Consider the following 52,351-nt stretch of genomic DNA (forward strand, 5'->3'; position numbering starts at 1 on the left):
GCACCAAGGGGGCCTTGGAGTTGCGGTCCGCCGAGTCCGCAGGGTAGGAGTCCTCCTGTCTCGGCCCTCTCTCTTTGGCCGGTTTTGACGGGACCCTCTTTGGCCGGTTTTCACCTGACCATTGAGGGCTGCGGATGCCGCAGTGTCACTGAGGCCGCAGGGCTGCGGCTGGCCCGCTATCCTGGTAATCTCTCTCTCGAGGGCAAGGTGGCCACCTTCAAGAGCAGCTTGCAAAGGAGGTGTCGGGGTGCGTGAGGTAGTCTACGATGGGGACGTCAAGAGGGCGTTTGAGGTGGCTGCTTCTGGCGGCAAGGTGCTTTGTCACAGATGTCGCGCGGCGTTGGTTGTTGCTTGGAATATGAAATCGGCAAGGCTGCTCGGGGTGCGTCCTGGAATTTTCCGTCCGACCAGTGTGAATCATGTCATGGTTTCATTTGCCTTCAGGTTTGAACATTTGGGGCCGTCCGAGCCGCCTGATGAGTGACTCCTGATGACGCCGAATGAGGTCAGTGTCGGGTTGGTTGATCGCAAAGGTCATGGTTCGGTCGGGGAGGACCTGGGGGGAACTTCCGACGTCTCCTGTCGGCGGGTGGATCTCTGTCAGGGCCCCTCCGAACCTGCGCGCCGACTCCCTCAGGCGTCGCCATGCAGTCATGGCTGATGGGGCGAATTGTTGGCGGGGCAGTATTTCCCATGAGATTCCGCTTCGGAGCGCGAAGACGATGGCCTCCGGTGTGTCCCTGTCGGCCGCTTGAGGTCGACCCGACTTCTTTCTGGGGTGAGATTGAAACAAGGGAGTCATTTGATTCCAAATGGCGTCAGGGACGAGTTGGAGGGCGTGGTGGTGGTCGAGCTTGGATTTGTGAGTTGTGTGCTGCGATTTCTGACTGACAGTGGCAGGGCGCCGCACGAACCTTCCGAGCTACAACTGTAGGAGTAGCCAGCGGTCCGGCGGGGTCAGACAGGTAATGCTGGGGACTGTTTGAGCAGAGTGTTCGAAGATGAGGTGGCAATGGAGAGGGACGTTTGATGCCGATGGTTCATTGTCCGACTCGCGCGTTGGAGGACGTTCGTATTTCATGTGCATACATTGTCGATGCCGTCGAATTGAGCCGTCTTGAGCCCGTTCGTGTCCTCGTTGATGGCTGGAGAACGCCTGTTGCGCTCTGTCGGATGTGTTGGGGGCAGGCCCTGGACAGGCTTCGTGTCGGCCCTGATGGGGGATATGATCTGGAATGGGATGCGCATCCCGGTGGCTACTGTGTTCGATGCATGAGTGAGTGGTTTACGGCGCAGGGATGGGGGATTTCGAGAGAATGATTGCCGAGGCTCGTCGCGAGGCAGGCCTTCAAGAAGCCCTGAGCGAGGAAGTTGTGGCTAAAATCTCCATGGCATGCCCCAGAGCGTGGGGTAGGCAGACCTGAGAGCGAGTGTGGAGCCTCGCTGGCATTCGGGTGGTATCTTCCGCGCCCCATGAAGCACACCGTCCTCCTAGGCAGCCTCCTGCTGGCCCCGGCCTGTGCCACCACGCCGCGTGAGCCCGTCTCCGTCGCGGAGGCCTACGCCCGCGCCCTCGACGAGGGCCGCCTCCAGGAGGCCTACGCCCTGACCACCGACGGCCCGGACGGCGAAGCCGCCTTCCTGGAGCGCTACTCCGACCCCACCGCCCGCATGGACCGCGCCGCCGCCGTGCGCGCGGGCGCCTCCGTCCTCGAGGCCCGTGCCCCCTCGTTGACGCTCGCTCGCTCCGGCGCCGACTGGCGCGTCGTCGAGGCCCGCCCCGCCGACGTCCCCCGAACCACCCTCCGGCGCTTCCTCGACGCCTCCGACGCCCGCGACTGGAAGGAGGCCTACAGCCTCCTCGCCGCCCCCTTGCGCGCCCGCTACACCCCCGAGCGCCTCCAGTCGGACTTCGAGCACGAGCCCCTCGCGAAGGAGCGCCTGCGCCGCGCCCGGCTCGCCCTCAACACCCACGTGCGGGTGGGGGCGGGGGAGGCCGTCTTCCCGCTCGGCGACGAGCGCGCCGTGCGCCTGGTCCTCGAGGACGGCGAGTACCGCGTCGCCACCCTCGAGTAACCCCCAGCCCCGCTGATGGGCGGCTTCAGCCCGCCGACATCCGCCTGCCCCCAAGGGTGCCTGGAGGGTGCGCCTGCCCCCACGGGGCGTTAAACGACGTTGACAGCCCCCCGCGTGCTGGCAGATTCCGCGCCCGCCAGGGGGCGCCCCCAAGCGCCCGTTTTCCAAAAGGTTTCAGGTGTTCCGATGAGCGTTTCCGAGGCCGACGTCCTCGCGGCGATGTCGAAGGTGATGGACCCCGAGCTCCACGTGGATCTGGTGAAAGCCGGGATGGTGAAGGACGTCCGCGTCAGCGGAGACACCGCGAAGCTCAAGATCGAGCTCACCACGCCCGCCTGCCCCATGAAGGGGAAGATCCAGGCGGACGCCGAGGCCGCCCTCAAGGCCGTCCCCGGCCTGAAGTCCTTCGACATCGAATGGGGCGCCCAGGTGCGCGCCGCCGGAGGTTCCATGCCCACGGGTGGACTGCTGCCCAAGGTGAAGAACGTCATCCTCGTCGGCGCCGGAAAGGGCGGGGTGGGCAAGAGCACCGTCGCCCTCAACCTCGCCACCGCCCTGGCCCAGCACGGCGCCAAGGTGGGCCTGCTCGACGCCGACTTCTACGGCCCCTCCGTCCCCCTCATGACCGGCCTGGGCGACAAGAAGCCCGTCAGCCCCGACGGCAAGTCGCTCGACCCGCTCGTCGCCCACGGCATCAAGGTCATGTCCATCGGCTTCCTCGTCGAGGCCGACCAGGCCCTCATCTGGCGCGGCCCCATGCTCCACGGCGCCCTCATGCAGCTCGTGCGCGACGTGAACTGGGGCGAACTCGACTACCTCGTCCTCGACCTGCCCCCCGGCACCGGCGACGTGGCCCTCTCCCTGTCCCAGTCCATCCGCGCCGCGGGTGCGGTGCTCGTCACCACGCCGCAGGACGTGGCCCTGGCCGACGTGGTCCGCGCCAAGCAGATGTTCGACAAGGTCCACATCCCCGTGCTGGGCATCGTGGAGAACATGTCCCAGTTCGTCTGCCCGAACTGCTCGCACGTCACGCCCATCTTCAACCACGGCGGCGGCCGCAAGGCGGCGGAGATGTTCGGCATCCCGTTCCTCGGCGAGGTTCCGCTGGACTTGAAGGTGCGTGTGTCGGGAGACTCCGGCGTGCCGGTGGTCGTGGGCCACAAGGACAGCCCGGAGGCCAAGGCCTTCCAGGACGTCGCTCGCAACGTCGCCGGTCGCGTCTCCGCCCAGGGCGCGAAGGGAATCCCCCTGCCCGTGGTACAGGCTCGCTGACACCCAAGGAGAGACTTCATGGCCCCGGCCGGCAACGACGACTTCCCGCCCGACCCGCTGATCGACGACGATCGGCAGGGACGTGAAGGCCGTTCCGGTCCCGCCGGCTTCGTGCCGGAGTTCGTCCGCCGCATGGCCGTGGCCGGCCTGGGCGCCCTCTTCATGACCGAAGAGGGCATCCGCAACCTCGCCGGGCAGCTCAAGCTGCCCAAGGAAGCCCTCGGCTTCATCCTCTCCCAGGCGGAGAAGACCAAGGACGAGGTCACCGGCGCGATCACCGAGGAGCTCCGCCGCTTCCTCCAGTCCGAGAAGCTCCGCGACGAGTTCCTCAAGCTCATCTCCGGCATGACGCTGGAGATCAAGGCCCAGGTCCGCCTGGTGCCCCCGGACAAGGCCGAGAAGCTCGGCTCCGACGACGAGGCCGAGCCCCCCGAGCCCCGCGCCGCCAAGGAGAAGCGCCACGCCGCCCCCACGGCCCGCGTGGTCATCTCCGAGCTCAACGCCCGGCGCCCCGGCTCCCGCCGCAAGAAGGACTAGGCGTGTCCACTTCCGAACGGAAGGGCTGGCGCTCCTCGCCACTGGCGAAGCGACTGCCCCTGCTCGTGCTCGCCGCGCTGGGCCTGTGGCTCTGGCAAATCACCGGCACCCCGGAGCGCGAGCTGGTCCTCCAGCCCACCGGCCCCGGCTGGGAGGCCGCCCGCGCGCTGGACCTCCAGGTGGTGGACTCCGAGGGCATCCCCCTCAAGCGCGAGGAGCGCTTCTTCACCACCGGCGCCCCTCCGGAGCTGAGCTTCAAGGTGGACCTGCCGGCGGGCGCCTTCCGCGCGGTGCTCTTCGTGAAGCTCGCGGACCGTGAACAGCGGGTGCGCATCGACGAGCCGCTGACGGTGGGGGAGGAGCGTTACATCGTCCGCCAGCTCCAGTTGCCGCCCGCGACTCGTTGACCGTCCCGGAAGCGTGGGCTAAGGCCGCCCCACGTATCCACATTCCGACCGAGAGGGTTGAGAGGACCATGGCAACGGAGCACATCGTCGTCGTCGGAGCCGGGCAGATGGGCGCGGGCATCGCGCAGGTGGCCCTGCAGGCGGGCCTGCGCGTCACCCTGGCGGACGTGTCGAAGGACGGCCTCGCCAAGGGCGCGGACCGCATCCGCGCCGGCCTGAAGAAGCTGGTCGAGAAGGGCAAGCTGGACGCGGCGAAGCAGCAGGCCGCGGAGGCCAACCTCGCCACGCTGACGAACGTCACCGAGGCGAAGGACGTCGACTTCGCCATCGAGGCCGTGACGGAGAACGAGGACCTCAAGCGCCGCATCTTCCAGGACCTGGACGCCGTCGTCCGCCCGGGCGGCATCCTCGCCACCAACACCTCCTCCATCCCCATCACCCGCATCGCCGCGTCGACGAAGCGCCCCGAGTCCGTCATCGGGATGCACTTCATGAACCCGGTGCCGGTGATGCAGTTGGTGGAGCTCATCCGCGGCGCGGCCACCTCCGACGAGACCTACGCCACCACGCGCGCCCTGTCCGAGCGCATGGGCAAGACGACGGTCGTCTCCAAGGACTACCCGGGCTTCATCGTCAACCGCATCCTCATCCCCATGCTGAACGAGGCCTGCTACGCCCTGATGGAGGGCCTGGGCAGCGCCGAGGACATCGACACCGCGATGAAGCTGGGCACCAACCAGCCCATGGGCCCGCTGCAGTTGGCGGACTTCATCGGCCTGGACACCGTGCTCTACATCGCCGAGGTGCTCCACAAGGGCCTGGGCGACCCGAAGTACCGCCCGTGCCCGCTGCTGCGTCAGTACGTGGACGCCGGCTGGTTCGGCAAGAAGAGCGGTCGCGGCTTCTACAAGTACTGAGCCCCCAGGAGCCTCGCACATGACCTACGAGAACATCCGGCTGGAGCACGAGGGCGCCATCGCGCTCCTCACCATCGACCGCCCCAAGGCGCTCAACGCGCTCAACAGCAAGACGCTGCAGGAGCTGGAGGCGGCCGTGCAGTCCCTGGGCGCCGACACCCGCGCGCTCATCATCACCGGCGGGGGCGAGAAGGCCTTCGTCGCCGGCGCCGACATCTCGGAGATGGCGTCGCTGCCCGCGTCCGCGGCGCGCGAGTTCGCCGCCCTGGGCCACCGCGTCTTCGCCCTGCTGGAGGCGCTGCCCATCCCCACCATCGCCGCGGTGAACGGCTTCGCGCTCGGCGGCGGCTGCGAGCTGGCCCTCGCGTGCGACCTCATCTACGCGTCGGAGAAGGCGCAGCTCGGCCTCCCCGAGGTCAGCCTGGGCGTCATCCCGGGCTTCGGCGGCACCCAGCGGCTCACCCGCCTGGTGGGCCGCTCGCGCGCCAAGGAGCTGGTCTTCACCGGCGGCCGCGTCGACGCGGCGACGGCGAAGGCGATCGGCCTCGTCCTCGACGTCGTCCCCGCCGCCGACCTGCTGACGCACTGCAGGCTCGTGGCCGGGAAGATCCTCAAGAACGGCCCGCTGGCCGTGTCCCAGGCCAAGCGCGTCATCGAGTTCGGCGCCGACCAGGACCTGCGCGCCGCCAACGAGCTGGAGCGCCAGGGCTTCGCGGCGCTGTTCGGCTCCGACGACCAGCGCGAGGGCATGAAGGCGTTCCTGGAGAAGCGTCCCGCCGCCTTCACCGGCAAGTGACGTGACGCGGGCGCTCGCGGTCGGGAGCCTCCTCTCGGTCCTCCTGGCCGCGTCGCCAGCCCGCGCCGATGTGCCCGCCACGCCGGAGCCTCCCGACACGGAGCGGGCTCCGGCGCTCGTCTCGTGGAAGCGGGTGCTGTGCCTCTACACCGGCTGCTTCCTGGAGCCGCTCGTCCCCGACGTGCGCTACGAGTGGGGCTCGCGGCCGCGGGAGCACTGGGTGCTCTCGTGGCCCGTGCACCCGTGGGCGCTCCCCGCGTGGGACATCCCCGGCCCCACGCTCGTCCTCTCGCCCTTCGTCGAGCCGCAGCTCCGGCTGTCTCCCGCCGTGTTCCGCCTGCTGGGGGGCGCTCGCCTGTACGTGTTCCCCGACACGGCCCGGCTGGGGGCGCTCGTCGAGGGAGCGGGCGTGTGGGGCGGAGACGGCTCGGGGGGCGTGGCGGGGCTGGGGTTGACGTACGATCTCATCGAGCGACACCGCGACACCGTGCCCTGGACGCTGTCCGTGGTGCTGCGGCGTACCTGGACCGGGGAGGGCGCTCGCATGGATGTCTCCTTCGATGTCACCGTTCCACTGAACATGTTCCGGGGGACGACCCGGAATTCCGGGGATGCGGTCGCCCAGCCGTCTTATCGGAACGGCAATCCGACCTTGGGGGTGGGGCCGGGCGTCTTCGCTATTCCCTGAGAACACCCCCCGTAATATGGAGCCCTCATGAACTTCGAGCTGAATGACGTCCAGCGCGAGATCCAGCGGATGTGCCGCGAGTTCGCCGCCAAGGAGCTCACCCCCAACGCCCGCAAGTGGGATGAACACCACACGTGGCCCACCGACGCGGTGAAGAAGCTCGCCGAGCTGTCGCTGCTGGGCGTGGCCGTGCCGGAGCAGTACGGCGGCGCGGGGCTCGACAACGTCTGCTATGCGATTGCCGTCGAGGAGCTCAGCCGCGGCTGTGCGTCCACGGGTGTCATCGCGAGCGTGAACAACTCGCTCTACTGCGACCCGGTGATGAAGTTCGGCACCGAGGCCCAGAAGGAGGAGTTCCTCACGCCGTTCGCGCGCGGCGACAAGCTCGGCTGCTTCGGCCTGACGGAGCCCGAGGCCGGCAGCGACGCGGCCGCCCAGTCCACCGTCGCGGTGCGCCGGGGTGACGAGTACATCATCAACGGCTCGAAGAACTGGATCACCAACGGCCCCAAGGCCGACGCCATCGTCCTGTTCACGATGACGAACAAGGAGGCGGGCCACCGCGGCATCACCGCGTTCCTGGTCCCCACCAACACGCCGGGCTTCACCCGCGCGGAGCCCGACAAGAAGATGGGCATCAGCGCCGCCTGGTCCTGCTCCATGTTCTTCGAGGACATGCGGGTGCCGGCCAAGAACCTGCTCGGCAAGGAGGGCGAGGGCTTCAAGGTCGCCATGTCCACGCTGGACGGTGGCCGTATCGGCATCGCGGCGCAGGCGCTGGGCATCGCGCGGTCGGCGTACGAGGAGGCGGTGCGCTACTCGGGTGAGCGCAAGTCCTTCGGCAAGCCGATCCGCGAGCACCAGGCCATCCAGTTCATGATCGCCGACATGGCCACGGAGATCGACGCGGCCCGCCTGCTGGTCTGGCGCGCGGCGCTCCTCAAGGACAAGGGCGTGCGCCACAGCGCGGAGAGCGCGATGGCCAAGCTGTACGCCAGCGAGATGGCCAACCGCGTGGCCCACAAGGCCCTGCAGGTCCACGGGGGCATGGGCTACAGCAAGGAGATGGACGTCGAGCGCCATGTCCGCGACGCCCGCATCACCGAGATCTACGAGGGGACGAGCGAGATCCAGCGCATCGTCATCGCGGCCAACGTGCTGAAGGAGTAGCCATGAAGAAGGCGTTGCTTCCCTTGTTGCTCCTGGCGTCGTCGGTGGCGTTCGCGCAGGGAACTCCGGCGAAGAAGCCCGCTGGCGGGAAGCCCACGCCCACGACTCCGGCGCCCGCGAAGAGCGACGCGCCGGACGTCGCCCGCATGCCCTTCACCCCGGACTCCATCCGCGAGGTGGTCCTCTACAACCAGGGGCGCATCCAGGAGTGCTACGAGGACCACATGGCGGAGAAGGACAAGAAGGTGGAGGGCCGGCTGAAGACGACCTTCACCATCGACGCCAACGGGCTGGTCAAGGGCGCCAAGGTCGTGAAGAAGGGCAGCACCCTGAAGGACTCCGGGCTGCACGACTGTGTGGTGGCCGTGCTGTCGTCCATGACGTTCCCCAAGCCTCCGGACGGCGCCGACCATCCCATCGAGTATCCGTTCAACCTCAAGGCCATCGAGTAGGACGACCGCCGTGAACCTCGAGCTGACCGAGACGCAGACGTTGATCCGTGAGACGGCCCGGAAGTTCGCCCGGGAGCGCGTGGCCCCGCTGGCCCGTGAGCTGGACAGGCAGGAGCGCTTCCCCACGGAGTTGTTCAAGGAGCTGGGCGAGCTGGGGCTCCTGGGCGTCAACATCCCGTCGAAGTACGGCGGCTCGGAGGCGGGGGCCGTCTCGTACTCGCTGGCGATGATGGAGATGGCCGCGGCGGACGCTTCCACGTCGGTGGCCATGGCCGTCACCAACATGTGCGCCGAGCTCATCAACGCCTTCGGCACGGAGGCCCAGCGCGAGAAGTACGTGACGCGGCTGGCCTCGGGCGAGGCCGTGGCGGGCTCGTTCGCGTTGTCGGAGCCGCACGCGGGCTCGGACCCGGGCGCGCTGCGCACCACGGCGGTCCGCCGTGGGGACACGTGGGTGATCAACGGCAGCAAGCAGTGGATCACCTCCGGCGCCCACGCGGGGGTCATGGTGGTCTGGGCGCGCACGTCGCCCGCGGGCAACAAGGGCCTGTCCTGCTTCATCGTCGAGGGTGGCACCCCGGGGCTCATCGTGGGGCGCCACGAGGACAAGATGGGGCTGCGCTCCTCGAACACGGTCGCGCTGACGTTCGAGGATTGCGTCATCCCTGCGGAGAATCTCCTGGGCGCGGAGGGGCAGGGTTTCCGCCTCGCCATGGTCGCGCTGGATGGTGGCCGCATCGGCATCGCGTCCCAGGCGTGCGGCGTGGCCCGCGCGGCGCTGGAGGCCACGGCGACGTACGTGAAGGACCGCAAGGCGTTCGGGCAGGCCATCGGCGACTTCCAGGGGCCGCGGTTCATGATCGCGGACATGCGCACGCAGATCGACGCGGCCGAGCTGCTGACCCTGCGCGCGGCGCACCTCAAGGACCTGAAGCAGCCCTTCACCCGCGAGGCCTCCATGGCGAAGCTGTTCGCCAGCGAGACCAGCAACCGCGTCTGCGACAAGGCCGTCCAGCTCCACGGCGGCTATGGCTACATCGACGAGTTCCCGGTGGAGCGGTACTTCCGCGACGCGCGCGTGCAGACCATCTACGAGGGCACCAGCGAGGTGCAGCGGATGGTCATCGCCCGCGAGAGCTTCCGCCTGCTGGGCTGACTCGGGGCGGGGCGTGGTTGGCTCCGTCCTCTTCGTCTGTCCGAAAGGTCTCACCGTCCATGGCGCTGACGAAGAAGGGCGAGCACTCCTACGGCGACTCGCGGGCCGACCTGCGGCCCTTGCTCGAGCAATACAGCCGGGAGAATGCCTATCCCGTCGAGACGATGGCGTCGCTCGCGTGTGAGTGCGGCGTCGACGTGCTGGAGTTGCTCGTCGACGATGACGCAGGGGTTGCCGTCCAGTCCTGTCCGGCGTGCGAGAAGCAGCAGCCGCTCGGCGACAGCGCGGAGTACCTCGACGAGGCCGACCCGGATGTGTGCGAGTGCCTGTGTGGCGAAGAGCGGTTCGAGATCTCCACGGGCGCCGCGTACTACAGCGACCGCACCACCGTGCGTTGGTTCTACGTCGCCTGTCGCTGCGTGGCCTGTGGCCTCGTGGGGTGTTACGGCGACTGGAAGACGCCCTGAGCACCGGGTCGGGAGATACCGCCTACCGACCCGGGAGTGAGTCGGCTTCCGTGTCGTGAGGTTTGCGGGCGCAGGGGAGTGGGGGACCGGGGGGAACTGCCCGTGAGGGGGCCCACCAGGGACTCCGCCCTGACGAAGTGACGGCGTCTGTCCGGGACGTCCTCCGCTGACGTGGCTCGAGTCGCGTGGCGCGCGCCTCGCGGGAAGCCGCGTTCCCGGAGGCCTTGCATCTTGCATCATGGACGCCTCCGGGAGGGAGTTGCTCAGCCTCGCGACCGTCGAGGCCACCGGTGCAACGTGAGCCCCAGGCACGCGCCCAGCCACCACAACGGGAGTCCGCTGGCGCCACCCGCCGCGCAGCCCCATCCGGTCACCGTCAGGTCTCTCGGGATGCCTGGGAGCTCCGGCCCCTCCAAGCCCGCGTCGTTGCCGCCATCACTGGCGTTGGGGTCGCCCGCGTCGGGGTCCTCGCCGCCGTCAGGGCCACCTGCGTCGTTGCCTCCGCCGTCCACGCCGGCATCCTCGTCTCCCGCGTCACCAACCGAGGTGCCGCCGTCCGTGTCGCCGGCGTCGGAGCCTGGGTTGCCGCCGTCCGTGACTCCGCCGTCGTTGCTGCCCGTGCCTCCATCCGAACTGCCCGCGTCGCCGCCTGGCGAGCCACCATCCGCGCCCGCGTCGGAGGTTCCACTGTCGGGGCCGCCCGCGTCCGCGGTGCCTGCATCCGTGGAGCCCGCATCCTGGCCGCCCGCGTCCGCGGTGCCTGCATCCGTGGTCCCCGCGTCCACGGGGCCGCCACCATCCGGCGAACCCGCGTCTCCCGTCCCTGCGTCCACGGGACCGCCGCCATCCGGGGAACCGGCATCGGTTCCCGCATCGACGGGGGTGCCGCTGTCCGACGTGCCCGCATCGACACCCGCGTCCGTGGTGCCCGAGTCAGGCCGCCCACCATCGGGACTGCCGCTGTCAGGCGCGCCCGCGTCCATGCCCGCATCGGCAGTGCCGGCATCCGGGCGCCCACCGTCTGGACTGCCACCGTCGGGCCCCTCGACGTCCAGGAAGTACTCGTCGGCGACGCTGGGCTCGTATGTTCCCTCGGAGCCGCTGTAATCGGCCGTGAGGATGTGGGTCCCCGCGTCCAGGGTCATCATGATGGACGCGGTCCCGTCGGCCGAGAGGGACAGGGTCGCCAGGAACTGGCCGTCGACGTAGAGGGAGACCTCGCCCTCGGTGATGGGGTCGCCCTCCAGCGACGTGGTGACCCGCATCGTCACCGTGACGAGCGAGTTCTCCTGGACGGGATTCGGGTCCGCCTCGATGGTGATGACCGTCGTCGCGGGCGCCAGCCCCTGGATGAGGAAGACCGCGTCGTTGAAGGACCGATCTCCCCCGGCGCTGCTGTCCTCCCACCCCAGCAGCATCACCTCCGGGCGCGAGCGCGGCGTGTGGAGGAGGGCGTGCGGGCTGCGCTCTCCCTGGCCCCGGACCTCCTTGACCGTCTTCCCGACCACGATGCCGCCGTACGCCGCCGAACCGAGCCGGCGATATCCCGAGTCGCTCAGCCACTCCGTTCCCAGGTCCTTCGTGGTGAGCCGCTCATCCGGCAGCTGGTGCAGGTCCAGGTTGAGCAGCGTCTTCGAGAAGTAGACCTGGGTATCCCCATGGGCCCAGAGCGAGCACTCCATCCAGCCCGAGGGGCCTCGGTAGGGGATGAGGCAGGCATCCGCCGACATGCCGGGGAGCTGGGTGCCCTGGGTGACGAGGAAGAAGACCACCTCTCGCCCACCGTCGATCCTCCCCAGGCGCAGGCGGCGCCCCGCCTCGCCCAGGTCCAGGCTCGGGTCGCTCCCCGGTATGAGCCGACCCACGCCGTCGAACGCGCGAGGCGCCACGAGGTGTCCGAGGCCGCGGTGGCCGTTGAGCGGATCCCGGGGCTCGAGCAGGTTCGGGACGTGCGGGAAGACACCTCGATCGCTGAAGGGCGCGTCCGCCAGCGTCTCCGGTCGCCCCAGGTGCCCGAGCAGCGCCGGCTCCTCCGCCAGGGTCCGGCCCACCACGGCCCCACCAGGCTGGGAGGGCAGGCTCCAATCCCCCACGGGCCAGCGCCGAGGCCCCACGCCCGGCACGTAGTCCGAGCCGTTCGCGCAAGCCCCCGTCAGCAGCTCCGGCGCCCGGAAGCGCGCCACCCGCGCGTCGGGGAGCAGGTGGAAGAAGATCTGCTCCGGCAGGCACCGCGAGCCCTCGCCCACGTAGGGACGGTCCGGGTTCAGGTTGAACAAATCTTCGTGGAAGTCCGCCACGCCGTTGCCGTCCGCATCCACCAGGACGTCGTCCGACGGATCCCCGGGGTCGCGGAGGTCCACGTAGCCCCGGGAGACGAGCTCGTCGTAGTAGAGCCACCCCAAGGTGTGGGCGCCGCTCCCGCCCGCGGCGCCCTCCACGACGAGCAGCTCCAACTCCCTCGCCTCGGGCATGCGCAGCGTCCCGCGCTCGAGCCCGCTCGCCCGTGCGCCTTCCGGACTGGCTCCGAGGATGGCCAGCAGCAGGGCCACGGGCGCAAGCGTCCAACGTTGCATGAGGGTGTCCTGGGTGGAGCCGGGACGCAGCGCCCGGGGAACGGTGGGGGACCGCGAGCACGTCACTCTACGCTTATCCGTCTTTCCCCGCACTCACAGCGAGTCCAGACACGGCGGAGGAAGAGGAAGGGCAGAGGCCCACGGCCGACGGCGTGCGGGAACAGTCCACCCCCCCGGGCGCACCTCCCCCATGACTCACGCCGACCCCAGGGATCGTGGGCCTCGACCCACGTCCGGAACGGCGCGGGCGAGCGGGCGTCGCATTTTCGTGGATTTTTGCGGTGACATCCCGCACACGCACCGGCGCGGTCGGTGGTGGAGCGCGGCGCTTCGATGTCCGAAGGGCGGCTTCCGGGAGGGCGGGCAGGCGCAGGTGGCGTCCGGCCCCAGGGTTTCACGGCGAGCGGATTGCGCTGGTGCGCCTTGACACGGGAGGGGTAGGGCATCCACCGATCAGCACATGGGGCACGCCCTTGCTTGACTATCGGAATAACCGGTGTCTAGGGTGCGCGGCTTCACTCAACAGTCCAATGTCCCCACAGGTGGGGACGACCGCGGCCTCCCGTTGCGCCCCGCAGGAGAACGCGTCCATCCAATCAGGGGGCAGCTGTACCGTTTCAAAGGACTTCCAACTCCATGCAGCAGAACGTGAACCAGCAGGTCGAGACTGACGCCGGTGAAGAGAACTTCGCGGCGATGTTCGAGGAGTCGCTCAAGGAGCGCGGTGGCGACGGCATCCTGAAGGAAGGGGAGATCGTCAAGGGCACCGTCGTTCAGGTGACGAAGGACTACGCGATCGTCGACATCGGCTACAAGTCCGAGGGTCAGGTCCCGATCTCCGAGTTCACCAATCCTCGCGGCGAGGTCTCCGTCAAGGCGGGTGACCCGGTCGAGGTCCTTCTCGAGAGCCGGGAGAACGACACCGGCATGGTCGTCCTCTCCAAGGAGAAGGCCGACAAGATGCGCATCTGGGACGAGATCAGCGCCGCTTGCGAGCGCGACGAGATCGTCAAGGGCACCATCGTGGGTCGCGTGAAGGGTGGCCTCTCCGTCGACATCGGCGTGAAGGCGTTCCTCCCCGGCTCGCAGGTCGACATCCGCCCTGTGCGCAACCTGGACCAGTACATCTCGAAGGAATTCGAGTTCAAGGTCATCAAGTTCAACAAGAAGCGCGGCAACATCGTCCTGAGCCGCCGCGTGCTCCTCGAGAAGCAGCGCGAGGAGATGAAGAAGGAGACCCTCAAGAACCTCAAGGAGGGTGCGGTCCTCAAGGGCGTGGTCAAGAACCTCACCGACTACGGTGCGTTCATCGACCTGGGCGGCATCGACGGCCTGCTCCACATCACGGACATGTCGTGGGGCCGCATCGGTCACCCGAGCGAGATGTTCAACGTGGGTGACGAGGTCCGCGTCGTCGTCCTCAAGTTCGACCCGACGCAGGAGCGCGTCAGCCTGGGCCTGAAGCAGATCCAGGAGGACCCGTGGCACCGCGCCGACGAGAAGTACCCGGTCGGCACGCGCGTGCGCGGCAAGGTCGTGTCCATCACGGACTACGGCGCGTTCATCGAGATCGAGCAGGGCGTCGAGGGTCTGGTGCACGTGTCCGAGATGTCCTGGACCAAGCGCCTCAAGCACCCGTCGAAGATCCTGGAGGTCGGCCAGGAGGTGGAGGCCGTCGTCCTGGACATCGATCCGAAGGCCAAGCGCATCGCGCTGGGCATGAAGCAGATCGAGCAGAACCCCTGGACGCTGCTCGAGGACAAGTACCCGATCGGCTCCGTCATCAAGGGCCAGATCCGCAACGTCACCGACTTCGGCGTGTTCGTCGGCGTCGAGGAGGGCGTGGACGGCCTGGTGCACGTGTCCGACATCTCCTGGACCCAGCGCATCAAGCACCCGGGCGAGATGTTCAAGAAGGGCGACGAGGTCGAGGCGGTGGTCCTCAACATCGACGTCGAGAACGAGCGCTTCAGCCTGGGCATCAAGCAGCTCCAGCCGGACCCCTGGGAGACGCTGTCCGAGCGCGTCCCGGTGGGCAGCCGCGTCAAGGGCAAGGTCACCAAGGTCACCGACTTCGGCGCGTTCGTGGAGATCGAGCCGGGCATCGAGGGCCTCGTCCACGTCTCCGAGCTGAAGGAGGAGCGTGTCGAGAACCCGCGTGACGTGGTGCAGGAGGGCCAGGAGGTCGAGGTCAAGATCATCGACATCAACACGCCTGACCGGAAGGTCGCGCTGTCGATGAAGGCGCTGATCGGCGAGGGCGACGACTACCGCGAGTACCTCCGCAAGCAGGCGGAAGGCTCCAAGGCGCGCCTCGGCGACGTGATGGGCAAGCTGACGAAGAAGTAATCCTTCGAGTCGGCTGCCTCACGGCGTGACGGCCGGGTTCCCGAGAGGGGGCCCGGCCGTTGCCGTTTCCGCTCCGTGGCTACTCCAGGTACGCGGGGAACGCGGGCAGCGACGCGAAGTCCTCCGGCACGTGCTGGATGACGAAGCGGCCGTGGGTGTCCTTCACCAGCGTCCGGACGCGGGCCATGGACGTCAGCGTGTCCTGGCGGCTGGTGTTGAAGCCGGGCACGCCGTCGTGCGCCCAGTTCTCGCGCAGGTGGCAGAGGTCCCCGGAGAGGACCAGCGTCCCGGCCTTCGCGAGCTTCACCTGCAGCGACTGGTGGCCGGGCGTGTGTCCGGGCGTGGAGACGATGCGCACGGTGCCGTCGCCGAAGACGTCCCGGTCACCGTCGAGCAGCTCCACCTTCGCCGTGCGCCACGCGGAGAACTTCGCGGGGTCCACGCCCAGGGGCGTGGGCGTGGCGGTGGCCCACTCCAGCTCCTTGCGCTGGACGAGCCAGGTGGACGCGAAGAACGCGTTGGCGTTGCCCGCGTGGTCCGCGTGCAGATGGGAGAAGCCCACGTAGCGCACGTCCGAGGTGGCCAGCTCCAGCCGCGCGAGCTGCGCCTGGAGCGTGGCGCGGACGAAGTAGCGCGGCCCCACCGGGTCCGGCACGCCGTCGGGCGACTTGGAGATGGCGTCATCCAGCCCCGTGTCCCAGAGCAACATGCCTTGGGGGTGCTGGATGAGGAAGCAGGGGACGGACATCGTCCCGCGCTGGCCGTTGGGGTGGCTGCCGTCCGCGAAGAAGCCCATGTCGTGGACGTCGATGCGACCGCAGTCGAGCGCGTAGAGGCGGATGTCGGCCGGCGGCGCCTCCCCAGCTTCGCTGGACGCGGCGGCGGTGTCCGCGTGGTGCGCGCAGGCACCGCCGAGGGAGAGCAGGAACAGGGACGGGAGGAGGGGACGGAGGGAGTGCATGTTCAGAGGAACCTCAGGACTGCGTCGACGATACGGGTGAGGCGGGTGGTGTCCTCCGCCGTCTTTCCGAGCACGCGGAGGCCAGTGAGGTGGTTGAGGAGGAGGCTCGCCAGTTCGCGCGCGTCGCGTGAGGCGTCGAGCTCCCCCGTGCGCTGGCCTTCCTCGACGAGCTCCAGGAAGTGCTGCTCCGTGCGCGCGAACATCGCGGACGCGAGCCGCGCCGCGGCGGCGTCACGCCCGGCCAGCTCGATGGCGGTGTTGATGGCGAGACAGCCCCGGCGCGCCGGGTCTGCGACGTCCGCCTGGATGACCGCGTGGAACAACGCGCGCAGCCGCTCCTTGACGGGGCCGGGCTGGCGCAGCAGCGCGAGCAGCCTGGGGGACTCGTGGTCGTGGTAGTGCCGCAGCGCGCGCTCGAAGAGGCTCTGCTTGCTCTCGAAGGCGTTGTAGAGGCTGCCGCGCCCCAGGCCCATCCGCTCGCCCAGCTCCTGCGGCGTCGCCGCCGCATAGCCCCGCTCCCAGAAGACCTCCATCGCCCGGTGCACCGCGTCCTCCGGGTCGAACTTCTTCGGTCGTGCCATGCACATGACTGATAGGTTGTTTTGTACCTCAAGGTCAAATATGAACCTGAATCACCATTCAGGTGCCCGACCGGTCGGACGGTGGTCGCCGGGAGGCGCGCGTGAAGGCGAGTGACTTCGGGGGATTGCGGACGCTGTCGCACCGCGTCGCGCGCAGTGGACGCTCTCGTCCGGGCGCCGAGCGAGGACGCTTGAACTCCGAGGAACGCCCGGTGATAAGGGCGACCGCCGCTGTTATCGAAGCTCATCCGCACATCCTCAAGAGGAGGCAGTTTTCATGGCTCGTGACGTCGTCATCGTGGGCGCGGCCCGTACCCCCATCGGCGCCTTCCAGGGGGCGCTCTCCAAGCTGACGGCCCCGCAGCTCGGCGCGGTGGCGATCAAGGCGGCGCTGGAGCGCGCGGGCGTGAAGCCGGAGGCGGTCCAGGAGGTCATCCTGGGCAACGTGCTCCAGGCGGGTGTCGGCCAGGCGCCCGCTCGTCAGGCCACCCTGTTCGCGGGCCTGCCGGAGACGGTCCCCGCCACCACGCTGAACAAGGTCTGTGGCTCCGGCCTCAAGGCGGTCATCGCGGGCGCGCAGGCCATCGCCCTGAGCGAGGCGGACGTGGTCGTCGTGGGCGGCATGGAGTCCATGAGCAACGCGCCCTACGTCAGCCACACGATGCGCGGCGGTGCGCGCATGGGCAACGTGGAGTTCAAGGACGCGATGATCCTCGACGGCCTCTGGGACGTGTACGGCAACGTCCACATGGGCATCTGCGCCGAGGAGTGCGCCACGACGCAGAACATCAGCCGCGCGCAGCAGGACGAGTTCGCGCTGGAGTCCACCAAGCGCGCCATCCAGGCCCAGAAGGACGGCCTGTTCGCGGCGGAGATCGTCCCCGTGCAGATCCCCGGCAAGAAGCCGGACGAGGTCGTCACGGTGTCCGACGACGAGGGCCCCAAGAACGCGAAGCCGGAGAAGATCCCCGGCCTGAAGCCGGTGTTCAAGAAGGACGGCACGGTGACGGCGGCCAACGCGTCCTCCATCAACGACGGCGCCGCGGCGCTGGTGCTGATGAGCGAGGAGAAGGCGAAGGCCGAGGGCCGCACCATCCTGGGCCGCATCACCGGGTACGCGCAGGCCGCGCGCAAGCCGGTGGAGTTCACCATCGCCCCGGCGGACGCCATCAACACGCTGCTGAAGAAGAAGGGCGTGGCGGCGGCGGACGTGGACCTGTGGGAGATCAACGAGGCGTTCGCGGTGGTGTCCGTCGCCAACAACCGCCTCCTCAACCTGGACCCGTCGAAGGTGAACGTGCGCGGCGGCGCGGTGGCGCTGGGTCACCCCATCGGCGCCTCGGGCGCGCGCGTGCTGGTGACGCTGCTGCAGACGATGAAGGACCTGGGCAAGAAGCGCGGCGTGGCGTCGCTGTGCATCGGCGGCGGCGAGGGCATCGCGCTGATGGTGGAGCGGTAGACACTCCCTCTCCCCATGGGGAGAGGGGCGGGGTGGGGGCCGGTGTCGGGCCTTCACCCCGCTTGCGTTATCGGGAGGGCGAATGAACAAGGTCTACGCGAGCGCGGACGAGGCGGTCGCCGACATCCCGGATGGCTGCACGCTGATGAGCGGCGGCTTCGGGCTGTGCGGCAATCCGGAGAACCTGATCGAGGCGCTTCACCGCAAGGGCGTGAAGAACCTCACCATCATCTCCAACAACTGCGGCACCACCGAGCTCGGGCTCGGCATCCTGCTCCAGAACAAGCAGGTGAAGCGGATGGTGTCCAGCTACGTGGGTGAGAACAAGGAGTTCGAGCGGCAGTTCCTCTCCGGGGAGCTGGACGTGGAGCTCAACCCCCAGGGCACCCTGGCCGAGCGCATCCGCGCGGGTGGCTGCGGCATCGGCGGGTTCTTCACGCCGACGGGCGCGGGCACGCAGGTGGCGGAGGGCAAGGAGACGCGCATCATCGACGGGAAGCTCCACGTCCTGGAGACGCCGCTGAAGGCGGACTTCGCCATCATCCACGCGCAGAAGGCGGACACCTGGGGCAACCTGGTGTTCAACAAGACCGCGCGCAACTTCTCCCCGATGATGTGCATGGCGGCCAAGGTCACCATCGTCGAGGCGGAGGAGATCGTGCAGCCCGGCGAGCTCGACCCGGACCAGGTGCACATCCCGAGCATCTTCGTGAAGCGCATCGTCCAGGCGAAGAACCTCCAGAAGTGGATCGAGCGGCGCACCGTCCGCAAGCAGGCCTGAGGCCCCCATGCCACTGACTCGTGAACAGATCGCCAAGCGCATCGCCCAGGAGCTGCGGGACGGCTTCTACGTGAACCTGGGCATCGGCATCCCCACGCTGGTCCCCAACTACCTCCCGGAGGGCGTGGAGGTGGTGCTCCAGTCGGAGAACGGCCTGCTGGGCATCGGGCCGTACCCGGTCGCCGGGCAGGAGGATCCGGACCTCATCAACGCGGGCAAGGAGACGGTGACGACGGTGAAGGGCGCGTCGTTCTTCGACTCGGCCCTGTCGTTCGGGATGATCCGCGGCGGCCACATCGACATGGCCGTGCTGGGCGCCATGGAGGTGAGCGAGGAGGGTGACCTGGCCAACTGGATGATCCCCGGGAAGATGGTGAAGGGGATGGGCGGCGCCATGGACCTGGCGGTGGGCGCCAAGCGCATCTACGTGGCCATGGAGCACGCCAACAAGGAAGGCCAGCCGAAGATCCTCAAGAAGTGCTCGCTGCCGCTGACCGGCATCAAGTGCGTGCACCACATCGTCTCCGACCACGCCTTCATCGACGTGACGCCGGAGGGGCTCGTGCTGCGCGAGCTGGCCCCGGGCATGACGGTGGAGCTGGTGCAGAAGCTCACCGAGCCGAAGCTGAAGATCGCTCCCGACGTGCGCGAGATGAAAGTCTGAGCGTGTGGGGATAAGGTGCGCCGCCGGGGGGAACGGTCTCCCCGGCGGAGCCCTGAACACATGAGCGACACGGCCGAGAAGACGAACTCCACCGATCCCCGGGCACCCCGCGTCGAGTACGAGCTGCCGGTGGCGTACCGCAGCGTGGCGGGCTTCGTGACGGACTGGGCCGTCAACCTGTCCCAGGGCGGCCTCTACATCAACACCGACAAGCCGCTGCCCGTGGACACCCACGTGAAGCTGCTGGTGACGCTGCCCGGGGCGCACTTCCCGGTGGAGCTGAAGGGCCGGGTGACGCGCACCAACGCCCATGGCGCTTCGTCCTCGCAGTCCCCGGGGATGGCGGTGGAGTTCGTGGACGTTGATGACGACAAGCGGTCGCGCATCGGGGAGTTCGTGGAGCGGCTTCGCCAGCAGCTCCCCCCGGAAGCGACCCGGAAGTAACGGCGGCCGCCTCGGGGCGCCGCCGGATGAGCGCCTGCATGCTGCCCCTACCTGAACTGCCCGTCTCCCTGACCATCGAACGCCTCGGCCAGCTCGGCGAGGGTGTGGCCTCGTGGGAGGGGCGCACCGTCTTCGTCCCCGGCGCCTTCCCGGGCGACACCGTACGCGTCCACCTGGAGGCCCAGGGCCGCGTCCTGCGCGGGCTCTTGCGGCAGGTGGTCTCCCCCGGGCCGGACCGTCGCGAGGCGCCGTGCGAGGTCGCCAGCGAGTGTGGCGGGTGTGACTGGCTGGGCCTGGCCGAGTCCGCCCAGCGCTCCGCGAAGCAGGAGATCGTCCTCTCCACCCTCGAGCACCTGGGCCACCTGCGGCGCGAGGACTTCACCGTCCGGCCGCTGCTCGTGGCGCCCCGGGACTGGGGCTACCGCCGCCGCGCCGTGCTGCACTCCGCGGGCAAGGGCCTGCTGGGCTACTTCGGCCGGCGGAGCCACGAGCGCATCCCCGTGTCCGCCTGCGGCGCGCTCACGCCCGTGTTGAAGGAGCTGCCGGGGAAGCTGGCGCCGCTGCTCAAGCCGCTCGCGAAGGACCTGGAGGAGGTGCTCCTGCTGGCCGAGGGCGAGCAGGCGGCGTTCGCGGTGACGCTGTCGGGCCCGGTGACGCCCAAGCACCTGGAGGCCGCCGAAGGCGCGGTGCGGGCGCTGCGGCTCGCGGGGGCGGTGCTGGTGCCCAAGGAGGGTTCGGTGCGCGTGCTGGGCAAGCCGGCGCTGCGGTCGTTCTCCCCGCTGCGCCCCGAGGTTCCCCTGTACCTGCGCCCGGACGCCTTCGCCCAGGCGCACGCGGAGGCCAACGTGGGCCTCGTCACCTCCGCCATCTACGAGCTGGGCGCGCGGGACGAGGACTCGGTGCTGGAGCTGTACTCGGGCAACGGCAACTTCACGTTCCCCCTGGCGGCCGGCGCGGCGTCCGTGCTGGGCGTGGAGTCGTCGCCGGTGGGCGTGGAGCTGGCCCAGCGCAGCGCTCGCGAGGCGAACGTCACCAACATTCGCTTCGTGCAGGGCGACGCGCGCAAGGTCTGCGACGGGCTGGTGAGCGAGGGGCGTCGCTTCGACGTGTGTCTGGCGGACCCGCCGCGCGCGGGGGCGCCGGGGCTGGCGAAGTGGATGGTGGCGCTGGGCATCCGCCGGGTGGTGTACGTGGCGTGTGATCCCGCATCGCTGGCGCGGGACGCCGCGGGGCTCGTGGAGGCCGGCTACCGGCCGCTGGCGCTCCAGGTGGTGGACATGTTCCCGCAGACGCACCACGTGGAGGCCGTCATGTCGTTCGAGCGCCCGGGTGCGGCCGGGACGACGGGGAGGGGTTGATGGACGCGCGCATCGTCGAGTTCGCGGAGGTCCTGCGGCAGAACGGCGTCCGGGTCAGCACGTCCGAGGTGCAGGACGCGCTGCGCGCGACGGCCGAGGTGGGGCTCGCGGACCGGGGCGTCTTCCGCGCGGTGCTGCGCACCACCCTGGTGAAGCGCGAGCTGGACGTGGACACGTTCAACCGCGCCTTCAACTTCTTCTTCTCCGGCGCCGCGGCGACGTTCGAGGCCATCGACAAGTCCCTGGCCGCGCAGATCCAGGAGGAGGGCTACCTGGAGGGGGACATGCTGAAGATGGTCCTCTACCAGATGAACCTGCTGCTGCCGGAGATGTCGCCCCTGGCGCAGGCGGTGCTGGAGGGAGACCGGGCCCGGCTGGCGCAGATCTTCCGGATGGCGTCGCTCCAACTGGACCTGTCGCGCATGGAGAGCCCGCTGCAGGCCGGCTTCTTCTCCCGGCGGATGCTCGCCGCGGCGGGCATGGACAAGGCCCGCTCCGACATGAAGTCGCTGGAGGACGAGCTGCGCGCGCGGGGCCTGTCGCCCGAGGGCGTGGAGATCGTCTCGCGCCACGTGGCCGGCGCCATGCGGAAGATCGAGGAGGCGTCGCGCCAGGAGGTGAAGCGGCAGGCCGAGGCCCGCATCCGCCGCCGCACCGACACCGTGGCGGACAAGCCACTGCACCTGTTGTCGCAGGCCGAGGTGGACCAGATGGAGTCCGCCGTGCGGACGCTCGCGGAGAAGCTGCGCAGCCGGCTCATCCGCCGCCAGCGCTCGCACCGCAAGGGCGCGCTCAACGTCCGCCGCACCCTGCGCCGCAACATGACGTGGGGTGGGGTGCCCATGGTGCCCCAGTTCCGCGCGCGCAGGCCCGAGCGCCCGGAGCTGGTGGTGCTGTGCGACGTGTCCGACTCCGTGCGCAACGCGTCCCGGATGATGCTGCTGTTCATGCACACGATGCAGTCGCTGTTCGTGCGCGTGCGCTCGTTCGTCTTCGTGTCCGACGTGGGCGAGGTGACCCAGTACTTCAAGGACCTGGACGTGGACGAGGCCATCGACATGGCCACCGCCGGCAAGACGGTGTCCCTGAGCGCCAACTCCAACTACGGCCGGGCGCTGGCGGACTTCACCCGGGACCACCTGGGCAGCATCACCCGCCGGACCACCGTCATGGTCATCGGCGATGGGCGCAACAACTACAACGCCAACAACGTCTGGGCGCTCAAGGACCTGCGCCGCAAGGCGAAGCGCGTGCTGTGGATCTGCCCCGAGGAGCGCGGCAACTGGGGCATCGGCGACAGCGAGATGCTCACCTACGAGAAGCACTGCCACCAGGCCGTGGTGGTGACGTCCGTCTCCGACCTGGCCCGCATCGCCGACCAGCTCGTGCCGGCGTGACGCGCGTCCTGCCTTCCCGAAAGGCTCCTCCGGGGAGCGTCCAGCCGGCCGGGCCAGGGCGCTACACCCCACGGGCCGCCCCTGTTACACATCCGGCCACGAAACGGAGACCCCATGGCCCCCTCGCTCTTCGATGACCTCGGCTACCAGGACGTCCGGAACCCGGAGGCGGGTACGGACTTCTCCGCGGCCGACGACCGCACCCTCCGGATGGCCGCGCCCGCCCTGGACGGGGCGATGCTCGACGCCCTGGTGCGCTACCAGGAAGCCTTCCTGACCCACGCCGGCACGGAGCACGAGCCCCTGGCCGTCGCCCACCAGAAGGCCCAGGCCGCCTCCGGGTTGGACCTCAAGACGGTGGAGCAGGGCGCCGCCATGCTCCGCGCCTTCGGCGGGCGACGGTGGACGGCCCGGAAGCTCCAGGACAAGCTCGAGCAGTTGAAGGCGGCCTCCGGGCCGGACGCGGAGGAGCTCCGCCGGCGCATCCAGGGGGAGTTGTTCAACCAGGAGCGGGAGACGGAGGCCCTGGCCCGGCGCTACGGGGACACCACCCTGGCGCTGCTCCGGGAGCGGGAGGCCACCCTGCTGGACCTGCACACCCGGATGACCCGGCTGCTCAGCCACGGCTGAGCGGGCGCCGGTCCGGTTGATTTCCGGCCCCGGGCGTCGCATAAGGGCACGTTCTTGCTCAGAGAATCCCCATGAAGCGCTACTTCATCCACACCTTCGGCTGCCAGATGAACGTCAACGACTCGCTCCGCATGAGCGAGGTGTTGTCGAAGATGTCCTACGAGCCGACCCCGGTGCCGGAGAACGCGGACCTCATCATCCTCAACACCTGCTCCATCCGCGAGAAGGCCGAGGACAAGATGCTGTCGGCGCTCGGGCGCTACAAGCCGGTGAAGGCCAGCCGGGGCGCCATCCTCGGGGTGGGCGGGTGCGTGGCGCAGCAGGAGAAGGACAAGCTCCTGAAGAAGGTGCCGTACCTGGACTTCGTGTTCGGCCCCGACAACATCGCCCGCCTGCCGGACATCATCGGCCGCGTGCACGCGGAGCGCGAGCGCGTCGTCGAGACGGCCTTCGTGGACTCCGAGGAGTACGTCTTCCCGCGCGCGGACCCGGAGACGTCCCGCGGCAAGGTCACCGAGTTCGTCACGGTGATGAAGGGCTGCGACAACGTCTGCTCGTTCTGCATCGTCCCGCACACCCGCGGCCGCGAGGTGAGCCGCGCCTTCCCGGACGTGCTGCAGGAGGTGGACGGCCTGGCGAAGGTGGGCGTGCGCGAGGTGACGCTCATCGGGCAGAACGTGAACTCGTACCTGGGCGGCGTCTCCTTCGCGCAGTTGCTCTTGCGCACCGCGGAGGTCCCCGGCATCGAGCGCGTGCGCTTCACCACCAGCCACCCGCACGACCTGTCCGACGAGCTCATCGAGGCCTTCCGCGTCCAGCCGAAGATCGCCCCGCACTTCCACCTGCCCGTGCAGTGTGGCAGCGACCGCATCCTGAAGATGATGCGCCGCGACTACACGGTGGAGCAGTACCTGGAGCGGCTGGCGAAGCTGCGCGCGGCGCGGCCGGGCATCGCTGTCACCACCGACATCATCGTGGGCTTCCCCGGGGAGACCGAGGAGGACTTCGAGCTGACGCTGAAGCTGACCGAGCAGGTCCGCTACGACAACCAGTTCTCCTTCATCTACAGCCCCCGGCCGAAGACGGGCGCGGCGCTGCGGGAGAAGGACTGGGGCCCGGTGGAGCACGACGTGAAGATCGCCCGGCTGGAGCGGCTGCAGAAGGTGCAGCGGCGCATCAGCGCGGAGACGACGGCGGCGCTGGTGGGCACGGAGGTCGAGGTGCTGGTGGAGGGCCACTCGCGCTACGACGCCACCAAGCGCTTCGGCCGCACGCCGGAGAACCGCACCGTCAACTTCGACGGGGACGCGCCCACCGGCTCCTTCGTGAAGGTGAAGGTGGAGCGCTCCACGCCCAACCAGCTCGCGGGCAAGCAGGTGGAGGTGCTCCAGTTGCCGACGGTGGAGCCGCTGCCCGTGGCGCCGCCCGTCTCGCCGTTCCACGTCATCGCGGAGGCCTGAGGCCTTCCGCCCGAGGTCTCGTCCATGGCGCTGAGAGCGTTCGGCGGGGTGTCCCCCCGCATCCATCCGAGCTGCTTCGTGGAGGACTCCGCCCAGGTGGTGGGTGACGTGGAGCTGGGGGAGGGGTCCTCCATCTGGTTCAACACGGTGCTGCGCGGCGACGTGAATCCCATCCAGGTGGGCCAGCGCACCAACCTGCAGGACCTGTCGCTCATCCACGTCACCAGCCTGCGCTACGGCACCGTCATCGGCGACGACGTGACGGTGGGCCACCACGTGGTGCTCCACGGCTGCACCGTGGGCAACCGCGTCCTGGTGGGCATGGGCTCCATCCTCCTGGACGGCGTGGAGGTGGGGGACGACTGCATCATCGGCGCGGGGACGTTGCTGACGCCCGGGACGAAGGTGCCTCCGGGCTCCATGGTCATGGGCTCCCCGGGCCGCGTGAAGCGCCCCCTGACCGAGGACGAGAAGGCCTTCCTCCTCGTGTCCGCCGAGCATTACGTCATGCTCGCCGACGAGTACCGCGCCAGCCGTTGACTCGCGGGCCCGCTCGCCCCGTGTTAGGAGCTTCGCACCATGGCTCTCGTGCCTGCGAACACCCTCAAGGCCTGCCCGCTGTTCAAGGGCTTCACCGACACCGGCATCCAGATCTTCGCGGGAGTCGCCGTGCCTCGGGCGTTCCCCAAGGGGACGGCGCTGTTCTCCGAGGGGAAGACGGGCGAGTCGCTCCTCATCGTGGGTGAGGGCACCGTGCGGCTGAGCGCCAGGAGCCCGTCCGGCGAGGACGTGTCGCTGGGCGAGGTGGGCACCGGCGAGCCCCTGGGGGAGCTGGCCCTGGTGCAGAAGGGGGAGCGGCTGTGCACCGCCACCGCGGTGACGGACGTGTCCGCCCTGGAGATTCGCGCCGCGGACTTCCAGAAGCTGCTCGCCACCAAGCCCCAGGCCTGCGTGAAGCTGCTGATGGGCATCGTCGGCTTCTTCGGCCAGAAGGCGCGCGACAACCGCGACATGATTCGCACCCTCATCGGAAAGGCACCGGCGGCCTGAGGGGCCCGTGGTAGCGTGGGGGCCGGTATGCGAGCCCCCCACCTGGCCTCCCTCCTGCTGACCGGGGTCCTGTCGTCGACCCGCGCGGACGCGGGGGCGGCGGGGGCTCGTGACGTCGGCGGCGCGGAGGACTGGTTCGCCAGCGTCTACACGGCCCGGGGCCAGGAGGTCCGCGCCGATGCCCGCGTCTTCACGCTGTTCGCGCTGCTGAACCGGGCGGGCTACGACACCGGCCCCGTGGAGCGGCAGCACCCCGTTCCCACCTACCGCCACGTCCCCGCGCGCACCCGCGTCCGGGAGACCCTGGAGACGGCGCCTCCCCCCGTGCTGGACGACGCCCGGGCCTTCTTCGCCGCGCACCCGGAGCCCATCGAGGTGTACCTGGCCCGGGTGCTCGGGGGTTCGTCCGCGGCGGGGGCCGCGCGGCGGCTCGACGGGTTGGAGCGCCTGCTGGAGCGCGCCGAGCGCGAGTGGCCCCTGGCCGACCTGCGCGCGCGGACCCTGACGGCCTACCGGACGGAGCAGCGCGCCTGGCTGCCCCTGCTGGATGCCCCCTTCCAACAGGCCACCCGACTTCTGGGCCTGCCGGAAGGTGAGCCAGCTCCCACCCTGGTGGTTAATCTGCTCGAAGCCGAGGGGAGCATCCGGCCGGTGGATACGGGGCGGGGGTGGGTGGTTGTGGTGGGGCCTGCGACGCGAGCACCCGACGTGGAGCCGCTGGTGCGTGAGCTGTCCCGAGGGGTGCTCGGCGCGCGGCTGGCGGGCCGCCTGGGGCCGCGCTGGTCGGGTGGCGCCTCCCTGCTGAAGGATGCGCGGGCGCGGGGAGCAAGCGAGGGGACGGTCGACGACTATGCCGTCGCGCTGCTGAGCCGAGCCCTGGCCCTGACGGCCACGAACGCTCCGGCGGGGGCCTACGAGGTCGCCGGGCGCGAGGGGTACTTCGGCCTGAAGCAGCTCGCGCGGAGTTTTGAGGGCTCACGCCCGGTTGATGCTTGGGCGCTGGATGGGCTGGCTCGGGTGATTTCCGACCCGGCCCAACGGAAGTGAACGGACGGGACGACGCGTGCAAGAACTTCTCACCCACCTGCTTGGCGACGCACACGGCTTCATCGCCTATGTCACGGTCTTCGGCATCCTCGTGGCCTGTGGCCTGGGCGTGCCACTCCCCGAGGACATCTCGCTGATCCTCGGAGGCTTCCTGGCGCACAAGGGCGCCGCGAACCTGCCGATCATGATGGCGGTGGGCTTCGCGGGCATCCTCGTGGGCGACAGCCTCATCTTCCTGGCGGGCCGCCGGCTGGGCGGCAAGCTGGGCCGCACGGAGGAGGGCAAGGGGGGCGGGTTCTTCGCGCGCATCGTCACGCCGGAGAAGCGCGCGCGGGTGGAGAAGCTCTTCACCGTCCACGGGCAGAAGATCGTCTGCATCGCCCGCTTCATGCCGGGTGTGCGCGCGGTGACGTACTTCACCGCGGGCTCGGTGGGCATGTCCTACTGGCGCTTCATCTTCTGGGACGGGCTGGCCGCGCTGCTCTCCGCGCCCATCTTCGTCTGGCTCGGCTTCCACTTCGGCAGCGAGCTGGACATGCTCATCGACAAGTTCAAGGAGGGCCAGTACGCCGTCATGGGCGTGCTCGCGGTGGCCGTGGTGGGCTACGTGCTGTGGCGCCGCCGCCGTGCGGCCGCCCGCCGCGCGGCCGACAGCGCCCCGGTGACGACGTCCTCCGCCGTGGGGACCCAGACGCCGCCGTCCGCGCCCTCCACGCGCAACGTGATGAAGGGCACGACGGAGCGCCTGTTCGAGGTCTCTCCCGCCGCCACCGAGGTGCTGCCTCGGGATCCGACGCGCGAGTTCTTCAAGTAGGCCGCTCCACCCCGACGTGACGTGGTGCCAGGAAGGCGACCCCGCAGCCGCGGCGTCGCCTTTTCCTTTGGGGCTCATAGCAGTCAGGTGTCGTGGGCTTCGCTCGGCAGGCAAGCGGGATGTGACTGGCGACGCAGTGCGGCGCCTGTTAGTCCGAGCGCGCAGGCCCCGCGGCGAACCATGTCATCCGATCTGTCGATGCAGGACCCCACGAAGCTGAAGCTGTTCCGGCTGACGTGGCCCATCTTCCTCGAGCTCCTCCTGTTCATGATGATGGGCACGGCGGACACGCTGATGCTCAGTGGCGTGTCGGACGACGCCGTGGCGGGGGTGGGCTTCGTCAATCAGTTCCTGTTCATCTGCATCCTCGTCATGGAGGTCGTCAGCAACGGCGCCTCCGTGGTGGTGTCGCAGTACCTGGGGGCCCGGCGCTCGGAGGAGGCCTCGCGCATCGCGGCGCTGGCCATCACCCTGAACCTGCTGTTGGGGCTGGCGGTGAGCGGGGGGCTGCTGCTGTTCGGGGACGCGCTCCTGCAGCGGATGAACCTGCACGGCGTCGTGCTGGACCACGCCCGGACGTACATGGGCATCGCGGGCGGCTTCATCTTCATCCAGGCGCTCATCAACGTCTTCTCGGGGTTGATCCGCACGTACGGCTTCACGCGCGAGTCGATGTTCATCGCGTTGGGGATGAACGTGCTGCACGTCGCGGGCAACGCGCTGCTCATCTTCGGCAACGGGGGCTTCCCCCGGATGGAGGTGGCGGGCGCGGCGGTCTCCACCGTCATCAGCCGCGGCGTGGCGCTCGTGGTGTTCGCGTGGATGCTGTACCGGGTGATGGACGTGCGGATGCGTCCGCGCGACTACGTGACGTTCTCCGAGGACATCATCCGGAAGATCCTCCGGGTGGGCATCCCCTCCGCGCTGGAGCAGGGCACGTACCAGTCCTGCCAGGCGGTCTTCCTGTACTACGTGACGTTCCTGGGCTCGACGGCGCTGGCCTCGCGGCAGTACGCGAACGCCATCTCCCAGTACGTCTTCCTGTTCAGCCTCGCGGTGGGCATGGGCACGGCCATCATCGTGGGCCGGCTGGTGGGCGCGCGCCGCTCGGACGACGCCTTCCACCAGGTGTTCCAGAGCTTGAAGTGGGCGGTGGCCATTACCGTCCTGGTGGACGTGGTGGTCATCCTCGTGCGTGTGCCGCTGGTGGGGCTGTTCACGCATGACGGCGACATCGTCCAGCTCACGGCGAAGGTCATCGTCCTGGGGTTGCTCCTGGAGACGGGGCGCTCGTTCAACCTGGTGCTGGTGAACGCGCTGCGCTCCGCGGGCGATGCCACGTTCACCGTCTACATGGGCTTCGCGTCCATGGTCTGCATGAGCCTGCCGCTGGGCTACTTCCTGGTCTTCAAACTCGAGCTGGGACTGCCGGGCGTGTGGCTCGCCGTCGCCGCCGACGAGTGGGTGCGCGGCATCTCCATGTGGCTGCGCTGGAAGAGCCGCGTCTGGGAGCAGAAGTCCCTGGTCACGCCCGCGACGGCGCAGGAGCCGGCGGCCGTGGCGGTGGCGAGCGGGTAGGGTCCTCGCCCTGGGCCGTGGACGCGACCGCCACCCCGGAACACCTGGGTGGCGGCCCTCGGGTGCGCTTCAGGGGACGTGCTCCAGGGCCTCCTTCAAGCGCTCCGCCAGGAGCTGCACGCCTCGGCCTCGCAGCAGCGCGTAGTGGTCGCCAGGGATGACGTGCCGCTCCAGCGCCGCGCCCACGAGTGCCGCCCAACCTCGGTCCGCCGTCGCGCCTTCCTCGACCTCCGAGGCCTCGAACAACAGGGTCCGACCCGAGAGGGGGCGAGGCCCGTAGCGCAGCAGGGCCGCGTGGTGGGCCTCGAAGACCTCGAACAGGGCGCGCAGCCTCGAGAGGTCCATTCCCCGGGGCAGTGCTCCCGAGGCGAGCCCCGCCTCGAGCAGTCGCCCCAGCACCTCGTCGGGCTCCCGTCCGGCGAGCGAGGCCACATCCAGCTCCAGTGTCGCCAGGGACGCGCCCATCAGGTCCTTGGCGAACAGCAGCGCGGAGTGGAGTCGGGGCGCGGCGTCCTCCATCCCGCCCGCACGTGGCGCGTACGCGTCGAACACCGCGAGGAGCCCGACCGTCTCCCCCCGCGCGCGGAGCTGCCGCGCCATCTCGTAGGCCACGACACCGCCCAGTGACCACCCGCCGAGGAGATAGGGCCCGCGGGGTTGGACCTCTTGGACGGCCTCGACATAGGCGGCGGCCATCGCTTCGATGGAGGTCCTGGGGGCGGTGTCGCCGTCCACGCCCTGGGCCTGGAGGCCGTAGAAGGGGCGCTGCGTTCCCACCAGCCGGGCCAGCTCCGCGTAGCAGAGCACGTTGCCGCCCACCGGATGCACGCAGAAGAACGGCGTCCTGTCGGCCACCCCGGTGTGCCCGAACGGCACGAGGCTGGACGGGCGACTCGGGCGCTCCCTGCGAAGCCACTCCGCCAGTTGTTCGATGGTGGGGGCCTGGAAGAGGGTGGCGAGCGGCAACTTGCGACCCACGAGTTCGCCGACCTCCGCCATGAGCCGCACCGCCAGCAGGGAATGCCCTCCGAGGTCGAAGAAGCTGGAGCGCACGCCCACCGACGGGAGGCCGAGGACTTCCTCCCAGAGTCGCGCCAGCCGCAGCTCGAGCATGTCCCTCGGCGCCACCCACGCCCCGGCCTGGACCGACTCCGTCGTCGGCTCGGGCAGCGCCCGGGTGTCCACCTTGCCATGCGTCGTCAGCGGCAAGCGGTCCAGCACCATCAAGTGGGACGGGACCAGGTACTCAGGCAGGAGTTGCTGGAGCGCGCTCCTCAGCGCCGCCACGTCGAGGGGCTGGCTCGAACGCGACGTGACGTAGGCCACCAGGCGCTTGTCCCCGGGCGTCACCTCCCGCACCAGGACCACGGCCTCGCCGACCTCCGGCCGGCCGCGCAGCACGGCTTCGACCTCGCCGGGCTCGACCCGGAAGCCGCGCAGCTTCACCTGGGAGTCCACGCGCCCCAGGAACATCAGCGTTCCATCCGGCCGCCAGGAGGCCCGGTCTCCCGTGCGGTAGAGCCGTTCGCCCGGCGTGGTCGCGAAGGGGTGCGGCACGAAGCGCTCGGCCGTCAACGCGGGCTGCCCCGTGTAGCCACGCGCCAGGCCCGCGCCTCCCACATACAGCTCTCCCGGCATCCCGACCGGGACGGGCTGCATCGAATCGTCCAGGACGTAGACCTGCGTGTGATGGACGGGGTGGCCAATCGGTACCGTGACGCCGAGGTCCTCCTCGGAGGCGAGGTGATGCGTGGTGGTGAAGGTCGTGTTCTCGGTGGGGCCGTAGCCATTCACCAACGGACGACCCGTGGCCAGCCGTTCGCGCACCCTGGCCACCGACAGCACGTCACCGCCCGCGAGCACCTGGCGGATGGGGGTGAGCGCCTCCGGGCGATGTCGCTGGACCTGATCGAACAGGGCCGCCGTCAACCACAGCACCGTCACCTGGTGTCGGGAGAGCGTATGGGTCAGCTCGTCCAGGTCCACCGTCGCATGCGGATGGAGGACCAACTGAGCGCCATTGAGCAGCGCGCCCCAGATCTCGAAGGTGGATGCGTCGAAGGCGAGCGGCGAGAGCTGGAGGAGCACCTCCCTCGAGTCGAGGTAGACGAAGCCCGGGTCCTGCACGAGCCGCAGCACGCCCCGGTGGGCGATCTCCACGCCCTTGGGCTGTCCGGTGGAGCCCGAGGTGTAGGTGACGTACGCGAGGTGTTCCTCCCCGATGTGGACATACGGCATCTCGCGGGGCCGGCGCGCGATGAGGGCCTGGTCCGAATCGAGCCGCACGACGGGGCGCGTCCCCGCGGACAGCGTGTCGGCCAATGCCTCCTGGGTGAGGAGGACCGAGACGTTCGCGTCATCGAGCACGAAGGCTCGGCGCGGAGCGGGATGGCTCGGGTCGACCGGGACGTAGGCCGCGCCGACCTTGAGGATGGCCAGCAGGCCCACCACCATGTCGAAGCTCCGGTGCAGGCAGACCCCCACCCGCGCCTCGAGGCCCACCCCCAACGCGAGCAGGTGGTTCGCGAGCTGGGTCGAGCGCGCGTCGAGCTCCGCATAGGTCATGCGCGAGCGCCCCAGGACGAGGGCCACGGCATCGGGCGCGCGTTGGACCTGCGCGGAGAAGTGCTGGGCGATGTTCCCCACGGGGTGGCCGCGCGCGTGGGTGCGGTTCCAATCCGTGAGGACCGCGTGCCGCTCCGTCCGCGTCAGCAGCGGATGCCCGGACACCGGCGCATCGGGGTTCGCCACGGCGGCCTCCAGCAGGAGCTGGAGCCGGGTGACGAGCCGCTCCGCGGTGGTGCGGTCGAACAGGTCCGTGTCGAACACCAGCGCGCCGCGATAGCCGTCCGGCATCCGCACCATGGCCAGCTCGAGCTCGAAGCGCGCGAGCGCGTGCTCCATCTCGACGCCTCGCAAGGTCAGGTCCGGGAGCTGGACATCCACGTCGGGCGTGTTCTGGAAGTTGAAGACCACCTGGAACAGCGGCGTGCGGCCCAGGTCCCGGGCGGGCTGGATCTCCTCCACCAGACGCTCGAAGGGCACGTCCTGATGGTCGAAGGCCCCCAGGGTGGTGTCACGCGCCTGGGCCAGGAGTTCCCGGAAGGTGAGCGTCGGGGAGAAGCGGGCGCGCAGCACCAGCGTGTTGACGAAGAAGCCGATCAGCACCTCCGTCCCCGCGTGGCGGCGACCCGCGATCGGCGACCCCACCAGGACGTCCTCCTGTCCCGAGTGCCGATGCAGGAGGGCCTGGAACCCGGCGAGCAGGAGCATGAACGGTGTCACGCTCTCGCGTTGCGCCAGGGTCTCCAGGTCCTGGCTGAGCGCCCGCGACAGCGTCACGGGAGCCGCCGCGCCCCGGTGTGACCTCACCGCGGGGCGAGGACGGTCGGTGAGCAACTCCAGGGCGACCGGCGCACCGGCCAACCGCGTCTTCCACCAGTCGAGCTGCGTCTTCAACGTGTCGCCGCGCAACCATTCCCGCTGCCACGTGGCGTAGTCCGCGTATTGGAGCGTCAGCTCAGGAAATGGAGAGGGGGCGCCGCGGCTGAAGGCGTCGTAGAGCAGGAGGAGTTCCCGGGCCAGGAGCCCCTGGGACCAGGCGTCGCTGATGCTGTGGTGCATGCACAGCATCAGCACGTGCTCCGTCGGCTCCAGCACGAGCATCGTCATGCGGAGCAGGGGGCCCACGGCCAGGTCGAACGGCTGGTTCGCATCCTCCGACACGCGCCGCTCCACCTCCCGCCGGCGCGCCTCCGGGTCCATCCTCGACAGGTCCACCACCGAGAGCACCCCAGGGGTCGCCGGGTGGATGACCTGGTACGGCTCGCCCCGGTCCTCGTGGAAGGAGGTGCGGAGCGACTCGTGACGGCGCACCAACTCGTCGGCCGCGCGCTGGAACTTGGGCAGCGCCAGGCTCCCGGAGAACCGTATCGGCGCCGGCATGTTGTAGAGCGCGGTCCCCGGCTGCAACTGCTCCAGGAACCACAGGCGCTGCTGGGCGAACGACAGCGGAGGACGTGTGCCGGCCCGGGGGGCCTCGCCGGGTGACAGCGGCTCCGCGCGCCCCGGAACCGGCTGTCGCTGTTGCGCTGGCCCGGCGAGCGGGAGTTCTCCCAGCCGCGAGTCCACGTCGGTGACGATGCCCTGCAACAGGCGCTCGTAGTCCCGGCAGAAACGCTCCATCGACTCGTGGGCGAACAGGTCGGTGCCGTAGGAGAGCACGCCCGAGAAGCCACCGGGCCCGCGAGACACGTGCAGCGACAGCTCGAACATCGCCATCGGCGACACATCACTCTCCGCCTCCTCCACGACCAGCTCCTCGATGCCGACGCTCCCGGCGGGAGTGTTCAGGAGCGAGAACATCACCTGGAACAGGGGGGAGCGACGCGCGTCACGGGTCGGGAGCAGCTCCTCGACGAGCTTCTCGAAGGGGACGGCCTGGTGCTCGTAGGCGCCCAGCGTGTCGTCGCGGACCTGCTTCAGCAGCTCGCGGAAGCGCAGGGTCGGTTGGGGGCGCGCCCGCAACACCAGCGTGTTGACGAAGAAGCCGATCAGCCCTTCGGTGTCCGCGAGGTTGCGGTTGGCGATGGGGGAGCCGACGAGGATGTCCTCCTGGCCGGAGTACCGGTGGAGCAGGGTGTGGAACACCGCGAGCAACAACATGAACGACGTGACGCCCTCGCGCTGGGCCAGCGCCTCCAACGCCTCCGTGAGGGACAGCGACAGGTCCAGCCTCGCCACGTCTCCCTGGTGGTTGAAGACCGCGGGACGGGGCTTGTCCACCGGCAGGTCCAGCGTGACGGGCGCACCCTCCAGCGCCTGCTTCCACCATCCGACCTCGGCCGCGAGCGTCGCTCCACTCAGCCACTTCCGCTGCCAGACGGCATAGTCCGCGTACTGGACGGGGAGCTCGGGAAGGGGCGAGGGCAGCCGCTTGCGGAAGGCCTCGTAGAGCATCGAAAGCTCGCGCTTGAAGACCCCCAGCGACCACCCGTCGGAGACGATGTGGTGGACGTGGAGGACGAGGATGTGCTCGTCCGGCTGGAGCTTCAGGAGGAGCGTGCGGATCAACGGCCCCTTCGACAAGTCGAAGGACCTGCCCACCTCTTCGTTCACCAGCCGCAAGGCCTCGGCCCGGCGGACGGCCTCCTGGGCGATTCGCGACAGGTCCACGCGCTGCATCGGAACGAAGCTGGCGGCGTGGATCTTCTGCACCGGCTGGCCGTCCTTGTTCGCGAAGGTGGTGCGGAGGGCCTCGTGTCTCCGGACCAGCTCCTCGAACGTGCGTCGCAGGACGGCTTCGTCCAGCGTGCCGCGCAGGCGCAGGGGGAAGGGGTTGTTGTAGACCGTGGTGCCCGGCTGGAGCTGGTCGACGAACCACAGGCGCTGCTGCGCGAACGACAGCGGCAGGTCCTCCGTCCGGGGCGCGCGTTGGAGGGTGGGCGCCTTCGCCTGCGTGGCCGTCGATAGCCGTTCCGCGAGCTTCGCCACGGTGGGCGCACCGAACAGGTCTCCCAGGGGGAGCTCCACGCCCAGCACGGCGCGGATGCGTGACACCACCTGGGTCGCGAGGAGGGAGTGGCCGCCCAGTTCGAAGAAGTCGTCGTGGATGCCCACCGACTCCTGGTGCAGGACCTCCGCCCAGATGGCCGCGAGCCGTGTCTCCGTCTCGTTGCGAGGGGCGGCGTCGGGCGTGGCGGAGACCGCCGGCTGTTCGGGCGGGGGGAGCGCCTTCCGGTCCACCTTGCCGTTGGGGGAGAGGGGGAGGGCGGCCAAGAGCACGAAGGCGGAAGGCACCATGTATTCCGGCAGCCGCCGCTGGACGAGGGCCTTCAGCGTGCCGACCTCCAGCGCGTCGTCCTCCTCCGGGACGACGTAGGCCACCAGCCGCTTGTCTCCGGGGAGGTCCTCCCGGGCGATGACGACGACCTCGCGGACGCCGCCCAGCCCGCCGATGACGGCTTCCACCTCGCCGGGCTCGATGCGGAAGCCACGGATCTTCAATTGGAAGTCCACGCGACCGAGGAACTCCAGCGTGCCGTCCTCGCGCCAACGCACGCGGTCTCCCGTCCGGTAGAGGCGCGCGCCGGGCGTGGCGGAGAAGGGGTGCGGGACGAAGCGCTCCGCCGTCAGGTCGGAGCGGTTCAGGTAGCCCCACGCCAGGCCAGCTCCGCCCACGAAGAGCTCGCCCGGGATTCCAGGGGGCACCAGTTGGAGCGACCCGTCCAGCACATAGGCCGTCGAGTTGGACAACGGGCGCCCGATGGGGACCGACTGGCCCGGCTCCGCGCCAGCCCGCAGGGTGTGGGTGGTGGAGAACGTCGTGTTCTCCGTGGGGCCGTAGCCGTTGATGAGCACCGCGTCCGGCGCCACGCGCGCGAGGTGTTCCCGTACGCGCCGCACCGGGAGCACATCCCCTCCCGCGAGCACCTGCCGCACCTGCGCCAGGGCCTCCCCCTGGTGCTGGACGACCTGGTCGAACAAGGCCGCCGTCAACCACACGGAGGTGATGCCGGATTCCACCAGCAGCGCCCCCAGCGCCTCCACGGACTGGGCCTCGGACGGCGCGATGACCAGCCGCCCGCCGTTGAGCAGCGCTCCCCAGACCTCCAGCGTCGACGCATCGAAGGCCGCTGGCGCCAGGTGGAGGAAGACCTCCTCGGGGCCCATGCGCATGAAGGTGCTGCCTCGCACCAGTCGCGTCACGCCGCGATGGGGCACACAGACGCCCTTGGGCTGCCCCGTGCTTCCCGAGGTGAACATGACGTAGGCCAGATCGTCGCCGCCCAGGGGCTCGGTCGGCGCCGTGGCCGGCTGTCGGGCGATGACGTCCCAGTCGGCGTCGATGAGGACGGGCGGGAAGGTCAGCCCCGGCCACCCCTCGTCCAGGGACTGCTGCGTCACCAGGATGTCGACGCCCGCTTCACGGAGGATCCACGAGAGACGCTCGGGGGGATGGCCCGGGTCCAACGGTACGTAGGCCGCGCCGGCCTCGAGGACGCCGAGCATGCCGACGATGAGCTCCGCCGAGCGCTCCATGGCCAATCCCACCCGACTGCCACGACGGACCCCCAGGGAGCGCAGGTGGTTCGCGAGCCGCGCGGAGCGCTGGGCCAGCTCCGCGTAGGTGTACTGCCCGGAAGCCGAGGCCAACGCCACCGCGTGGGGAGTGTCCGCCACCTGCCGCGCGAAGAGCGCGGGGATGGACGCCTCGCGTGGCGTGTCCACCGCCGTGTCGTTCCACTCCACCAGCACCCGCCGGCGCTCGTCCTCGGTCATCAGCGAGAGCTGGGAGAGGGGCAGGTCCGGCTGAGCGGCGACGACGCGCGCGAGCACGGCCAGTCGCGCGGCGAGCCGCTCCACCGTGGCGGCCTCGAAGAGGCTCGTGGCGTACTCCAGGCTGCAACGCAGCGCGCCCTGCTCCTCGAACACATCCAGGTTCAGGTCGAACTTGGAGGTCCCCGTGTCGATGTCGACCTTGCTCAGGCTGAAAGACTGATGCGTCGCCTCGATGGGGGGCGTGTTGACCACGTTGAGCGAGACCTGGAACACGGGTGTCCGGCTCTGATCGCGCGGGACCCTCAGCGCCTCGATGAGCCGCTCGAAGGGGGTGTCCTGGTTCGAGAACGCCGCCAGTGCCGCGCTCTTCACCCGAGACAGGAGCTCACGGAACGACGGGTCCCCCACCAACTGGGTGCGCAGGGCGAGGGTGTTGACGAAGCAGCCGATGAGCCCCTCGACCTCGGGCCGGGTGCGTCCCGCGGTCGGGACGCCGATCGCGAAGTCCTCCTGGCCGGCGTGCTTGCCGAGCAGGACCTGGTACAGCGCCAGCATCACCATGAACGACGTGGCGCCTTCGCGGCGCCCCAGGGCGAGCACCGGCTCCACGACGTCACGCCCCAGGACGAAGTGCAGGATCGCGCCTGCGTGTGCCTGGATGGCGGGACGTGGCCGGTCCGTGGGCAGCTCCAGCGCGGGGACGTCCGTGAGCTGCGCCGTCCACCAGCGCAGTTGGCCGTCCAGCACCGCGCCTTCCAGCCACTCGCGCTGCCAGACGGCGTAGTCGGCGTACTGCACCGGCAGCTCGGGCAGGGGCGAGGGGCGCCCCGCGCTGAAGCACGTGTACAGAACCCCCAGCTCCCGGGCCAGGACGAGGTTGCACCACGCGTCGGAGACGACGTGATGGAGGGCAAAGGCGACGACGTGTTCCTCGGGCCCCATGCGCAGCAACCTCGCGCGGACCACGGGCCCCGTCTCCAGGTCGAAGACCTCGTGGGCATGGGCCAGGCACCGGCGCAGCATCTCGGCTTCGCGTGCCTCGCGCGTCTCACCCGGGACGTCCTCCAGTGGCATCGGAAGCGAGGCCTCCGGGTGGATGACCTGGACCGCGCCTTCCGGGGTGAGCCTGTACGTGGTGCGCAGCACTTCGTGTCGACGCACCAGCTCGGTCAAGGACGCCTGGAGCGCCCCCACGTCCAGCGGGCCCGTGAGCCGGAAGCTGGAGCCGTTGTTGTACGCCGTGCTCTTCGGCGAGAGCTGCTGGAGATACCAGAGGCGCTGCTGCGCGAACGACAGCGGCAGCGGGCCGTCCCGCTTCGCGCGGGGAATGGCCGTCGGTGTGGCGGGGGGCGCGGTGACGGCGGGCGCGGTCGTGGGGGACTTGGTGGGGCCCGGCGCCTTGATGGCGGGGGACTGGACCCGCTCCACCCTCCCGTCGGCGCGAAGGCGGCCATGGGTCCCCGTGCGGAGCAGCCGCGTCGCCCCTCCGGTGGGGTGCTTCACCAGCCGTCGCCGCTCCTCGTCCTCGGCCTTCCACAGACCGGAGGGGAGCCCCGCGCCCTCCACGGCCAGCTCGCCGACGACACCCACCGGAACGGGGCGTCCGGTCGGGTCCAGCACCCAGGCCCGGAGCCCCTTAGGTAGCCGCTCGGAGGGAGACCTCGGCAACATGGCCCCCGAGACGGGACTTCCCGCGAGGAGGACCTCGATGCCCGACGCGCGGTGCAGCGAGGTGGCCAGCTCGACGGACGCGCCTTCGAGCACCAGGACCCCGACGGCCCCCAAGGCCTCGCGGGGCACGGGCAACTCGCTCAACGTGCGCGCCAGCCGCGCGGACGTGTGCAGGAACACCGCGCCGGGGCCTCGCGTCAGCGACAGCAGCTCCTCGACGCCCTGATCGCCCTCGACCCGCACCTGCGCCATGCGCGTGCTGGCGTCCTGGTCCAGTCGTTCGCGGAGCCGGGCCAGCCGACGCAGCCCCTCCAGCACGACGGGCGTCTCCAGGCCGAAGTCGATGAGACAGGCGACCTCGTCCACATCCGCCTCGCGCACCTCCAGCAGGCGCTTCAGGCCGCTGTCCACGGTGCCGATGAGGCCGGTCCCCTTCGCGTGGTGCTCGAAGGTGTGCTCCAGGAGCGCCGCGATGTCCTCCTCCGACACCTTGTCGATCTCCCCCTGGAGGCCCTGGGTCGCGAGCAGGCTCGCGGTGATCTCCGCGGAGCTCCGGAAGTAGCTCAGCAGCGGCGCGCGAACCTGACGCAGCACCTCCTGCTCGTCGTCGCCGATGAAGGCGTGGAGCATGAGGGTGATGTGGCCTCGCCCCGCATGGCCATTGCGCCGCCAGGCGTCGCGGTACAGCGCGACCTTGCGCTTCAAGTCCTCCAGGGACTGGGCCAGGAGCCCCGTCAGCACGCCCGCGCCCAGCTCGCCCGCCAGACGAAACGTCTCCGGGCTGCTCGACGCCGTCAGCCACACGGGCAGCTCCCGCTGGACGGGCTTGGGGCGCAGGGCCAGCTCCAACTGCGCGCCGCCGCCGCCCGTGCGGAGGACCTTCGCCCCCCGCCACAGCGCGCGCAGGGTCTCCAGGTGCCGCACCAGCACGTCGCGGCGATTCTCGAAGTTCTGCGGCGCGAAGGTGAAGTCCGCGACGTGCCACCCGGTGGCCACGGACAGCCCGACGCGGCCGTTGGAGAGGTTGTCCACGACGGACCACTGCTCGGCGACCTGCATGGGGTCATGCAGCGGCAGCACCACGCTCCCCGAGCGCAACTTCAGGTTCCGGGTGACGGTGGCGAGCGCCGCCGCGACGACGGCGGGCTGGGGATAGAGCCCGCCGAACGAGTGGAAGTGGCGCTCGGGTGTCCAGACGGCGGAGAAGCCATGGGCGTCCGCGAACTTCGCGCCCTCGATCAGCAGCTCGTACTTCGGCCCCTTCAGCGAGTCCTCGTCGTTGGCGAAGTAGATGAGGCTCATGTCCATCGCCCTGGAGCGGGGCCCCTCGCCTCGGAGATGCACCAGGCGGGAAGCGACGCGTTCGGACGGGAACGTCACTCGGAGGCCACGCGAGAGCGCCCACAACTGCTCCAACTCCGGGCAATCCGCGGTGGGCTCCGTCGCCGCCACCCACGTCCCACCCTCGATGGGACGCAGGCGCTCGTCCATCGCGTCGAACAGCGCCGCCAGCTCCCCGGCCCCGAGGACCCAGGCGGGTCGACCAGGGCCCTGCGGCATCAGCCACGCCACCGTGCCGGCACCGCGCGCGCCGGCTCCGGACGCCTGCACGGGGAGGTCGGACAGCGACTCCTCGTAGAGGACACGCGAGGGGTCGAGCCGCGCGGAGGCCACGCCATCCTTCCGGGTGACGAGCAGCGGGCCCCGACCGTCGGGCGCGGCGTACGTCGAGAGTTCAGACAATCCCGAGGGGCTCACGGTGACGACCGCGCCACCTGCCTCGAGGATTCCCCACAGCACCGCCAGCTTGGTGGGAGATGGGGGCAGGCAGACCGCGACGGGTTCGTCGTTCCGCAGGCCCATCGACAGCAGGCGCCGGGCGATGGCGTGCGCCCGCGCGGACAGCGTGTCCCAGGTCCACGCGTGCTCGCCCTGGGACGCGGCCACGCTCCGTGAGTGTCGCGTGGCGCGCCCGTCGAGCTGGGCTGGCACGGACGTGGGCGACGTCTTCAGGGAGAGTGGCGCGGGCCAGTCCGCGCGTTCTGCCGCGGTGCCCAACCCCAGGTTCGAGATGCGCGCGTCGGGGTTCGCGAGGCCCGAGGCGAGGAGCACCTCCAGGTGCGCCATCATCCCGCGGGCGGTGCGCTCATCGAACAGCTCGGTGGCGTATTCGAGCGCGCCGCGAATCTGTCCGGGCTCCTCACCGAGGACGAGCGTCAGGTCGGACAGGGTCGCGCCCCATTGGACGGGCCCGTCGGGAATCTCCGCCATCGAGGCGCGTACACCGACCATCTCCAGGGCGCCGGCCCCGGTGCCGAGGGCGTTGTGGTACACGAAGACGGTGTCCGTCATGCGGCCCCGGTGGATGTCCTTCCCCGGGAGGACGCTCTCGCTCAGGTACTCGAAGGGCACGTCCGGGCGGGACTGCACCTCGTTGAGCTCCTGGCGCACGCGCACCAGCAGTTCGCGGAACGTCGGATCGTCCCCGAAGCTCGTGCGGAACGCGACCGAGTGCGCCACATAGCCGATGAGGGGCAGCAGCTCCGGGCGCGTGCGGTTGGCGATGGGCGTGCCCACGACGATGTCCGTCTGTCCGCTGTAGCGGTGGAGGAGCGCCTGCCACCCCGCGAGGACGAGCAGGTAGGGGGTGAACCCCTCCCGCTTCCCGAAGGCCGTCAGCTCCCGGGAGAACGTCGGGCTGAAGGCCACGGGCATGCGCACCGACGTCAGCGGGCTGTTCTCCGGGCGCGGCCGATCCGTGGGCACGTCGATGCGGCGAGGCATGCCCGCGAGTCGGGTGCGCCACCACTTCTCCTGGTCCACGAGGTGCCCGTCGCGGATGCCTCGCCGCTGCCAGGCCCCGAAGTCCGCGTACTGCACGGGGAGCGGCTGCAAGCCGGAGGGCCTGCCTTGCTTGATGGCGGCGTAGAGCTGCCCCAGCTCATTGAGGAAGATCCCCATGGACAGGGTGTCACTGACGACGTGATGGATGCCGGCGATCAGGATGTGACGCCGGGGTTCCAGTCGAAGCAGCGTCGTGCGGACCACCGGGCCGCGGACCAGGTCGTACGGGGCGCCCGCGTCCTCGCGAGCCAATCGCATCGCCTCCACCTCCCGGGCCTCCGGGGTCGCGCCATGCACCTCCACGACCGGGAGGGGGATGCGGAACGACGCGTGGAACCGTTGGACGGGGCGCCCGTCCACGGTGTCATAGGTGGTCCGCAAGGCCTCGTGGCGTTGGACGACCTCCTGGAGGGCGCGCTCCATCGTCGGGACATCCAGGTCCCCGTCCAGGCGCAGGAGCACCGGGATGTTGTAGGCGGACAGGCCCGGCAGGTACTGCTCCAGGCGCCAGACGCGCTCCTGGACGAAGGAGAGGGGGACCTCGCCCACGCGGGACACGGGGGCCAGGGGTTGCTCGCGCGAGGGCGCCGCGGGGGTCGACAGGGAGAGCAGGGGCTCGATGCGCCGCGCCAGCGAGGAGACGGTGGGCGCCTCGAAGAGCACCGCGAGCTGGAACTGGACCCCGAACTCCTCGCGCACCTGGTTGAGGAGCTGGGCGGCCATCAGCGAGTTGCCGCCAATCTCGAGGAAGTCGTCGTCGCGGCCCACGAACTCCACGCCGAGCCGTGCTCGCCAGAGCGCCGCGAGGCGCTCCTCCACGTTCCCACGGGGCCTGTCCGCGCGCCCGGTCGGCTCCTGCGCAGGGCGCTCCAGCGAGGCCGGCGCCAAGGCGGGCGCCGCCGAGACCGACGCAGGCGCCACCGACACGACGCCGTGGGGTGGCATGGGGATGGCGGTGATGGGGGGCTCGAGCGCGACAGGCGCGCGGGCGTTCGCCATGCTCCCGCCGGAGGGCTCCGCTGGAGGCACGTCGATGCGTGGGACATGGCCGTCGGCGGTCATGCGCAGCGGAGGCTGCTCGGCGGCGGCGACGTGGGCGACCTGGACGCGAGGCGCGCTGGTGGAGGGGGGCTCCACCCAGACGCGGCGCTCCTGGAACGGGTAGGTCGGCAGGTGGAGACGCTGGCGCGGCTCCCCCGCGAAGACGGCGGACCAGTCGATCTCCAGGCCCTGGGTCCACAGCTCCCCCAGCGTCGCCAGGAGGCTGGCGTGCTCCGGCGTGGCCCCGCCGCGCTTCAACGTGGCCAGGGCCTTCACCTGTCCCTGGTCCTGGCCCAGGGAGGTTCGCACCAGGGGGGTGAGGTCCTGACCGGGCCCCACCTCCAGGAGCACGCTGCAGCCGTCCTCCAGCAACGCGCCCACCGCGTCCGCGAAGCGAACGGGCTGGCGCATCTGGTCCGCCCAGTAGCGAGGCGCGGCCAACTCGCCGGGATGGGTCAACCTCCCCGTGACGCTCGAGACGTAGCGGACGGAGGGCGCGGCCCGGCGCAACGACGCCACCACGCGCTCCAGCTCCGGCATCAGCGGCTCGACGTCCGCCGAGTGGAACGCATGCGGCGCGGGCATCCGCACCACGCCCACGTCCTGCGCCTTCAGCCGCGCCTGGAGCCGTTCGACCTCCACCGCGGGACCCGAGACCACGCAGCGATCCGGTCCATTGACGGCCGCGAGTGACAGCCGCCCCGACAGCAGCGGGAGGACCTGGGACTCGGGCAGCGCCACCGCGAGCATGCCGCCCGGCGGCATGCGGTGCATCAGGTCTCCGCGCGCCACGGCCAGCTTCAGCCCGTCCTCCAGCGACAGGACACCCGCGATGCACGCGGCGGCATATTCCCCGAAGCTGTGGCCGAGCACGGCGTGGGGCCGCAGTCCCCAGTCCATCCACAGGCGCGCCAGTGAATACTCCACGGCGAAGAGCGCGGGCAGGGCGACGCGGGTGTCACCGAGCAGCGCCGCGTGCTCGGCATCGGTCCCTGGCGCGGCGCGAATCAACGCGTGGACGCGCTCGCGCAGGGACTCCGGGAGCAGGCCCAGGCACGTCTCGAGGGAGGCGCGGAACCGCGGCTCCCCGTCATACAGGTCGCGGCCCATGCCGAGCTGCTGAGTGCCCTGGCCTGGGAAGATGAAGGCCACACGTCGACGTCGGGCCGCCTCCAGGTCCTTCACCTTGACGGGGGTGTACGGCTTGAGGAGCTGTCGATGCAGGTCGGCCGCGTCGTGAGCCACGACCGCGCGGCGATGCTCGAAGGCCTTGCGGCCGACGGCATGGGTGAAGGCCGCGTCGGCCAGGAGGCCCTCGCCGGAGAGCGCCTCTGCATGCGCGGCGAGCTGCCTGGAGGCGGCTTCGAGTGCCTCGGGGGAGCGCGCCGAGAGGACGAAGACCTGGTGGGAGCGACGGGACGTACCGCTCGGAGGCATGGGGGATTCCTCGAGGATGGCGTGCGCGTTGGTTCCGCCGATGCCGAAGGAGCTGACGGCGGCGCGCCGCGGCGTCTGGCTCCGTGGCCACGGTCTGAGCGTGGTGTTGACGAAGAAGGGCGTGGCGTCGAAGTCGATGCGCGGATTGGGGCGCTGGTAGTGCAGGCTCGGAGGGACCTCGCCATGGTGCAGCGCGAGCGCGGCCTTCATGAGCCCCGCGAGGCCGGCCACCGTGTCCAGGTGCCCCACGTTGCTCTTCAACGACGCCAGCGCGATGGAGCCCCTGTGCTGGGGCCCCAGGCCATAGGCGCGCTGGAGCGCGGCCACCTCGATGGGGTCTCCCAGGGGCGTGGCGGTGCCGTGGGTCTCCACGTAGGCGATGTCCTCCGCCTTCACGCCGGAGAGGGCGAGCGCCCGGCGGATGACGGCGGCCTGTCCCGCCACGCTGGGCGCGGTGAAGCCGGACTTGTCCCGGCCGTCGTTGTTCGTCGCCGTCGCGCGAATCACCGCGTAGACGGAGTCGCCGTCGCGCACCGCGTCCTCGAGGCGCTTGAGTACGATGCACGCGACGCCGTTGCCGGTGACGGTGCCCTGGGCCTGGGCATCGAAGGGACGGCAGTGGCCGTCCGGCGAGAGGATCATCCCTTCCTGGTAGACGTAGCCCGTGCGTTGCGGCACCGACAGCCGCGTCGCTCCGGCCAGGGCCACCTGGGCCGCGCCCGACAACAGGTTCTGGCAGGCGAGGTGCACGGCCACGAGCCCGGTGGAGCACGCGGTGTTGATGAGGACACTCTCGCCCGTGAGCCCCAGCTTGTAGGACGTCTTCGTCGCGAGGCTGGTGTGGGTCGCCGTCCCGTAGAGCTCGAAGAGCGCCGCCCCGTCGATGGGCATCGAGGCCCGGACGGCGTCCGCGTAACCGGAGTCGATGGCGCCCGCGTGGAGGGAGATGGCGCCCGGGAAGCGGTCCGGGTCCACCCCTGCGTCCTCCAGCGCGGTCCAGGCCGTCTGGAGGAACAGGCGCTGCTGCGGGTCCAGCCACTGCGCCTCGCGCGGCGACATGTCGAAGAAGGCGGGGTCGAACAGGTCCACGCCGTCGAGCACGCCTCCCGCGGGGACGAACGCCGGGTGCTGTCGCAAGTCCAGGTCCGCGGGCAGGCCTGGAGGTCGCTCGACCTCCGCGTCCGTGAAGCGGGAGATGGACTCCACGCCGTCGCGCAGGTTGCGCCAGAACTCCGTCACCGAGCCCGCGCCGGGGAACCGGCCCGCCATGCCGATGATGGCGATGGCACCCGAGGTGGCGGGTGGCGGGAGCCGGGGCTCGGCCGGGAGGGTAGACGGCCGAGGTGCCTCGGAGGCGGGGGCCTCGGCGGAGCCCTGACGCTGGCGCTCCAACGTGGTCGCGAGCCCGTGAACGGTGGGGTACTCGAACAGCCAGACGACTGGAATCTCCTGGCTCAACGCCTCGCGCAGGCTCGTGGCGATGCGAACCACGGTGAGCGAGGTGCCTCCCAATTCCTCGAAGAGGTGGTCGTGGATGCCCACGTGCTCGGTGCCCAGCGCCTTCGCCCACACCGCGGCGATCTGCTGCTCCAGCGGATTCGAGGGCTCGATGAAGCGCCCCTTGCGTCCGGTGGACTCCGCGTCCGGCACGGGGAGCGCCGCGCGCTCCACCTTGCCGCTCGTGCCCACGGGCAACGCCTCGAGCGCGACGAGGATGGACGGCACCATGTACTCAGGCAGTTGCTGGCGCAGCTCGACGCGCAGGCTCGCCGGGTCCAGGGATTGGCCGGCGCGCGGCGTGACGTAGGCCACGAGGCGTTTGTCGCCCGGCACGTCCTCTCGCACGATGGCCACGGCCTCGTTCACCGTGGGCAGGGCCCGCAGGGCCGTCTCCACCTCCGACAGCTCGATGCGGAAGCCGCGGACCTTCACTTGATGGTCCGCCCGGCCGATGAACTCCAGGACGCCGTCGGAGCGCCAGCGGACCAGGTCTCCCGTCCGGTAGAGGCGCTCGCCAGGCGTGGTGGCGAAGGGATGGGGGATGAAGCGCTCGGCGGTCAGCGCGGGACGCGAGACGTATCCACGCGCCAGCCCCTCACCGCCGAGGAACAGCTCACCCGGGACGCCGATGGGGACCGGGTGCAGGTCGGCGTCGAGCACGTACACCTGGGTGTTGGCGATGGGCCTGCCGATGGGGACGGACTCGCCCACGTGCTCGAGCTTCGTGAGGGGGAAGGCCGTCGCGACGACGGAGCACTCCGTGGGCCCATAGCCGTTGGTGAGGGACACGCGCATCGCGGACAACATGCGCCGGGCGTGCGTCGCGGAGAGGACATCGCCTCCGACGTGGACCTCCCGCAGGCGCCGCAGGACGTCGGGCCGGTGCTCCACGAGCTGCGAGAAGAGTCCGGACGGCAGGTGGATGTACGTGACGCCGTGCCGCTCCAGCACGTCCCCGAGTCGCGCCAGGTCGCTCGGCAGCGCGTCCGCGGGGTACAGGACGAGCCGGCCCCCATTGAGCAGCGCGGGCCAGATCTCCATCACCGAGCCGTCGAAGGAGATGGGGGCCAGGAGGATGCCTGTCTCCCGAGTGCCGTAGCGGACATAGGGCTCCGCCTGGCACAGCCGGAGCAGTCCCCGGTTCTCGATGCCGACCCCCTTGGGGCGGCCCGTGCTTCCCGAGGTGAAGATGACGTAGGCGAGCTGACGTGGCCCCGCGACGGAGTCCGGGGGCGCGACGGGCGCGTCCGACAGGTCCAGCTCCTCGGGGAAGAGGGGCTCGGGCGCCGGGGCGGGGAGACTCAGTCGCTCGCGGAGGGCTCGTGAGGTCAGCAGGAGGAGCGGCTTCGCGTCCTCCAGCATGTACGCGAGACGTTGGCCGGGATAGGACGCATCCAGGGGCACGTAGGCCCCGCCCGCTTTGAGGATGGCCAGGAGCGAGACGATCAGCTCGACCCCTCGCTCCAGGCACACCGCCACGAGGGTGTCGGGCCCCACGCCTCGGGCGCGCAGGGTGTGCGCGAGCCGGTTGGCGCGAGCCTCGAGGTCTCCATAGGTGACCCGCTCGTCGCCGGCCTCCAATGCGACGGCGGAGGGACGCAGGCTCGCGTAACGGGAGAAGACCTGCGCGACGGTGCCGTCGGAGTCATAGGGCCGCGTCGTGTCGTTCCACGCGACCAACATCCGCTGGCGCTCGTCCGGCGGCACCATGTCCAGGCTGCTCAGCGGCGCATCCGGAGTCCGCCCCACGGCCTCGACCAGGGTCCGCAGGTGCTCGCCGAGTCGCTCCACGGTGGACGCGGTGAACAGATCGGCGCTGTACTCGATGACGCCTCGGAGCGCGCCGGCATCCTCGTAGGTGATGAGGCCGAGGTCGAAGCGCGCCGAGTCGTTGGAGACATCCAACGTGCGCAAGGTCAGCCCGGCGATGCGGGTCTGGTCGACCGGCATGTTCTGGAGGGCGACGACGACCTGTACCAGGGGATTGCGGCTCAGGTCCCGTTGGGGCTGGAGCTCCTCGACGAGCTTCTCGAAAGGCACGTCCTGGTGTTCGTAGGCCGCGAGCGTCATCTCGCGAACCTGGGCGAGCAGGCTCCGGAACGATTCGCGCGGGTGGACCCGGGCCCGCAGCACCAGGGTGTTGACGAAGAAGCCGATCAACCCCTCCAACTCGTTGCTCCGGCGCCCCGCGATGGGCGAACCCACGAGCAGGTCCTCCTGCCGGCTATAGCGCGACAGGAGCAGCAGCCAGACGCTCGCGAGCGCCATGAACGGCGTGGCCCCGGACCGCTGCGCGAGTTCGAACAGGGGCGCCACCTGCTGCCGGGACAGATGGATGGGCAGGGAGCCGCCGCGCGCCGACCGGATGGTGGGACGCGGCCTGTCCGTGGGGATTTCGAGGACCATGGGCGCCCCCATGAGCCGTTGCTTCCACCAATCCACCTCGCGCGCGAGCGTCTCGCCCTGGAGCTGCTGGCGCTGCCAGGCCGCGAAGTCGATGTATTGCATCGGGAGGGGCGGCAACGACGGTGTCCTCCCGGACGTGAACGCCTCGTAGGTCTCGACGACCTCCCGGCGCAGCACGCCCAGGGACCAACCGTCCGAGACGATGTGGTGCATCGCGAGCACCAGCACATGTCGCCGCTCCTCCAGCTTCAGCAGGTGCGTGCGGAGGAGGGGACCCGAGGCGAGTTCGAAGGGGGTACTCGCCTCTTCTCCGATGAATCGCTCCGTGGCCTGCTGGAGGGCCTCGGGGGGGACCGTGGTCAGGTCCGTGAGCGGCAATACCCAGTACGCGTGAGGGTGAACCACCTGGATGGGAGTGCCTTCGCTCAGGTGGAAGGTCACCCGCAGCGACTCGTGACGCGAGACGATGTGGTCCAGCGCGCGGCGCAAGGCCTCCTGGTCCAGCGCCCCCTCCAGGCTCATGGCACCGACGATGTTGTATTCGGCGCGCCCAGGCTGGAGTTGATCCAACAACCACAGGCGCTGCTGCGCGAACGACAGCGGCAGCTCGCCATCCCGGGAGAGCCGCTGGGCTGTCGGCGCCCGAGGCGCGGCGGTCCGATGGAGCATGGCCTCCTCGACCATCTCCGTCAGCCGCGCCACCGAGGGCGCATCGAACAAGGCCTTCACGGGGAGCTCCACGCCAAAGGTGCTCCGCAAGCGGGAGACGACCTGGGTGGCGATGAGGGAGTGACCTCCCAGCGCGAAGAAGTTGTCGTGGGGCCCCACGGTCTCCACGCGGAGCAGCTCGCGGAAGATGGCGGCGACACGCTGCTGGAACGGCGTGAGGCGATACGAGGCTGTCGGCTCCAACGGTGTCGCTCCCGTCACGGAGCTGACCGGCGCGGGCAGGGCCTTGCGGTCCAGCTTTCCACTGGGACTCAAGGGGAACTTCGACAGCACGACGAAGTGCGCGGGCACCATGAACGTCGGCAGGCGCTCTCCCAGGGAGGACTGGAGCGCCGCAGTGTCCAGCTCCGGCGACGTGGCGACGACGTAGGCGACCAGGCGCGGATCGCCTGGAGTGTCCTCCCTCACGAGCACCACGGCTTCGCGCACGGTGGGTTGCGCGAGCAGCGCGGCCTCGATTTCGCCGAGCTCGATGCGGAAGCCACGCAGCTTGACCTGGAAGTCGGCGCGGCCGAGGTACTCGATGGCACCGTCGGAGGCCCAACGCGCGAGGTCTCCGGTGCGGTACATGCGCCCGTGGGCATCAGGCCCGAAGGGGTCGGGAACGAAGCGCTCGGCGGTGAGCTGAGGCCGGTTCCAATAGCCTTGGCCTACCTGGACACCGCCGATGAAGAGCTCGCCCGGAACGCCGATGGGGCAGGGCTGGCCCTGGGCGTCGAGGACGTAGAGGCGGGTGTTGGCGACGGGCCGGCCGATGGGGATGGTGGAGCGGGTGTCTCCGCGGACGCAGTGCCAGAAGGAGACCTCGACGGCGGCCTCGGTGGGGCCGTAGAGATTGAACACCTCGGTGGTCGCGGGAAGGCGCGCGTGGGCGCGCTTCACCAGGTCGACAGGGAGGGCCTCTCCGCTGCACACCACGCGCTCGAGGTGCGTCAACGACTCCAGGCCGGGCTCCTCCAGGAAGACGCGCAGCATCGAGGGGACGAAGTGGACCGTCGTCACACGCTGCTCGGCCAGCAGCTTCACCAGATAGCCTGGGTCCTGGTGCCCTCCCGGTCTGGCGACGACCAGTCGTGCGCCGGAGATCAGCGGCCAGAAGAACTCCCAGACGGAGACGTCGAAGCTGAAGGGCGTCTTCTGCATCACCGCGTCGGCGCCCGTCAGCGCGTACTCCTGCTGTATCCACAGCAGGCGGTTGACGATGCCCCGGTGGGCATTCATGGCCCCCTTGGGGCGGCCCGTGCTGCCCGACGTGAAGATGACGTACGCCAGCGAATCAGGGTCGGCCAGCGGCGCGGGCCGGGAGGTGGGACGCCGTGAGAGGACCTCGGCCTCCGTGTCCAGGCAGACCCCATGTGCCGAGTGCCGAGGCAGGACTTGGAGGAGCCGCTGGTGCGTCAGCAGCACGGGGGCCTGGGCATCCTCCAACATGCCTGCCAGTCGCTCACGGGGATAGGCCGGGTCCAACGGGACGTAGGCGGCGCCGGACTTGAGGACGGCCACGAGGGCCACCACCATGTCCAGTGAGCGCTCCAGGCAGACGGCCACGAGGCGGTTGGGGCCGGCGCCCAGGGCGCGCAGGTGGTGGGCGAGCTGGTTGGCGCGGGCATCCAACTGCGCGTAGGTGAGCACCTCCGATTCGAAGCGCACGGCCTCGGCGTGAGGGGTGCGGTCCACCTGCGCCTCGATGAGCGTGTGCAGGAGGACGTCCGTCGGATAGCGCTCCGCGCGGCCCTGGAACTCCGCCAACACCTTCCGGCGCTCGTCTTCGGGTAGCAGCGGTAGCCGCCCCACTTGGGTTCCAGGGTCGCGAACCGCGGCCTCCAACAGGACCACCCACTGACGACACAGCCGCTCGGCCGAAGCCGGAGAGAAGACGTCGAGGCTGAACTCCAGGGCCCCGTCCAGGGAACCCTCACGCAGCTCCGTCATGGAGAGCGTGAGGTCGAAGCGCGCCGTGTCCGTGGCCGTCCTCAGCACCTCCACCTGGACCCCCGGCAGGTCAGGAGCCTGGATGGGCGCGTTCTGGAGGACGAACATCGCTTGGATGAGGGGGGAGCGGCGTCCATCCCGCTCACCCCCGAGTGACTCCACGAGCCTGTCGAACGGAACGTCCTGATGGACGTAGGCGAACAGCGATTCCTCGCGGACCCTCGCCAGCAGCTCCCTGAAGCTCCGCGAGCCATCCACTCTCGCCCGCATCACCAGCGTGTTGACGAACACGCCGATGAGTGGCTCGAGCTCGGACCTCGTGCGTTGTGCGACCGGGCTGCCGACGCAGAAGTCGTCCTGTCCGGAGTGCCGCGCCAGTACGGCCTCGAAGGCCGCGAGCAGGACCATGAACAGCGTGGCCCCTTGCGCGCGCCCCAGCTTCTCCAACTCGGCGACGAGGTGTGGCGGGATGACGAAGGCGTGAGTCCCTCCCCGGGTCGTGCGCAGCAGGGGGCGCCCCGAGTCGGCGGGAAGCTCCAGTTCGGGAACGCCCTGGACATGGGCTTTCAGCTCGGCCAGTTGGGCCTGGATGGCCTCGGACATGACCCACTGGCGCTGCCATGCCGCGTAGTCGGCATATTGGATGGCCAGCGCAGGAAGCCGGGCTGCGAGCGCTCCGACCTGGGCTCGATAGAGCGCCGCGACCTCATGCAGGAGGGCGCCCATCGACCAACCGTCCGCGACGATGTGGTGCATGCACAGGAGCAGCACGTGCTCCAGGTCGTCCACGCGCACCAGGACGGTGCGGAGGAGCGGCCCCTTCTCCAGATCGAACCGATGGTGGGCCTCCAGGCTCATCCGGGACCGCAGCGCGGCCGAGCGCTCGGCGGAGGGCAATGCGCCCAAGTCGACGACGGGCAACACCCATTCGCTCGGAGTGGCCTCGATGCGCTGGAAGGGGTGCCCTTCCCGAGCAAAGAAGGTCGTGCGCAGCACTTCGTGGCGGCGCACCACCGCGCCGAACGTCGCCCGCAGGGCCTCGATTTCGAGAGGTCCCGTCAAACGCAGCGCCACGGGGATGTTGTAGACGGCCTCTCCGGATTGGAGTTGCTCCACGAACCACATGCGTTGCTGGGAGAAGGAGAGCGGAAGCTCCGCTCCCCGGGGCGCCGGGAGCAGCGGAGGCATCGTCGTCCGTGAGCCTCCCAGCAAGACGGCCTCGACCTGCGCGGCGAGCCGAGCCAGCGTGGAGGACTCGAACAGCTCGCGCAACGACAACTCCGCGCCGAGGAGCGTGCGGATGCGCACCATGAGCTGGGTGGCGAGGAGGGAGTGCCCTCCCAACGCGAAGAAGTCGTCGTCCAGGCCCACGTGTGACACGCCCAGCAACTCGCGAATCATCGCGGCGAGCTGCTGCTGAACGAGCGTCAGCGACTCACCGCCCTTCGCGGACGCCGAAGTCCACTGGGGTTCCGGTAGGGCCCCGCGGTCCGTCTTCCCGTTGGGTGCGAGCGGGAACGCGGCCAGGGGAACGAACGCGCTCGGGACCATGAACTCCGGAACGTGTCTTCGCAGCATCTCCTCGAGCCCCGCCACGTCCACGGTCGCGGGCGTGACATAGGCAACGAGCCGAGGCTCCCCCGAGGCACGCTCCCTCAGGGTGACGATGGCCTCCGACACCTCCGGCTGGAGACGCAGCGCGGCTTCGACGTCGCCGAGTTCGATGCGGAAGCCACGGAGCTTGACCTGGAAGTCGGAGCGGCCGAGGTACTCGAGGGTGCCGTCGGAGGCCCAACGGGCGAGGTCTCCAGTGCGGTACATGCGCCCGTGGGCGACGGGCCCGAAGGTGTCGGGGAGGAAGCGCTCGGCGGTGAGTTGAGGCCGGTTCCAGTAGCCCAGGCCGACCTGGACGCCGGCGATGAAGAGTTCGCCCGGGATGCCGATGGGGGAGGGCTGGCCGTGGGCGTCGAGGACGTAGAGGCGGGTGTTGGCGACGGGCCGGCCGATGGGGATGGAGGGGCGGGTGTCACCGCGGACGCAGTGCCAGGAGGAGACGTCGACGGCGGCCTCGGTGGGGCCGTAGAGGTTGTGGACCTCGGAGGTGGAGGGCAGGTGCGCGTGGGCGCGCTTCACCAGGTCGACAGGGAGGGCCTCACCACTGCACACCACGCGCTTGAGGTGCGTCAGCGACGCGAGGCCGGGCTCCTCGAGGAAGGCGCGCAGCATGGAGGGGACGAAGTGGACTGTCGTCACGCGCTGCTCGGCGAGCAGCTTCACCAGGTAGCCCGAGTCCTGGTGCCCGCCGGGCTGTGCCACCACGAGTCGTGCGCCGGCGAGCAGGGGCCAGAAGAACTCCCAGACGGAGACGTCGAAGCTGAAGGGCGTCTTCTGCACCACCGCGTCCGCGGCCGTCAGTGAGTACTCCT

The 52,351-nt window shown here is 70.0% G+C and carries 30 protein-coding genes; 25 read left to right on the forward strand and 5 right to left on the reverse strand.

What is annotated here, in order from left to right:
• Positions 1-430: 430 nt before the first annotated feature.
• A complete protein-coding gene (locus LZ198_RS43745) occupies positions 431-910 on the reverse strand; it encodes a transposase (RefSeq protein ID WP_407667503.1) in 480 nt (159 codons plus the stop codon).
• A gap of 563 nt (positions 911-1,473) precedes the next feature.
• On the opposite strand from LZ198_RS43745, the gene LZ198_RS39110 reads away from it, so the two are divergent.
• From LZ198_RS39110 to LZ198_RS39160, 11 genes are all read left to right on the forward strand, one after another.
• Positions 1,474-2,076 (forward strand): hypothetical protein, encoded by a 603-nt coding sequence (locus LZ198_RS39110; RefSeq protein WP_253977265.1) that lies wholly within the window; start codon positions 1,474-1,476, stop codon positions 2,074-2,076.
• Between the two features lie 186 nt (positions 2,077-2,262).
• The gene (locus LZ198_RS39115) at positions 2,263-3,348 is read left to right on the forward strand and encodes an Mrp/NBP35 family ATP-binding protein (protein ID WP_253977266.1); all 1,086 of its coding nucleotides are present in this window, start codon (positions 2,263-2,265) and stop codon (positions 3,346-3,348) included.
• An 18-nt stretch (positions 3,349-3,366) separates the two neighbouring features.
• Complete coding sequence (locus LZ198_RS39120; RefSeq protein ID WP_253977267.1) at positions 3,367-3,885, forward strand: hypothetical protein; 519 nt, start codon at positions 3,367-3,369, stop codon at positions 3,883-3,885.
• A 2-nt stretch (positions 3,886-3,887) separates the two neighbouring features.
• A complete protein-coding gene (locus LZ198_RS39125; protein WP_253977268.1) occupies positions 3,888-4,292 on the forward strand; it encodes a hypothetical protein in 405 nt (134 codons plus the stop codon).
• A 68-nt stretch (positions 4,293-4,360) separates the two neighbouring features.
• The gene (locus LZ198_RS39130; protein ID WP_253977269.1) at positions 4,361-5,209 is read left to right on the forward strand and encodes a 3-hydroxyacyl-CoA dehydrogenase family protein; all 849 of its coding nucleotides are present in this window, start codon (positions 4,361-4,363) and stop codon (positions 5,207-5,209) included.
• 19 nt (positions 5,210-5,228) lie between these two features.
• A complete protein-coding gene (locus LZ198_RS39135) occupies positions 5,229-6,005 on the forward strand; it encodes an enoyl-CoA hydratase-related protein (RefSeq protein ID WP_253977270.1) in 777 nt (258 codons plus the stop codon).
• Position 6,006: 1 nt separating this feature from the next.
• The gene (locus LZ198_RS39140) at positions 6,007-6,693 is read left to right on the forward strand and encodes a hypothetical protein (RefSeq protein ID WP_253977271.1); all 687 of its coding nucleotides are present in this window, start codon (positions 6,007-6,009) and stop codon (positions 6,691-6,693) included.
• A gap of 27 nt (positions 6,694-6,720) precedes the next feature.
• Complete coding sequence (locus LZ198_RS39145; protein WP_253977272.1) at positions 6,721-7,863, forward strand: acyl-CoA dehydrogenase; 1,143 nt, start codon at positions 6,721-6,723, stop codon at positions 7,861-7,863.
• 2 nt (positions 7,864-7,865) lie between these two features.
• Positions 7,866-8,315 carry an AgmX/PglI C-terminal domain-containing protein gene (locus tag LZ198_RS39150; protein ID WP_253977273.1) on the forward strand — a complete coding sequence of 150 codons (450 nt, stop codon included), beginning with the start codon at positions 7,866-7,868 and terminating at the stop codon, positions 8,313-8,315.
• 10 nt (positions 8,316-8,325) lie between these two features.
• Positions 8,326-9,471, forward strand: coding sequence for an acyl-CoA dehydrogenase family protein (locus LZ198_RS39155; protein ID WP_253977274.1), 1,146 nt, complete (start codon positions 8,326-8,328; stop codon positions 9,469-9,471).
• A gap of 59 nt (positions 9,472-9,530) precedes the next feature.
• A complete protein-coding gene (locus LZ198_RS39160) occupies positions 9,531-9,938 on the forward strand; it encodes a hypothetical protein (protein WP_253977275.1) in 408 nt (135 codons plus the stop codon).
• A 263-nt stretch (positions 9,939-10,201) separates the two neighbouring features.
• On the opposite strand, the gene LZ198_RS39165 is transcribed toward LZ198_RS39160, so the two are convergent.
• Positions 10,202-12,511, reverse strand: a complete 2,310-nt coding sequence (locus LZ198_RS39165; protein WP_253977276.1) for a hypothetical protein — start codon at positions 12,509-12,511, stop codon at positions 10,202-10,204.
• A gap of 636 nt (positions 12,512-13,147) precedes the next feature.
• Between LZ198_RS39165 and LZ198_RS39170 the strand changes: the two genes are divergently transcribed.
• Positions 13,148-14,860, forward strand: a complete 1,713-nt coding sequence (locus tag LZ198_RS39170; RefSeq protein WP_234067118.1) for a 30S ribosomal protein S1 — start codon at positions 13,148-13,150, stop codon at positions 14,858-14,860.
• Between the two features lie 79 nt (positions 14,861-14,939).
• Here LZ198_RS39170 and LZ198_RS39175 read toward each other — a convergent pair whose 3' ends face one another.
• Complete coding sequence (locus LZ198_RS39175; protein WP_253977277.1) at positions 14,940-15,821, reverse strand: N-acyl homoserine lactonase family protein; 882 nt, start codon at positions 15,819-15,821, stop codon at positions 14,940-14,942.
• A 2-nt stretch (positions 15,822-15,823) separates the two neighbouring features.
• Positions 15,824-16,402, reverse strand: a complete 579-nt coding sequence (locus LZ198_RS39180; protein ID WP_253977278.1) for a TetR/AcrR family transcriptional regulator — start codon at positions 16,400-16,402, stop codon at positions 15,824-15,826.
• A 277-nt stretch (positions 16,403-16,679) separates the two neighbouring features.
• Here LZ198_RS39180 and LZ198_RS39185 point away from each other — a divergent pair, with 277 nt between their 5' ends.
• The 13 genes from LZ198_RS39185 (at position 16,680) to LZ198_RS39245 (ending at position 29,084) form a co-directional block, all read left to right on the forward strand.
• Positions 16,680-17,861, forward strand: coding sequence for a thiolase family protein (locus LZ198_RS39185; RefSeq protein WP_253977279.1), 1,182 nt, complete (start codon positions 16,680-16,682; stop codon positions 17,859-17,861).
• A gap of 82 nt (positions 17,862-17,943) precedes the next feature.
• Positions 17,944-18,642: a CoA transferase subunit A gene (locus LZ198_RS39190; RefSeq protein ID WP_253977280.1), complete on the forward strand. Its 699-nt coding sequence runs from the start codon at positions 17,944-17,946 to the stop codon at positions 18,640-18,642.
• 7 nt (positions 18,643-18,649) lie between these two features.
• Complete coding sequence (locus tag LZ198_RS39195) at positions 18,650-19,306, forward strand: CoA transferase subunit B (RefSeq protein ID WP_253977281.1); 657 nt, start codon at positions 18,650-18,652, stop codon at positions 19,304-19,306.
• Positions 19,307-19,366: 60 nt separating this feature from the next.
• On the forward strand, positions 19,367-19,750 hold the full coding sequence (locus LZ198_RS39200) for a TIGR02266 family protein (RefSeq protein ID WP_253977282.1): 384 nt from the start codon (positions 19,367-19,369) through the stop codon (positions 19,748-19,750).
• A gap of 38 nt (positions 19,751-19,788) precedes the next feature.
• On the forward strand, positions 19,789-21,108 hold the full coding sequence (locus tag LZ198_RS39205; RefSeq protein WP_253977283.1) for a class I SAM-dependent RNA methyltransferase: 1,320 nt from the start codon (positions 19,789-19,791) through the stop codon (positions 21,106-21,108).
• Positions 21,108-22,505 (forward strand): vWA domain-containing protein, encoded by a 1,398-nt coding sequence (locus tag LZ198_RS39210; protein WP_253977284.1) that lies wholly within the window; start codon positions 21,108-21,110, stop codon positions 22,503-22,505. The genes LZ198_RS39205 and LZ198_RS39210 overlap by 1 nt, the downstream gene beginning before the upstream one ends.
• A 114-nt stretch (positions 22,506-22,619) precedes the next feature.
• Positions 22,620-23,135 (forward strand): hypothetical protein, encoded by a 516-nt coding sequence (locus tag LZ198_RS39215; RefSeq protein ID WP_253977285.1) that lies wholly within the window; start codon positions 22,620-22,622, stop codon positions 23,133-23,135.
• Between the two features lie 71 nt (positions 23,136-23,206).
• Positions 23,207-24,595 (forward strand): tRNA (N6-isopentenyl adenosine(37)-C2)-methylthiotransferase MiaB, encoded by a 1,389-nt coding sequence (gene miaB / locus LZ198_RS39220; protein ID WP_253977286.1) that lies wholly within the window; start codon positions 23,207-23,209, stop codon positions 24,593-24,595.
• 24 nt (positions 24,596-24,619) lie between these two features.
• Positions 24,620-25,135: a gamma carbonic anhydrase family protein gene (locus LZ198_RS39225; protein ID WP_253977287.1), complete on the forward strand. Its 516-nt coding sequence runs from the start codon at positions 24,620-24,622 to the stop codon at positions 25,133-25,135.
• A gap of 39 nt (positions 25,136-25,174) precedes the next feature.
• Entirely contained in the window at positions 25,175-25,645 is a 471-nt protein-coding gene (locus LZ198_RS39230) for a cyclic nucleotide-binding domain-containing protein (RefSeq protein WP_253977288.1), read from the forward strand.
• Between the two features lie 27 nt (positions 25,646-25,672).
• Positions 25,673-26,692 carry a hypothetical protein gene (locus LZ198_RS39235; RefSeq protein ID WP_253977289.1) on the forward strand — a complete coding sequence of 340 codons (1,020 nt, stop codon included), beginning with the start codon at positions 25,673-25,675 and terminating at the stop codon, positions 26,690-26,692.
• A gap of 16 nt (positions 26,693-26,708) precedes the next feature.
• Positions 26,709-27,506 (forward strand): DedA family protein, encoded by a 798-nt coding sequence (locus LZ198_RS39240; RefSeq protein WP_253977290.1) that lies wholly within the window; start codon positions 26,709-26,711, stop codon positions 27,504-27,506.
• 180 nt (positions 27,507-27,686) lie between these two features.
• Positions 27,687-29,084 carry an MATE family efflux transporter gene (locus LZ198_RS39245; protein WP_253977291.1) on the forward strand — a complete coding sequence of 466 codons (1,398 nt, stop codon included), beginning with the start codon at positions 27,687-27,689 and terminating at the stop codon, positions 29,082-29,084.
• A 69-nt stretch (positions 29,085-29,153) separates the two neighbouring features.
• On the opposite strand, the gene LZ198_RS39250 is transcribed toward LZ198_RS39245, so the two are convergent.
• Positions 29,154-52,351, reverse strand: a 23,198-nt coding sequence (locus LZ198_RS39250; protein ID WP_407667504.1) for a non-ribosomal peptide synthase/polyketide synthase, incomplete at its 5' end; no start/stop codon positions are given.

Source organism: Myxococcus dinghuensis (genome assembly GCF_024198235.1).
GTDB classification, from domain to species: domain Bacteria; phylum Myxococcota; class Myxococcia; order Myxococcales; family Myxococcaceae; genus Myxococcus; species Myxococcus dinghuensis.

Coding starts and splice junctions, on each gene's coding strand:
- LZ198_RS39195 (WP_253977281.1), top strand. CDS start 18,650: ATGCCACTGACTCGTGAACAGATCGCCAAGCGCATCGCCCAGGAGCTG.
- miaB (WP_253977286.1), top strand. CDS start 23,207: ATGAAGCGCTACTTCATCCACACCTTCGGCTGCCAGATGAACGTCAAC.
- LZ198_RS39145 (WP_253977272.1), top strand. CDS start 6,721: ATGAACTTCGAGCTGAATGACGTCCAGCGCGAGATCCAGCGGATGTGC.
- LZ198_RS39235 (WP_253977289.1), top strand. CDS start 25,673: ATGCGAGCCCCCCACCTGGCCTCCCTCCTGCTGACCGGGGTCCTGTCG.
- LZ198_RS39115 (WP_253977266.1), top strand. CDS start 2,263: ATGAGCGTTTCCGAGGCCGACGTCCTCGCGGCGATGTCGAAGGTGATG.
- LZ198_RS39175 (WP_253977277.1), bottom strand. CDS start 15,821: ATGCACTCCCTCCGTCCCCTCCTCCCGTCCCTGTTCCTGCTCTCCCTC.
- LZ198_RS39205 (WP_253977283.1), top strand. CDS start 19,789: ATGCTGCCCCTACCTGAACTGCCCGTCTCCCTGACCATCGAACGCCTC.
- LZ198_RS39110 (WP_253977265.1), top strand. CDS start 1,474: ATGAAGCACACCGTCCTCCTAGGCAGCCTCCTGCTGGCCCCGGCCTGT.
- LZ198_RS39200 (WP_253977282.1), top strand. CDS start 19,367: ATGAGCGACACGGCCGAGAAGACGAACTCCACCGATCCCCGGGCACCC.
- LZ198_RS39245 (WP_253977291.1), top strand. CDS start 27,687: ATGTCATCCGATCTGTCGATGCAGGACCCCACGAAGCTGAAGCTGTTC.
- LZ198_RS39225 (WP_253977287.1), top strand. CDS start 24,620: ATGGCGCTGAGAGCGTTCGGCGGGGTGTCCCCCCGCATCCATCCGAGC.
- LZ198_RS39120 (WP_253977267.1), top strand. CDS start 3,367: ATGGCCCCGGCCGGCAACGACGACTTCCCGCCCGACCCGCTGATCGAC.
- LZ198_RS39130 (WP_253977269.1), top strand. CDS start 4,361: ATGGCAACGGAGCACATCGTCGTCGTCGGAGCCGGGCAGATGGGCGCG.
- LZ198_RS39170 (WP_234067118.1), top strand. CDS start 13,148: ATGCAGCAGAACGTGAACCAGCAGGTCGAGACTGACGCCGGTGAAGAG.
- LZ198_RS39180 (WP_253977278.1), bottom strand. CDS start 16,402: ATGGCACGACCGAAGAAGTTCGACCCGGAGGACGCGGTGCACCGGGCG.
- LZ198_RS39230 (WP_253977288.1), top strand. CDS start 25,175: ATGGCTCTCGTGCCTGCGAACACCCTCAAGGCCTGCCCGCTGTTCAAG.
- LZ198_RS39215 (WP_253977285.1), top strand. CDS start 22,620: ATGGCCCCCTCGCTCTTCGATGACCTCGGCTACCAGGACGTCCGGAAC.
- LZ198_RS39185 (WP_253977279.1), top strand. CDS start 16,680: ATGGCTCGTGACGTCGTCATCGTGGGCGCGGCCCGTACCCCCATCGGC.
- LZ198_RS39165 (WP_253977276.1), bottom strand. CDS start 12,511: ATGCAACGTTGGACGCTTGCGCCCGTGGCCCTGCTGCTGGCCATCCTC.
- LZ198_RS39135 (WP_253977270.1), top strand. CDS start 5,229: ATGACCTACGAGAACATCCGGCTGGAGCACGAGGGCGCCATCGCGCTC.
- LZ198_RS39160 (WP_253977275.1), top strand. CDS start 9,531: ATGGCGCTGACGAAGAAGGGCGAGCACTCCTACGGCGACTCGCGGGCC.
- LZ198_RS39150 (WP_253977273.1), top strand. CDS start 7,866: ATGAAGAAGGCGTTGCTTCCCTTGTTGCTCCTGGCGTCGTCGGTGGCG.
- LZ198_RS39210 (WP_253977284.1), top strand. CDS start 21,108: ATGGACGCGCGCATCGTCGAGTTCGCGGAGGTCCTGCGGCAGAACGGC.
- LZ198_RS39190 (WP_253977280.1), top strand. CDS start 17,944: ATGAACAAGGTCTACGCGAGCGCGGACGAGGCGGTCGCCGACATCCCG.